The following is a 57,336-nucleotide window of genomic DNA, read 5'->3' as shown; positions in this document are numbered from 1 at the left end:
TGCATCACCAGGGCGGGCCGCTGGAGCCTCTCCACCAGCCAGGCCACGGTCGCGGTCTTACCGGTTCCGGTCGCGCCGAGGACGACGGTGTCCTTTTCGCCCGCGTTCACACGGCGCTCAAGGTCGGCGATGGCCGACGGCTGGTCACCGGACGGCGACATCTCTGTGACGACCTGGAAGGGCGCCACCTTGCGCTGCAAATCTGTTACCGGCCTCACGCCTCCATAACCTACGCGCCCCCACCGACAATTCCGGGGTCACCCGTTTGCAAGCGGGCGGCAAGTCAGCATCGTTAGGTTACGTTCGCACCTGGTTGGGGAACCCGGCGGCACGAACCGGCCGTTGAAGCGATCAACCGTCACAAATCAGTAGGAGCCTCCTGAAATGGTCTTCCGCAAGCTCATGGCCGCCTTCGGCGCCGGCGTCGAGGTCGACACCATCCTCGCCACCTCGACCGTCCGTCCCGGCGACACCCTCTCCGGCCAGGTCAACTTCGTGGGTGGCGGCAGCGACTACAACGTCGAGGGCATCTTCATCGACTTCACCGCCGTCGTCGAGGTCGAGAGCGGTGACAGCGAGTACAACGCCACCTACAGCTTCCTGCGCCAGCAGGTGGCCGGCCCGTTCCACCTGACCGCCGGCGCCCGCCACTCCGCGCCGTTCCAGATCCCGGTCCCGTGGGAGACCCCGATCAGCGCCATCGGCGGCCACCCGCTGCGCGGCATGAAGCTCGGCGTGAAGACCGAGCTCGCCCTCGCCGGCGCCCTCGACAAGGGCGACCTCGACCCGCTGTTCGTCACCCCGCTCCCCATCCAGGAGCACCTGATCATGGCGCTCGACCGCCAGGGCTTCCGGTTCAGCAAGGCCGACCTCGAGCGCGGCACCCTCCAGGGCTCCCGCATGCCGTTCTTCCAGGAGATCGAGTACTACGCCGGCCCGCAGTGGAGCCGCCACTTCAACGCCCTCGAACTGACCTTCATCACCAACCCCCACTCGATGGACGTCATCCTGGAGGCCGACAAGCGCGGCGGCTTCATGAGCTCCAGCCACGACACCTACAACCGCTTCACGGTGCCCCTCAACGGCAACCTGAACGCGGCCGAGCAGGCCCTCAACAACGGCCTCCACCAGATGGCCCAGCGCCGCGGCTGGTTTTAAAGACTTCGGTTCGTCGGTACGGCTTCCGCGGGGGCGGAGGCCGTTCTCCGTCCCGGCCCCGGCGTCCGGCTCAGCAGCAACCGCCCGGAACCCGGCCTCAGCCTGACGTCAGCCGGGCCCACACCTCGTCGATCTGGCGGTCGAGCTCGTCGAGCGCCCCGTTGTTGTCGATCACGAAGTCGGCGACCGCCAGCCGCTCCTCCCGCGTCGCCTGGGCCGCGATCCGGGCCCGGGCGTCGGCCTCGGACATCCCCCGGTTCTCCCCCAGCCGTCTGATCCGGACCTCGTCGGCCGTGTCGACCACGATCACCTTGTCGAAGGTGGGAGCCAGCTTGTTCTCCGCCAGCAGCGGCACGTCGTAGACCACCAGGCCGCCCTCGGGCACCTCGTCCAGAAGTTCCTGGACACGCACGCCCACTTTCGGGTGCACGATCCCGTTGAGGATCGCCAGCCGGTCCGCGTCGGAGAAGACGATCGAGCCCAGCTTCTCCCGGTCGAGCGAGCCGTCGGCGCGCAGCACGTCCTCGCCGAAGGCCGCGACGATCTCGGCCAGCCCTTCGGTCCCCGGCTCGACGACCTCGCGGGCGATCTTGTCGGCGTCGATCACGACCGCGCCGCGCTCGCCCAGCCGCCGGCTGACCTCGCTCTTGCCCGACCCGATGCCGCCGGTGAGCCCGATCCTCACGGCTCGACGACCCGTCGCATGTGCACCATCGTCAGATGGTCCTGCACCCGCTCGCGCCGGGTCTCCCCATAGCCGAGACGCTTGTAGAGGCGCAGGTTGGCGTCGGACAGATGGCCGGTGAACAGGTCGAAGGCGCGGACGTCGGGGTGCTCCGCGGCCACCCGCTCGTGCAGGGCCTCCAGCAGGGCGGTGCCGATGCCCTCGCCCTGGCGGTCGGGGGCCACGACCAGGCGGCCGACGACGCAGGCCCGGCCGGTGCCCGCGCCGGGGGTCACGTCGGCGACCAGGCCGCGGACGGCCCCCACGACACGGCCGTCGTCGACGGCCTTGAGCACGACGGCGCTCTCGACGGCCTTGCGGAGTTGTTCCAGCGACTCGACCAGCGGGGCGATGAAGGGGTCGCCGTAGAGCTGGGCCTCGCTGACGTAGGCGGCGCGCTGGAGGGTGAGGATCTCCCCGGCGTCGAGAGACTCGGCGCGCTCGATGATGACCATCGCGCCACACTACCGGGCCGGACGCCTTTACAAAGTAGATCCTTAACGGGAAAGCAAAAGGCCCCGCCCACCGAGGTGGACGGGGCCTTTTGTCGAGCTACTCAGCTCTGGCCACCCGCGAGCTTCTCGCGGAGAGCGGCCAGCGCCTCGTCGGAGGCGAGAGCGCCACCGGTCGACTGGCTGGTCGTCTGGGTCTCGCCGCTGTAGGACGACGGCGCGGCCTCGCTGGCCTCGGCGTCTTCGGCGCGGGCCTGCTCGACCTGCTTCTTGTGCGCCTCGAAGCGGGCCTGGGCCTCGGCGTACTGCCGCTCCCACTCCTCGCGCTGCTTGTCGAAGCCCTCGAGCCACTCGCCGGTCTCGGCGTCGAAGCCCTCGGGGTAGATGTAGTTGCCCTGGTCGTCGTAGGTCGCGGCCATGCCGTAGAGGGTCGGGTCGAACTCGACGTCGACGCCGGCGCCCTCGTTGGCCTGCTTGAGCGACAGGCTGATCCGACGACGGTCGAGGTCGATGTCGATGATCTTCACGAAGATCTCGTCGCCGACCTGGACGACCTGCTCCGGGATCTCCACGTGGCGCTCGGCCAGCTCGGAGATGTGGACCAGGCCCTCGATGCCCTCCTCGACCCGGACGAACGCGCCGAACGGCACCAGCTTGGTGACGCGGCCCGGCACGACCTGGCCGATCTGGTGGGTGCGGGCGAACTGCTGCCACGGGTCTTCCTGGGTCGCCTTGAGCGACAGGGAGACGCGCTCGCGCTCCATGTCGACGTCGAGGACCTCGACCGTGACCTCCTGGCCGACCTCGACGACCTCGGAGGGGTGGTCGATGTGCTTCCAGGACAGCTCGGACACGTGGACCAGACCGTCGACGCCGCCAAGGTCGACGAAGGCGCCGAAGTTGACGATCGAGGACACGACGCCCTTGCGGACCTGGCCCTTCTGGAGGGTGTTGAGGAAGGTCTGGCGGACCTCGGACTGGGTCTGCTCCAGCCAGGCGCGGCGCGACAGAACCACGTTGTTGCGGTTCTTGTCGAGCTCTATGATCTTGGCCTCGAGTTCACGGCCGACGTAGGGCTGCAGGTCGCGCACGCGGCGCATCTCGACCAGGGACGCCGGGAGGAAGCCACGCAGGCCGATGTCGAGGATGAGACCACCCTTGACAACTTCGATGACCGTGCCGGTGACGATGCCGTCCTCGTCCTTGATCTTCTCGATCGTGCCCCAGGCGCGCTCGTACTGGGCGCGCTTCTTGGACAGGATCAGACGGCCTTCCTTGTCCTCCTTCTGGAGAACCAGGGCCTCGACGTGCTCGCCGACCTCGACGACCTCAGCGGGGTCGACGTCGTGCTTGATCGAAAGCTCGCGCGAGGGGATGACACCCTCGGTCTTGTAGCCGATGTCGAGCAAGACCTCGTCTCGATCGACCTTGACGACGGTGCCTTCGACGATGTCGCCATCGTTGAAGTACTTGATGGTCTCGTCGATCGCGGCGAGGAAGGCCTCCTCGGAACCGATGTCGTTGACCGCTACCTGCGGGGTGTTCGAGGTGGCCTCAGTGCTGCTCGTCATGTGTGGAATTGCTCCGAACCGGACAGATGTCGTTGTGTCGAGGCGCAGCAGGCCTGCTTCGTTCAAGCCGGGGATCAGGATTGAGCGAGCGCGAGCCCGCTCCCTTCGAGGCGCGCGCGAGCCCACAGCGCAGCGATCAGCATATGAGACCAGGCGAGCGGGGTCAATCCGGAGGCCCGGGACGCAGCTTAATAGTAGATAACCTTTTTGCCACGCTTTGACGCAACTTTGGCGCGAAGTTGGCGCGGCACAGAGAGAGTCTCCGGGTCGCCGTCGGCCGTGTAGCGCTCGCCGGGGTGCTCGTCGAGCCACTTGAGCCAGTAGGTCGAGCACCACTTGCGGCAGTCGCCGGCCAGCCCGTTCGACTGGATCCGCTGGATCTGACGGGCGTCGTAGCCCTTGGCGAAGGGCGACTTCGACGGTTCGGCCCCGGCCAGGAACACACCCTCGTACCGGTACTTGTCGCCGTCCCACGACCCGCCGCGGCCCAGCGACCCCTTCCGGGGGCGGGAGCCGAACGGAAGGGCGAACGTGGAGAAATCTTCCACTCCCAGTTGCCTGAGCAGCCGCTCGCCCCGGACGATCTGCTCGCTGACCTTCTTGTTCGACAGGCTCCGCAGGTCCTTGTGGGCGTAGGTGTGGTTGGCCACCTCGAAGCCGTGGTCCATCAGCCACCGCACCCCCGCCTTCTGGGCGTCCCTGCCCTTGAGGCCGAAGGGCTCGCGGTTGACGTAGAAGGTGGCGACCGGACGGAAAGAGGGGTACTTCTTGGCCACCGCGAGGATGATCTCGACGGCGGTGTCCTTCGCCGGGAGCCCGTCGGCGCCGAGCGCGAAGTGGCTGGGGTTGCCGTCGTCGAAGGTGAGCACGACCGGGTGGGCCCCGGCGGCGACGTCCATCCGCCCCTCGACGAACTCGGCCGCGGTGACGGGCACGTAGCCGGCCCGCGCCAGCCGCTCCAGCTCCACCCGTAACTGCTTGGGGGTGCGGTCGATGGAGGCGCTGCGGTCCCAGCGGATGCGGTGGTACATGAGCACCGGCACGAGCCCGACCTCGTTGGCCTTCGCCTTCCGGGCGGACTCCTCGGTGGCCTTCACGGGGGCGGGCAGCGCGAAGCCGGGTAAGGCGGGCTGGGGCGGGGCCTCCTGGCTCTGCTCGGGCTTCTTCAGGGCCTCGGTGTGGGGCACGCCGCCGCGGGGCGGAGCGGCCGGTCCGCGCATGAGCGAGAGCGCGATCAAGCCCAGCGTGACCACCACGACGTTGGCCACACCGGTCAGGGAGACAACCTTCCGCACAATCATCTGACCCTAGTCGTGATCACGTTCCAGAAGGAGGCGAAAGGCCCACATAGCCCGTCTCGGGGCGAGGCGGGCGCGCCCGGTCGGCGCCGGGAGCGGCGCGAACCGGGGGCGGTGGCCGGCGCCGGGTGGGCGGAGCCGTAACGGAAAGAAGTCTCTAGTGGCCGGCGTCTTCCCAGTTGGGGCCGACGCCGACCGAGACGTCGAGGGGCACGGTCAGTTCGTAGGCCGCGGCCATCTCCTTCACGACGACCTGGCGGAGGTCGTCGAGCTCTCCCGGGTGGACCTCGAAGACGAGTTCGTCGTGGACCTGGAGGAGCATGCGGGAGCGCATGCCGGCGATGGCCCGCTGCACGTTGAGCATCGCCACCTTGATGATGTCGGCGGCGCTGCCCTGGATGGGGGCGTTGAGGGCCATGCGCTCGGCCATCTCGCGGCGCTGGCGGTTGTCGCTCGTCAGGTCGGGCAGGTAGCGGCGGCGGCCGAGGATGGTGGAGGTGTAGCCGTCGGTGCGGGCCTGGGCGACGATGTCGTTGAGGAAGTCGCGGATGCCGCCGAACTCCTCGAAGTATTCGTCTTTCAGCGCGCGGGCCTCGGCCACCGGGATGTTGAGCTGGCCCGACAGGCCGAAGTCGCTCAGACCGTAGGCCAGGCCGTAGTTCATCGCCTTGATCTTGGCGCGCATCTCGCCCGTGACCGCCTCGGGCGTGGTGTCGAAGACCTTGGCGGCGGTGGCGGCGTGGAAGTCGTGGCCCGAGCCGAAGGCCTCGATGAGCGAGCGGTCGCCGCTCAGGTGGGCCATGATGCGCAGCTCGATCTGGCTGTAGTCGGCCGTCAGCAGGGTCTCGTAGCCGGGGCCGACCACGAAGCCCTTGCGGATGCGGCGGCCCTCGGAGGTGCGGATCGGGATGTTCTGGAGGTTCGGCTTCTCCGAGGACAGGCGGCCGGTCGCGGCGATGATCTGGTTGAACGTGGTGTGGATGCGGCCGTCGTCGGCGATCTCCTTGATCAGGCCCTCGACCGTGGTGCGCAGCTTCTGCTGGTCGCGGTGGCGGAGCATGATCGTGGGGAGCTCGTGCTCGGTCTGGGTGGCCAGCCAGGCGAGCTGGTCGGCGTCGGTGCTGTAGCCGGTCTTGATCTTCTTGGTCTTCGGCAGGTTGAGCCGCTCGAAGAAGATCTCCTGGAGCTGCTTGGGCGAGCCGAGGTTGAACTGCTCCCCCACCGCCGCGTGGGCGGCGTCGACGGCCATCTTCACGGCGGCGGCGAACTCGGCCTCCAGCGCGGCGAGGTATTGGGCGTCGGCGGCGATGCCGGCCCTCTCGATCTCGGCCAGCACCCGGACCAGCGGGAGCTCGACCTCGGTCACCAGGCGGGCGCCGCCCCGCTGGGACAGGTGGTTCTCCAGCGCCTCGGCCAGGTCGAGCACGGCCACGGCCTTCATCGCCAGGTCGCGGGCGGCGGTGTCGTCGGCGTCGTCGAACAGGCTGGTCTGGCCGTTGGCCTCGGCGGTGTTCTCAAGGGTGCGGTGGAGGTAGCGCAGCACCAGGTCGTCGAGCGGGAACGAGCGCTGGCCGGGCATCGCCAGGTAGGCGGCCAGGGCGGTGTCGCAGGTGAGGCCGCGCAGGTCGAGGCCCTGCGCCCACAGGCCGAGCAGCGGGCCCTTGCTGTCGTGGACGGCCTTCTCGATCGTCTCGTCGGCCAGCCAGGCGGCCAGGTCGGCCTCGTCGTCGGCGGTCAGCCGGGTCAGGTCGAGGTAGGCGGCCGAGCCGCCGGCCGCCGCGAAGGCCATGGCGTCGATGCGGCCGGTGCCGCTGCCCCACGCCCCGGCGAAGGCCAGGCCGGTGCGGCCGGCCGGGAGCGCGCCGAGCCAGGCGGCCACGCCGCCGGGCTCCAGGGTGACGATGTCGGCCTCGAAGCCCCCCTGGACCTCGGGCTCGGCCGTGCCGAGCACCTTGAACAGGCGCTCGCGCAGCTCGCCCCGGATCTGGAGGCTGTCGAGGAGCTTGTTGATCTCCTCTCGGTCCCACTGGCCCATGGTCAGGGCGGCCGGCTCGACGTCGAGGGCGACGTCGCGGCGCAGCTCGGTGAGCATGCGGTTGTGGATGACCTGGCCGAGGTGCTCGCGCAGCTTGTCGCCGACCTTGCCCTTGACCTCGTCGGCCCGGCGCACCAGCTCGTCGAGCGAGCCGAACTCGCTGATCCACTTGGTCGCGGTCTTCTCCCCCACGCTGGGGATGGACGGCAGGTTGTCGCTCGGGTCGCCGCGCAGGGCGGCGAAGTCGGGATACTGGTTCGGCGTCAGGCCGTATTTCTCGGCGACGGCCTCGGGGGTGAACCGGGTCATGTCGCTGATGCCCCGGCGGGTCATCAGGACGGTGACCTTCGTGTCGACGAGCTGGAGCGCGTCACGGTCGCCGGTGACGATCAGGACGTCCATGCCCTCGCCGGCGGCGCGGGTGGCCAGGGTGGCGATCAGGTCGTCGGCCTCGAAGCCCGCCAGGGACAGGTGGGGCACCTTGAGGGTGTCGAGCAGCTCGTGGATCAGCAGCATCTGGCCGCGGAAGTCCTCAGGCGTCTCGGACCGGTTGGCCTTGTAGTCGGCGAAGGCCTCGTGACGGAAGGTCGGCTCGCTGCGGTCGAAGCAGACCACCAGGTGGGTGGGCGTCTCGTCGCGCAGGATGTTGGTCAGCATCGACAGGAAGCCGTAGACCGCCTCGGTGTGCTGGCCGTCGGTCGTCATGAGGTTGGCGTCCTTCAGCGCGTAGAACGCCCGGTAGGCCAGCGAGTGGCCGTCCAGCAGCAGCAAACGGGGGGTCTCTTCGGTCTTCGGCACGCTCAGAGCCTAGTCTCCCCCTACGACAGAACCACCCGGAAAGGAAGAGCCTTGACCCAAGAGCTCGTCGCGCTGATGAACGCCGCCGGAACGGGCCATCTGCCCGACCGGATGGGCATCGAGTTCCTCGAGGTCACCGCGGAGAAGGTGGTCGCCAGGATGCCGGTCGAGGGGAACACCCAGCCGTACGGGCTGCTGCACGGCGGCGCCTCGGTGGTGCTGGCCGAGACGGTCGGCTCGATCGCGGCGATGTTCCAGGCCGGCGAGGGCCGGGCCGCGGTCGGCATCGAGATCAACGCGACCCACCACCGGTCGGCCAGGTCGGGCCACGTCACCGGGACCGCCACACCCCTGCACCGGGGGCGCACGCTGGCGACGTACCAGATCGAGGTGGTCGACGACGAGGGCCGCGCGGTGTGCACCTCGCGGCTGACCTGCATGCTTCGCGATCACGCGCCGTCCTGACATCCGGACATCACAAAGCGGCATCACCCTGCACAGCGGCCACCGCTGTCGCTACTGTCTTTTCCTGAGGGGCCCGTGGCGGGCTGAGTAGACAACGTGCAGCGCCGGGGAAGCTCTGCACGGCCCCAAAGGCCGGCCACGGGCCCTTCCCGTTCCCCCGGTTCGGCCACCCCCACCTGCGGGGACGATGCAAAACGCACATGACACAGGCAGGTCACCGATTGGTGACGAACTGTCCGTAAACGGGCGTTCGGCTCTATGCTCCGGCCATTACACCGTGGACCTATCGCGGTGTCCCGTGTTCGGGATGGCGAGGCACAACCCCGTCATGACCTACGAGGAGCACCATTGCGCAGAGCCGTGATCGCGTTCACGGCCTTCATGGGTGGACTCATCTTCGTCTTCTTGGCCGGAGCGTCCACAGCGTGGGCGGCCGAAGGCGAAGAAGTCAGAGGCACACTCAGAATCCAAGGCCAGCCTGTAGAAGGCGTGAAAATCACCGTGGCGACCGACGCTGACGCGCCCGTCGGCGAGGCCACGACCGGACGCGACGGGACCTGGAAAGTCGCCGTCGACAAGGCCGGTTCTTACAAGGTCACGCTGGACCAGGCCACCCTTCCCGCAGGGAAAGCGCTGCGAGACCCCAACCGTGGGACGCTGACCGTCCAGGTTTTCGAGGGCAACGCGCGTAACGTGCTGTTCGGATTGGTCGACGCCAACGCCCCGCCCCAGGGGCAGCAGGGTGACGGGGGCGGTGGCAGCTCCTATTGGACCCGTGTGGCCCAGCTCGTGTTCGAGGGCCTCAACCTCGGCCTGATCATCGCGCTCGGCGCGGTCGGGCTCTCCCTGATCTTCGGTACGACCGGTTTGACCAACTTCGCCCATGGTGAGCTGCTCACCATCGGCGCTTTCCTGGCGTTCTTCTTCAACACCGTCCTCGGCCTGCACCTGCTGATCGCGGCGCCGATCGCGCTCGTGATCGCGGCGGGCCTCGGCTGGGGACAGGACCGGTTCTTCTGGGGCCAGCTGCGGCGCCGCAAGACCGGCCTCATCTCGATGATGATCATCTCGATCGGCCTGGCCCTGTTCCTGCGGGCCCTGCTGCTGTTCCTGTTCGGCGGTGGCGGCGAGTCCTACGATCAGTACGTCGCCCAGGCCGGCATCCAGATCGGCCCGATCTCGGCCACCCCCAAGAGCCTCGTCGCCATGGGCATCGAGATCGTGGTGCTGATCGCGGTGGGTCTCGCGCTGACCTACACCCGGCTGGGCAAGGCGACCCGCGCGGTCGCCGACAACCCGGCGCTGGCCTCCTCGTCGGGCATCAACGTCGACCGGGTCATCCGGCTCGTCTGGGCGTCCGGCACCTGCATCGCGGCGCTGGCGGGCATCCTGCTCGGCACCACCCAGAACCTGAACTTCCAGATGGGCCAGCAGGTCCTTCTGCTGATGTTCGCCGGCGTCACCCTCGGCGGCCTGGGCACCGCGTTCGGCGCCCTCGTCGGCTCGCTGGTCGTCGGCATGTTCGTCCAGGTCTCCACGTTGTGGATCCCGCCGGAGATGAAGACCATCGGCGCGCTGGTCGTGCTGATCATCGTGCTCATGGTCCGGCCGCAGGGCATCCTCGGCCGTCGCGAGCGGATCGGCTAGGAGGCACACATGGACTGGACACTCATCTTCAGCCGGGCCGTGGAAGCGGGCATCGGCTCCGAGGCGATCATCTACGCCCTCGCGGCGATCGGCCTCAACGTGCAGTTCGGCTACACCGGCCTGCTCAACTTCGGCCAGGCGGGCTTCCTGGCCATCGGCGCGTATTCCATCGCGGTGACCGTCGCCACCTTCGGCCTGCCCTTCTTCCTGGGCGTCGGCATCGGCCTGCTGCTGGCCGCCGTGATGGCCCTGCTGCTGGGCATCCCGACCCTGCGACTGCGGGCCGACTATCTGGCCATCGTGACCATCGCGGCGGCGGAGATCGTCCGCCTCGTCGTGCGGTCGGTCGCGCTGTCGGACACCTTCGGCGGCACCGACGGCCTCCAGGCCTTCTCGGGTTCGTTCTACGACATGAATCCCTATCCCCCCGGCGAGTACGGCATCCCGCCGATCATCGGATTCGACAACCGGTCGATGTGGGTGCTGACGGTCGGCTGGGTGCTCGTGGCCATCGCGTCGTTCATCCTCTTCATGGCGATGAAGAGCCCGTGGGGCCGCGTGCTCAAGGCCATCCGCGAGGACGAGGACGCCGTGCGCAGCCTCGGCAAGAACGTGTTCTCGTACAAGATGCAGGCGCTGGTCATCGGTGGCGTCATCGGCTCGCTGGGCGGCTTCATCTTCGCCCTGAGCCGATCGGCCGTGCAGCCCGACCTGTACTCGACCGACCTGACGTTCTACGCCTACACCGTGCTGATCCTCGGCGGCGCGGCCCGTATCCTGGGCCCGATCGTCGGTTCGATGGTCTTCTGGCTGCTGCTCATCTTCATCGGCACCGGACTCGAGAACGCCGTCAACAGCGGCGCGATCACCTTCATCACGGTCAACCAGGTCGGCGCGATCCGCCTGATGCTCGTCGGACTCGGACTCATGCTGCTGCTGATCTACCGGCCGCAGGGCATCTTCGGGGACAAGAGGGAGATCTCAATCGATGCACGCTGAATCGCTCCCGGCCGGAAAGGCGGCGGCCCTCAAGGCGTTCGAGGGCATGGCCGCCGAGCCCGGGGTCCCCAAGCCCGACCCGATCCTCGTCGTCGACAACGTGGTGCGCCGCTTCGGCGGTCTGACCGCCGTGAACGTCAAGCACGTCGAGATCCAGCGGGGCAGCATCACCGCCCTGATCGGCCCCAACGGCGCCGGCAAGACGACGTTCTTCAACCAGCTCACCGGCTTCGACACCGCCGACGAGGGCCAGTGGACCTTCAACGGCCAGGCCATGAACGGCGTGTCGGCCTACAAGGTCGCCCGCCAGGGCATGGTCCGCACCTTCCAGCTCACCAAGGCGCTCTCGAAGCTCACGGTCATCGAGAACATGCGCCTGGGCGCCCAGTCGCAGAAGGGCGAGAACTTCTTCCGCGGCCTGATCCCGGGCCTGTGGCGGGGCCAGGAGGACGAGATCACCGCCAAGGCGGAGGATCTGCTGCAGCGCTTCAAGCTCGACGCCAAGCGCGACGACTTCGCCGGCAGCCTATCGGGCGGCCAGCGCAAGCTGCTGGAGATGGCCCGCGCCCTCATGGGCGACCCCCAGCTGGTCATGCTCGACGAGCCGATGGCCGGTGTGAACCCGGCCCTGACGCAGTCGCTGCTCGGCCACGTGAAGAACCTGCGCGAGCTCGGCATGAGCGTGCTGTTCGTCGAGCACGACATGGACATGGTCCGCGACATCTCCGACTGGGTCATCGTGATGGCCCAGGGCGAGGTGATCGCCGAGGGTCCGCCCGACAGCGTCATGTCGGACGAGCGGGTCGTGGACGCCTACCTCGGCGCCCACCACGACGCCCCGCTCTCGGCCGAGGAGGAGGAGCGGCAGCTCCACGAGGCCGAGGCCGAACTCGACAAGGAGAGCACGGAATGAGCGCCGCCGACCCGAACGCGATCGTCGACCGCTCGGCGCACGTGGCGGCCGCGGGCAACGCGCTGCTGCGCTGCGACGAGCTGTTCGCCGGCTACCTGCCGGGCGTGAACATCCTCAACGGCGCCGACCTCTACGTGAACGAGGGCGAGCTGATCGGCATCATCGGCCCCAACGGCGCCGGCAAGTCGACCCTGCTCAAGTCGCTGTTCGGCCTCGTCGAGGTGCGGACCGGCTCGATCACCCTCAAGGGCGAGAACATCACCGGCCTGAAGGCCCACGCGCTCGTGGAGCGCGGGGTCGGCTTCGTGCCGCAGACCAACAACGTGTTCCCGTCGCTGAGCGTCGAGGAGAACCTCGAGATGGGCGCCTTCCAGGCGCCCAAGAAGTTCAAGGAGCGCTTCGAGTTCGTCTGCGAGATCTTCCCGGCCCTCAAGGACCGGCGCAAGCAGCGGGCGGGCTCCCTGTCGGGCGGCGAGCGGCAGATGGTGGCCATGGGGCGTGCCCTCATGACCGAGCCGTCCGTCCTCCTCCTCGACGAGCCCTCCGCCGGTCTGTCGCCGAAACTGCAGGACCTGGTGTTCATCCAGGCCCAGCAGATCAACCGGGCCGGAGTGACCGTGATCATGGTGGAGCAGAACGCGCGCCGCTGCCTGCAGATCTGTGACCGCGGCTACGTGCTCGACCAGGGCCGCAACGCCTACACCGCGTCCGGCAAGGACCTCATCAAGGACCCGAAGGTCATCGAGCTCTACCTGGGGACGCTGGCCCGCGCCTGACGTCTCCGCTCCTCGAAAAGGCCACCGGGTCGTCCCGGTGGCCTTTTCCGGTTCCGTACAGAAACGGGGTTCCCATGGCGCCCAGCCGTCTGCTCGCCCTCGCCGCCCTCGGGTTGCTCACCGCCTGCGCCTCCGCGCCGCCGCCACCCGCCGCCGCCTCCACCGATCTGTACGTCACGGGGGCCGACCCCACGGACGACCCGTGCCAGCGGGTGGTCTCGGCGCTCGGGTTCGCCGAACACGTCCTGAAGCCGGCGGGCCAGGAGGAGTCGCAGGAGTTCGGCGAGGGCGTGCGCGGGCGGATCGCCTACGTGGAGGGCGTGATCCTCAGCTACGGCGAGCGGCTGCCGGCCGGGCTGGCGGAGCACACGGCGACCCTGAAGCGCACGATCCGGGTGCTGGTTCCCGCCGCGACGCCGCGCGAGAAGGCGGTGGCGGCGCTGAAGGAGTGGCGGGCGGCGGCCACGGCGATCGAGAAGGGCTGTGCTCAGCCGGCTTGATCGAGCATCGCGGGCAGCCTGGCGAGATCGGCGCGGCTGACCTCACCCTTGTCCCAAGCGAGGAGGAGCGCCTCCAGCGCGCCCAGAAGGGCGACCGAGAACGCCCGATCCCCTGACGCTTCGACGAACACCATCAAGAGACGGTCGAGTTGTGGCTGTACGTCTTCTGGTCTCATGACCAACCGGGCCTCCCGATGCAGAATCCGGCTCCGGCGGCGGTCTGCCATGACGTGGTCGATGTATGCAGCGACCATCCTCGTCAGCTGGTTCGTTTCGCTTTCAGCCGCCGCACGCACCACCGCCTCTCTCGTCTCTTCTCTGCACCTGTTCAGGACCACGAAGAAGAGCTCCTCCCGGCTTGCGAAGCATTCGTAGAAAGCCCGAATGGAAATGTGAGCAGATGCGCACAAGCGCTCGATACTCGCTTCCCCGAAACCAAGATCAGAGAAGATCACGTATCCGGCATGGATCAAGCGGCTTCGTCGATCAGCCACCCGCTCCGCCGCGGTCATTCCCCGGTATTCCCGCACAGATCACCTTCGAGGCTGAAGCCGACCCTTGGGGGTCGAGGTCAAGGCCTGGAGAGTGGCCCCGCTTGCACGGTCATTCGCAACGGCCTCATTGGCGGCTTGTGCCCTGATGAGCAGATCGGCCGCTACAGGGTCTATCCGGCCCTCGACTGCCGCCAGGACGGTTTCGCGGAGCATGCGAGCGCGCGTTACCTTGATGTACAGAGCACTGATTGCATCTACTACCAGTGCCAGCGCTCCCAATGCGAAGACGGTCATTCCCACGCCGACAACCCAGGTCGAGTTCGTCAACACGGTGGACAACGACAAGCTGGAGGCCGGGACAGTGGCCAGGCCGAAAATTAAGGCAATGCGCACCTTGTGAGGAATTGGCCGCATCACTTCCCTGCCCACCTCGGACTAAAAATCAACGCACTTGCGGATTGAACCGGGTCACGGGCACAAGGAACACCCAAAGGACAGCTTAGGGCAAAAGACCCACATCTGGTAGCCAGAATTACCAGATGAGATCCAGGGAACTCGGCCCGCGCCGATCCGCATGGGTAGAGACGGCACACCGATGGTCGAGGACGCGGTGAACCGCCTGGCGCCAAGCGCGGCGGGCGTCCACGGCGACATGGCTCATATGCCAACAACTGAGGGCATCACCAGGGCCGGTGGCGTGATGTCACATAGCATCAGAGCCTCTAGGTGCGCCCACAGCGCCCGACGACGTTCACCCGAAGGGATTGACCTTCTGGTCGACACACAAACCCGCAGAAAAGGGCTGAGGCCCCCGCCGTCCTTCCGGACGGCGGGGGCCTCGGTCAAGCGGGCTGAGCGGGGGAAGATCAGCCGTCGACCTTACCGGCGAGGTAGGTCTCGTTGGTGTACTTGTTGTCCTTGCCGTACTTGTAGATGCCGATCGTGGCCTCGGACGGGTCGCCCGCGTCGGAGAACTCGACCGGGCCGCTGACGCCGTCGTAGTCGATGTCAGTGCCGGCCTTCAGCAGGTCGAGGCAGGCCTTGTAGTCGGTGCACTTGGTGCCGCCCTTGCTGACCGCGACCAGGTTCTTCGAGATGCCGGTGCCGGAGTCGTCCTTGCCCGCCTCGGCGGCCAGGGCGATCAGGATGGTGGCGTCGTAGGACTCGGGGGCGTAGCTGAAGTCCTTGAGGTCGGGGTTGGTCTTGAGCAGGTTCTCCTTGAACTTGCCCTCCGAGGCCGCGCCGGGCAGGGTGCCCTTGACGCCCTCGAGCAGACCCTCGGGGAAGTCGGCCGAGTAGTCGGCGAGGTTGCCGTCGACGAAGTAGATCTTGACCTTGTCCGGGCCCAGACCCTGCTTCTCGAGCTCGGGGATGAGCTTCTTGGTCTCGTCGAACGAGATCAGCGCGATCGCGTCGGGGTTGGCTTCCTTGATCTTCGCGACGTCGGCCGAGAAGTCGGGAGCGGCCGGGTCGTAGGCGACCTCGCCGGCGATGGTGCCGCCGCCGCCCTCGACGGACTTCTTGACCTCGGCCGCGAGGCCGGTGCCGTAGGAGTCCTGGCGGTTCATGATGGCGATGTTCTCGCCGCCGTCCTGGATCATCAGGTCGCCGAGCACGCGGCCCTGGAGCACGTCGGACGGGGCGGTCCGGAAGTAGAAGCCCTTGTCGTTGTACGACGTGAACTCCGGCGAGGTGTTCGCGGGCGAGAACTGGACCACACCGGCGTTGACGATCTTGTCGATAACGGTGAGGGACACACCCGACGAAGCCGCACCGATGATCGCGTCGGCCTTCTGCTGCAGCAGGTTGTCGACGGACTGCGAGGCGATGTCGGTCTTCGCGTCACCGGAGTCGGCGTGGATCTTGGTCACCGGCTTCCCGAGGACACCGCCGGCAGCGTTGATCTCTTCCACGGCCAGGTCGACGCCCGCGAACTCCGGCGGGCCAAGGAAGGCCAGGTCACCAGTCTGGGGAAGGATCGAGCCGATGGTGAGGGTGCCGTCGCCCGCGGCCGCCGCCGAGGTGGCGGGAGCGGCGGCGGTCGTGGCCGGCGCCGAGGTGGCCGGCGCGGCCGTCTCCTCGCCACCACCACAGGCCGTCAGGGCAAGGCTGGCGGCCGCGGCGACTGCCAGCACCCGCCCCATGGGGGCAATGCGGATCATGAAGTGTCTCCTTCATCCATGCAACGGAACGCCGGGCTTAACCAGGACACCGTCCCGTTCGAATGCTGGAAACGTACATAACTCGCAGACGCCTTGCCAGGAAAGCGTCTGAACTGTGGACACTTGGATGCGGAGTCGTAATAAGTCCTCAACACACCGCCCCCTCCGGCTCTGACCTGCACGGTCGCGAGCCGGAGGGATCACGGTCCGGTCAGGCCTGCTTGTCGGGCGGCCCGGCGGCCTCGGCGACCACGATCTGGGCGACCTGCCGCATGCTGAGACGGCGGTCCATCGAGGCCTTCTGGATCCACCGGAAGGCCTGCGGCTCCGACCAGCCGTGCTGGGCCATGAGCAGGCCCTTGGCCCGCTCGACCAGCTTGCGGGTCTCCAGCCGGTCGGAGAGGGTGGTGACCTCCTTCTCCAGGGCCGCGATCTCCTCGTGGCGGCTGACCGCCATCTCGATGGCCGGCACCAGGTCGCCCTTGGTGAACGGCTTGACCAGGTAGGCCATCGCCCCGGCGTCTCTGGCCCGCTCGACCAGGTCGCGCTGCGAGAACGCCGTCAGGATCAGGCAGGGCGCGATGCGCTCCGACACGATCTGCTCGGCGGCCGAGATGCCGTCGAGGACGGGCATCTTCACATCGAGGATCACCAGATCCGGCCGGAGCTCGGTGGCGAGCTTCACGGCGCTCTCCCCGTCACCGGCCTCGCCGACGACGGCGTAACCGTCTTCTTCCAGCATCTCCTTCAGGTCGAGGCGGATCAGGGCCTCGTCTTCCGCGATCACCACTCGCCGCTGCGTTCCACTCACGCACAAGAGGTTACCGACGTCCGCTAGATTGGGACCACGCACGCCCCGATAGACCAACGGCAGAGTCAATGGCCTCAAAATCCATCAAGTGTGGGTTCGAATCCCACTCGGGGCACTCCTCCGTCATGCCCTCATCCGCGCGGTGATCGCGGCCAGGCCCGCGGCGTCGCCCCCATCCAGGAACGCCGAAAGGCCGCCACGTCGTACGTGACGGCCATTCCGGATATGCGGATCAGCCCAGGTTGGGGTGGGCCACGGCCGATCCGATGGTGTGCACGCGCAGGGCGTTGGTCGACCCGGGGTTGCCGGGGGGCGAGCCCGCCACGATGACGATCTTGTCGCCCTTCTCGAACGAGCCGAGGGCGAGCAGCGACGCCTCCACCTGACGCACCATGTCGTCGGTGTGGTGGACGAACGGCACCTCGAAGGTCTCCACGCCCCACGTCAGCGCGAGCTGGCCGCGGACCACCGGGTTGGAGGTGAACGCGATCAGCGGGATCGGGCTGCGGTAGCGGGCCAGGCGGCGCGCGGTCTCGCCCGACATCGTGAAGGCGACCAGGGCCTTGGCCCCCACGATGGCGCCGACCTCGGCGGCGGCGCGGGCGATGGCGCCACCGGTCGACTCGGGGAGGCGGTCGAGGTTGTGGGTCGCGTGGAGGGTGGAGTCCTCGGCGGCGGTGGCGATGCGGGCCATCGTCGCGACCGACTCGATCGGGTAGTTGCCGACCGAGGTCTCGCCCGACAGCATGACCGCGTCTGCGCCGTCCATGACGGCGTAGGCGACGTCGGAGGCCTCGGCGCGGGTCGGCCGGGGGGCGGCCATCATCGAGTCGAGCATCTGGGTCGCCACGATGACCGGGTGGGCCTTCTCGCGGCACAGTTCGATGATCCGGCGCTGCACGATCGGCACCTGCTCCAGCGGGAGCTCGACGCCCAGGTCGCCGCGGGCGACCATGACGCCGTCGAACCGGTCGACGATCGCCTCCAGGGCGTCGACGGCCTGCGGCTTCTCGATCTTGGCGATGATGGGCAGGTGCACGCCCTCTTCGTCCATGATGCGGTGGACGATGTCGGCGTCCTCCGGCGACCGCACGAACGACAACGCGATCATGTCGAAGCCGGTGCGGAGGGCCCAGCGGAGGTCCGCCTCGTCCTTCTCGGTCAGGGCCGGGGCGCTGACGGCGACGCCCGGGAGGTTGAGGCCCTTGTTGTCGGAGATCATGCCGCCGATGACGACCCGGGTGGTCACCCGGGGGCCCTCGACCTTGTCGACCTCCAGGTGGAGACGGCCGTCGTCGACGAGGATGGTGTCTCCCGGCTTCACGTCGCCGGGCAGGCCATCGTAGGTGGTGGAGACCAGGTCGCGGTCTCCGGGGACGTCTTCGGTGGTGATCGTGATGATGTCACCGACGCCGAGGCGGACCGGGCCGGAGGCGAACTTGCCCACCCGGATCTTCGGCCCCTGGAGGTCGGCCAGCACGCCTACCGCGCGGCCGAGCTCCTCGGCCGCCTCCCGCACCCGGTCGAAGACCTCTTTGTGCAGCTCATGACTGCCGTGGGAGAGGTTGAAGCGGGCGACGTCCATGCCCGCGCTGATCAGTTCCCGCAGCCGTTCAGGGGACGAGGTGGCGGGACCTAGGGTACAGACGATCTTTGCTCGACGGCTCACGAGTCCTAGCCTAATTGGTCCAGACCACTTGAATGTGACGGCGCCCATAGCTGTGGCCAAATTGTCAATGACTTCACGCGATAGCCGACGTGTCCTAACCTGTCCCGCTATGGGGTGGTTCCGGAGGTTGGCTGCCGTCTTGACGCTGATGAGCGCCCTCGCGTGCGGTGGACAGGCTACCGAATCCTCCGCACCGCCTACCGGTGTTTCGGTCGCGTTGCAGCAATGGCGTTCGGATGTCGCGGTCCATCGCATCCAGGTCTCGGTGACCAACACCACCTCGACCCCGCTGCACATCACCGACCTGCGGCTCGACTCCGGATCGTTCGAGCCGTCGGCCCCCGTGCGGGTGGACACCACCCTGCCGAAGACGCCCCGGACCGACTTCCCGATCACCTACGGCCGGGCCCGCTGCGACGCCGGCGCCATCCCGGCGGTGCAGCCGACCGACGTGGTCGCCACGATGGCCGTGGGCGACGCCCCGCCGAGGGAGGTCCGCTTCCCGATCCCGGTCACCGACGACCTGCTGACCCGGCTCGTGAGGTACGAGTGCGGCGAGTACATCCTCAAGCAGTCGGCCACCATCGCCTTCGGCTCCGCCTTCCGCCGGCGGGGCGACGACCTCGAAGGGGTCCTCACCGTCACCGCCACCCGCCCGGTGACCCTCGACGACCTCGACGGCACGACGCACTACGTGCTGGAACCGGAGAAGAGGCGCCCCGTCGCCGAGATCGCGCCCGGCACGACGGAGGTCCCGGTCACGATCCGGCCCACCCGCTGCGACCCGCACGCCTTCGCGGAGGCCAAGCAGGCCTACCTGTTCCAGGTCTGGGGACACACCGAGGGCGGGGAGACGTACCGGATGATCGTCACCCCGCCCAAGGACGTCCAGGAGAAGCTGCTCGACTACGCCGTCGAGGTCTGCGACTTCCCCGCCACCTGACGGCGGTGGCGGATGACCGCGAACCCGATCCAGGAGACCGCGATCACCACGACCATCCCGGCGCGGACCTCCGCGAGGTGGCGCGGCGGGTAGACCACGCCCGTCAGGTAGGTGTCGATGAACCCGCCCGGCTCCAGCAGGTGGGCGCCCGCCCGCTCGCGGGCCCAGTTCTCCAGCGCCGTCAGCGGACACTCCACCAGCCCGGTGAGCTGGATCGCGCCCCAGCCGGCGAACGCGACACTGGGCCAGATCAGGCGGGGCCACTTCCAGGCGAGGTAACCGCCCAGCGCGATGTACGCCAGGACGAGGAAATGAACGACCATCACGGTTTGCCACAGAACGTGATAAATCATTTCTCGAACCTAGGAAGAGAACCGAAGGCCGGAATCCGTCCGGCTACTCATCTCCTCTCTAAGTACCCGGAATCGTGACCGCCTTCAGCGCACTGACGATGCCGTTTCCGTAGAAGCCGTTCTTCGCCGTGGAGCCGACGCAGACGTGGGTCGCGTCGGCCGAGTAGCGGTAGTTGCCCGAGGCCGGGCAGCCGCGGTCGTAGGTGGAGGCGTAGAGCAGGGTCTCCAGCCGGGCCGGGTCGAGCTCGAGGCCGCCCCTGCCGGGCTTGCCGAACCGGGCCACCAGCAGCGCCGCGACCCCGGCGACGTGCGGGGCGGCCATCGAGGTGCCTTCGAGGTACTGGTAGTAGGAGCACGTGCCGTTCTTGCACTCCCGGATGACCGAGGAGGTCAGCGGCTGCCCCTTGGCGTCGATCGAGGTCGAGGCCCGCAGCGCCTTCTGGGGGGCGGCGGCCAGGATCTCCCGGGCGGCGCCCTTCAGCGAGGTGCCGGTGTCCAGGCCGTCGCCGCCGGGGGCGGCCACGTCGGCCTGCTCGGCGCCGTAGTCGGAGTAGACGGCCTTGCGCTTGCTCGGGCCGACGGAGGTCACCGCGATCACGCCGGGCAGCTCGGCCGGGACGTTCAGGCAGGTGTTGTCGATCTTCCGGGACTTGGCGGCGCCCGACGGGTAGTCGGGGCTGCCGGTGTCCTGCTTCGGGTCGCCCAGGTCGGTGGAGCCGTTGCCGATGGCGCTGACCAGGGTCACGCCGCGGGCGCGGGCGTAGGCGACCGCGCGGGTCATGCCCGCGATGATGGCCTTCTGCTCCGACTGCTGGGCCGGGGTGTCGGCCGGGTTGGCCGGGCAGTTGAAGTTCCACGGGTCGACGTAGAACGACATGTTCACCACGTCGATGCCGTTGTCGCCGGCGTACTTGAGGGCGTCCATGGTCGGCTTGAGGAAGAAGTAGCCCGAGTCGGTGCCGGCGCGCAGGTTGACCAGCGACACCCCGGGCGCCACGCCGCCGATGCCGATGCCGTTCAGCGGCGAGGCGATCGTGCTGGCCACGTGGGTGCCGTGGCCGTCGTCGTCGACGTCGGCCGGGTCCTTGCAGCCCTTGTACTCGCACGGGCCGTCGAGGTTCTTGCCCTTGGGGTCCTTCGGCCGGTCGGTGACGAAGTTGCGCGACAGCTTGCGGTTGAAGTTGGGCGCGATGTCCGGATGCCTGCCGTCGATCCCGGTGTCGATGACCCCGACCAGCACCTTGTGGTTGCCGATCTGCTTCTTGTACGACCCCGCCGCGGTCGCCCCGATCATCCGCATGTCCCACTGGCGGCCGGCGAGGGGTTCGTCCTTCACCGCCGCCCGGCGGGGACCGGCGGCGGGCCCGGCGACGGGCTTGGCGGCGGGCTTGACGCGGGCGACCTCGCCGATCGGCCGGTCGGGCATGACGCCCACGATCGCCGGGCCCGACGGGAGGCGGGCCGCGCGGGCCACCAGGTATCCGAGCTGGGCGTCCTCGGAGAGCACGTCGCCGCCCACGGCCTCGACCGCGTCGGTCGCGGCGCCGCCCTGGCCGGGCGGATAGAACACGAGGTAGTCCTGGGAGACGGCGGCCGTCTCCTGAGAGGCCGCGCAGGCCGTGGTCAGCAGGGTCAGCGCCAACCCCGCGAATACTGCCTTACGCACCGGTCCTCCTTGATTACGAACGTCCCGATCCTCGCGAACCCCGCCGGGCGTCCGCAACTCACCGCACATTCCGCATAAGTAGATATTTCGGAATTGCCCTTGAGTCACATCGGGAAAACAATGAAACGGTGCCCCCTGGAATACCAGGGGGCACCGTTTTGACGTACTAGACCAAAGGACGCGCCGTCGGCGGGATGGCCACCGGCAGGGCGGTCGCCCCGGTGAGGTACTCGTCGACCGCGGCGGCGGCCGAGCGGCCCTCGGCGATGGCCCACACGATCAGCGACTGGCCGCGGCCCATGTCACCGGCCACGAAGACGCCCTCGACGCCCGAGTGGTAGGCGCGGTTGCGGGAGACGTTGCCGCGCGGGTCGTAGAACTCCCCGGCCGACAGCCCGGCCAGCTCGTCGAGCAGGCCGGCGTGCTGCGGGCCGACGAAGCCCATCGCCAGGGTGACCAGCTGGGCGGGCAGCTCGCGCTCGGTGCCGGGGATCGGCTTGAAGCCGGCCGCCGGGCCCTCGACGTCCACCACCCTGACCGCCTGGAGGTTGCCCTCGGCGTCCTTGACGAACTCGGTGGTGGAGACGGCGTAGACCCGCGCTCCCCCGCCGTCGGCGAGCTCCTCGTGGGCCGACTCCATCTTGAACAACATCGGGTACGTCGGCCACGGCTGCCCCGCCGGACGCGCCTCCGGCGGCATCGGCATGATCTCCAGCTGGGTCACCGAGAGGGCGCCCTGGCGGATCGCGGTGCCGATGCAGTCGGCGCCGGTGTCACCGCCGCCGATGACCACGACGTGCTTGCCCTTGGCGTTGATCTCCGAGTCGGCCAGCGCCTTGTTGGCCGGGGGCAGGTACTCCATCGCCTGGTAGACGCCGACGGCGTCGCGCCCGGTGACCGGCAGGTCGCGCCAGGCGGTGGCGCCACCGGCCAGGACGACCGCGTCGAACTGCTCGCGCAGCTCGGCCGCGGTGATGTCGACGCCCACGTCGACGCCGGTGCGGAACTCGGTGCCCTCGGCCCTCATCTGGTCGAGGCGGCGGTCGATGTGCCGCTTCTCCATCTTGAACTCGGGGATGCCGTACCGGAGCAGCCCGCCGATGGCGTCGGCCCGCTCGAACACGACGACGTCGTGCCCGGCGCGGGTGAGCTGCTGGGCGGCGGCCAGGCCCGCCGGGCCCGAGCCGACGACCGCGACCTTCTTCCCGGTCTTGTTCAGAGGCGGCTGCGGGGTGACCCAGCCCTCGGCGAAGGCGCGGTCGATGATCTCGACCTCGACCCGCTTGATCGCCACCGGGTCGGAGTTGATGCCGAGCACGCAGGCCGCCTCACACGGAGCCGGGCACAGGCGGCCGGTGAACTCGGGGAAGTTGTTGGTCGCGTGCAGCCGCTCGATCGCCTCGCGCCAGTCGTCGCGGTAGACCAGGTCGTTCCACTCGGGGATGAGGTTCCCGAGCGGGCAGCCGTTGTGGCAGAACGGGATGCCGCAGTCCATGCAGCGCGCGGCCTGCTTGGTCAGCTTCTCCGGGGCGAAGTCGACGTAGACCTCGCGCCAGTCGCGGATGCGCACGTCCACCGGGCGGCGGGCGGGCAGCTCACGCTGGTGAGTGAGGAACCCCTTCGGGTCGGCCATGTCGTTACCCCCTTATCCGTGAACCGCGGCCATGATGGCCTCGTCGATGTCGCGGCCCTCGGCCTCGGCCGTGGCCCTGGCGGTGAGCACCCGCTTGTAGTCGATCGGCATGATCTTGCCGAACCGGGCGAGCGCCGACTCCCAGTCGGCGAGCAGGCCCTTGGCGACCGGCGAACCGGTCTCGGCCAGGTGCTTGTCGACCAGCTCACGCAGGATCTCGGAGTCCTCCTCGGCGAGGGGCTCCAGCTCCACCATCTCCCGGTTGACCCGCTCGGGCTTGAGGTCGAGCACGTAGGCCACGCCGCCGGACATGCCGGCCGCGAAGTTGCGCCCGGTCGGCCCGAGGACGACGACCCGCCCGCCGGTCATGTACTCGCACCCGTGGTCGCCCACGCCCTCGACGACGGCCGTGGCGCCGGAGTTGCGGACGCAGAAGCGCTCGCCCACCACACCCCGGATGAACGCCTCGCCGGAGGTCGCGCCGTAGAGGCCGACGTTGCCGGCGATGATCTGGCCGTCGAGCAGGTCGCTCGGCGGGGTGACCGTGATCCGGCCGCCCGACAGGCCCTTGCCGACGTAGTCGTTGGCGTCGCCGGTCAGCCGCAGCGTGATGCCCTTGGGCACGAACGCGCCGAAGGAGTTGCCGGCCGAACCGGTGAAGCTCACGTCGATCGTGTTCTCCGGCAGGCCCGCCCCGCCCCACTTCTTGGTGACGTGGTGGCCGAGCATGGTGCCGACGGTCCGGTTGACGTTGCGGATCGGCAGCTCCAGCGTGACCTGCTGGCCGAACTCGATCGCGCCCTCGGCGAGCTGGATCAGCGTGTTGTCGAGCGCCTCGGCCAGGCCGTGGTCCTGCGCGACGACCTGCTTGCGCGGGGTGCCCTGCGGCAGCTCCGGCTGGTAGAGGATCGGCGACAGGTCCAGGCCCCGGGCCTTCCAGTGGGAGACGGCGGCCTCGGTGTCGAGCAGGTCGCTGCGGCCGATGACCTCGTCGAGCGAGCGGTAGCCCAGCTCGGCCAGGTACTCCCTGACCTCCTCGGCGATGAACTCGAAGTAGTTGACCACGAACTCCGGCTTGCCGGTGAAGCGCTTGCGCAGCTCGGGGTTCTGGGTGGCCACGCCCACCGGGCAGGTGTCGAGGTGGCAGACGCGCATCATGACGCATCCCGAGACGACCAGCGGAGCGGTGGCGAAGCCGTACTCCTCGGCGCCGAGCAGGGCGGCGATGATGACGTCGCGGCCGGTCTTGAGCTGGCCGTCGGCCTGCACCACGATCCGGTCGCGCAGCCCGTTGAGCAGCAGGGTCTGCTGCGTCTCGGCCAGGCCGAGCTCCCACGGGGTGCCCGCGTGCTTCAGCGAGGTCAGCGGCGAGGCGCCGGTGCCGCCGTCGTGACCGGAGATCAGCACGACGTCGGCGTGGGCCTTGGAGACCCCCGCCGCGACCGTGCCGACGCCGACCTCGGAGACCAGCTTCACGTGGATGCGGGCCTGCGGGTTGGCGTTCTTCAGGTCGTGGATGAGCTGCGCCAGGTCCTCGATCGAGTAGATGTCGTGGTGCGGCGGCGGCGAGATCAGGCCGACGCCCGGCGTGGAGTGCCGGGTCTTGGCGATCCACGGGTAGACCTTGTGGCCGGGCAGCTGGCCGCCCTCGCCGGGCTTGGCGCCCTGGGCCATCTTGATCTGCACGTCGTCGGCGTTGACCAGGTATTCGGAGGTCACGCCGAAGCGGCCGGAGGCCACCTGCTTGATCGCCGAACGGCGGTTCGGGTCGTAGAGGCGCTCGGGGTCCTCGCCGCCCTCGCCGGTGTTCGACTTGGCGCCGAGCCGGTTCATGGCGATGGCGAGGGTCTCGTGCGCCTCCATCGAGATGGAGCCGTAGGACATCGCGCCGGTGGAGAACCGCTTGACGATCTCGGAGACCGGCTCGACCTCGTCGATCGGGACGGGACCGCCGGGCGCCGGGCGCAGCTTGAACAGGCCGCGCAGCGTCATGAGGGTCTCGGCCTGACCGTCGATCAGGTCGGTGTACTCCTTGAAGATCTCGTAACGCCGGGTGCGGGTGGCGTGCTGGAGCTTGAAGACGGTCGTCGGGTTGAACAGGTGGGGCTCGCCCTCGCGCCGCCACTGGTACTCGCCGCCGACCTCCAGGCGCCGGTGGGCGTTCTCGGCCCTCGGGTAGGCCCGGGTGTGCCGCTGGAGCGCCTCCTTGGCCAGCACGTCGAAGCCGACGCCGCCCAGTCGCGAGGTGGTGCCGGTGAAGCACTCGTCGATGACCTCGGCCCCGAGGCCCAGGGCCTCGAAGATCTGGGCGCCCGTGTACGACGCCACCGTGGACACGCCCATCTTGGACATGACCTTGAGGACGCCCTTGCCGTAGGCCTTGATGAGGTTCCGGACCGCCTTGCGGCTGTCGGGGAACAGCTCCTCGACGGTCTCGATCGCCAGGTAGGGGTTGATCGCGCTGGCGCCGTAGCCGATGAGCAGGGCCATGTGGTGGCACTCGCGCGCCTCGCCGGTCTCGATGACCAGGCCCACCCGGGTGCGGGACTTCTCCCGGATCAGGTGGTGGTGCACCGCGCCGGTGAGCAGCAGCGACGGGATCGGCGCCTTCTCGGCGTTGGACCCCCGGTCGGACAGCACGATGATGCGCGCGCCGTCGGCGATCGCCTGCGAGACCTCCTCGCGGATCTCCTGGAGCCGCCGGGTCAGCGCGTCGCCGCCGCCGCCGACGTGGAACAGGCCCGACACGACGTGGGGCTGGAAGCCCGGCAGGGCGCCCTCGTCGTTGATGTGGACGATCTTGGCGAGCTCGTCGTTGTCGATCACCGGGTAGGGCAGCACCAGGCGGCGGCAGGAGGCCGCGCCCGGCTCCAGCAGGTTGTGCTCGGGGCCGATGGTCGACTGCAGCGAGGTGACGAGCTCCTCGCGGATGGCGTCCAGCGGCGGGTTGGTGACCTGCGCGAAGAGCTGGCTGAAGTAGTCGAACAGCAGCCGGGGCTTGTCGCTCAGCGCGGCGACCGGGCTGTCGGTGCCCATCGAGCCGATCGGCTCGGCGCCGGTCGCGGCCATCGGGGTGAGGATGATCCGCAGCTCTTCCTCGGTGTAGCCGAAGGTCTGCTGGCGCTTGACCAGGGCCTCGTGGGTGGGGTGCTCGTGCTCGCGCTCGGGCAGCTCCTCGAACCGCACCAGGCCGGCGTGCAGCCACTCCTCGTAGGGCTCGGCGGCGGCCAGTTCGGCCTTGATCTCGTCGTCCTCGATGATCCGGCCGCGCGCGGTGTCGACCAGGAACATCTTGCCCGGCTGGAGACGGCCCTTGCGGACCACCTTCTCCTGCGGGATGTCGCTCAGCACGCCCGCCTCGGAGCCCAGGATGACCAGGCCGTCGTCGGTGACGTAGAACCGGCCGGGACGCAGGCCGTTGCGGTCGAGCACGGCGCCGACGACGGTGCCGTCGGAGAAGGAGATCGACGCGGGGCCGTCCCAGGCCTCCATCAGCGTGGAGTGGAACTCGTAGAAGGCCCGGCGGGCCGGGTCCATCTCCGTGTGGTTCTCCCACGCCTCCGGGATCATCATCAGCACCGCGTGGGGCAGCGAGCGCCCGCCGAGGTGCAGCAGCTCCAGCGTCTCGTCGAACGAGGCGGTGTCGGAGCCGTCGGGGTCGCAGATGGGGAACAGCCGCTCCAGGTCACCGGGGATGAGGCCGGTCTCCAGCATCGCCTCGCGGGCGCGCATCCAGTTGCGGTTGCCCTTGACGGTGTTGATCTCGCCGTTGTGGGCCACGTAGCGGTAGGGGTGCGACAGCGGCCACGACGGGAAGGTGTTGGTGGAGAAGCGCGAGTGCACCAGCGCGATGGCGGTGACGTAACGCTCGTCCGACAGGTCGGGGAAGAAGGGCTCGACCTGCTGCGGGGTGAGCATGCCCTTGTAGACGGTGGTCCGGCTGGAGAGCGAGGCGAAGTAGACGTCGGCCTCGTGCTCGGCCCGCTTGCGGAAGGCGAAGGCGGCCCGGTCGAGGTCGATGCCCGACAGGTCGCCGGAGCTCACGAACAGCTGCATGAAGTGGGGCATCACGGCGCGGGCGGTCGGCCCGGCGTGCCGCGTGTCGACGGGCACGTCGCGCCAGCCGAGGACCTTGACGTTCTCCTCGGTCGCGATCTCGTCGATCATCCGCAGCGCGGTCGCCCTGGCCTGCGCGTCGATGGGCAGGAAGGCGATGCCGGCGGCGTACTTCCCGGCCTCCGGGAGGTCGAAGGGGACGACCGCGCGGAAGAAGGCGTCCGGGATCTGGGTCAGGATGCCGGCGCCGTCACCGGTGTCCGGTTCGCTCCCCCGAGCACCCCGGTGATCGAGGTTGATGAGCGCGGTCAGAGCCTTCTCGACGATGTCGTAGCTACGGCGGCCGTGGACGTCGGCCACCATGGCGACACCACAGGCGTCATGCTCGTACGAGGGGTCGTAAAGGCCCTGAGGCTCGGGAAGGTCCCCAGGACGGCCATGGCGGGCAGCAGGCATGAAATCACTCCCGTCGTCATCTTCTGCGTGGTGACAGAGGGACGACGCTGGCCCTGCTGCAGTTGTGGTGAGTAGAGGTTACCCCACCGTTTCCGGATGGCACCTGCCGGGGCCACTAAGGTTTCGCGTATGTCGATCGACGAGCTCTACGCGCGTGCCGGTGTGGACGGACGGCGGTTGCGAAAGGCTGTCTCTCTCCTGTCGGACGGACGCTGGTGGACGCTCGCCGATGTGGTCAGGGAGACGGCGACGTCCCGCAGGACGATCGAGGCGCTCATGCGCGTGCTCCCCCTTGAGCATCGCGACCAGCACGTCCGAATCCCAACTGAACAGGTCAAACTCTACAACATTTCGATATCGTCCTCCATTTCGGACCCGGTGTCTCACATGGTGGACGCGTCGGTGGTCGAGAGGATGGCCGGGATCATCGCCCGGGCGCCGCGCGGAAGGTCGGCCCTCGACCACGTGTCGGCCACGCCGGAGACCGTGGTCAGGCGGGCCCTGCTGCTCGGCGCGCGGTTCTGGCTGCCCGGTTCGCGGCTGCTCTGCGTGGGCGACCACGACCTCACCTCGCTGGCGGTCCGTCTCATCCACCCCGAGGCCGAGGTCATGGTCGTCGACATCGACGACCGGATCCTGGCGTACATCGACGAACAGGACCTCGGGGTGACCACCCGCTGGGCCGACCTCCGGCTCGGCCTGCCCCCGTCGGCGCGGGGCTGGGGCGATCTGGCGATCACCGACCCGCCCTACACCCCCGACGGCGTGGGCCTCTTCGTCGCCCGGGGCCTGGAGGGCCTGCGCGACCGCGACGAGGGCCGGGTCCTGCTCGCCTACGGAGCCTCGGAGCGCACCCCCATGCTGGCCCTGAAGGTCCAGCACGCCCTGGCCGACCTGCAGCTGCTCAACGAGGCGATCTACCCCGACTTCAACCGCTACGACGGCGCCGAGGCGATCGGCAGCGCCGCCGACCTCTACGTCCTGCGCCCCACCACCAAGAGCTGGCCCGCCGTCGCCTCCCGCGTCGACCGCCTGGCCACCGCGATCTACACCCAGGGCCCGCAGGCGGTCGAATCGGCCAAGGCCGCGCCCCCGGAGCTGGGCGACTACGCCCCCGACCTGCTCGTGGGCGACTGGCCCCGCGACCTGCTCCCGGGCGTCCCCCGGGTCCGCCTCTCGACGTGGCTGGCCAAGCCCTACGCCGCGCAGGTCTCCCGGGTGGCGATCCACGCCCCCGGCCTGGAGGCCGCCCTCCCGCGCCTGGTGCTCGCCGCCCGCGACGCCGAGGTCCGCGTCTTCGGCGCCACCTCTCCGGTACGGCTCCCGCCCGCCCCCGACGCCGTCACCCGCCGGATCCTCGCGGGCAGCCACGGCAAGGTCGCCAACGCCTGGCGCGAAGGCCTGGTCGCCGAGCTCGGCCTGACCAAGAACCAGGCCAGGGCGCGCATCCCGGCCTGGGCCGGGGCGACCGCGCTCGAACTCCCGATGCACCGCCTGACCGGCCTCGCCGCGGCGGTCGCCCGCAGCCTAGAGGGCGAGGATCCGGGCCTGGACGAAGCGTGAGGCCTGGTCGAGGGCGGCCAGCGGCTCGGCGAGATCCGGTTTGGCGTCGCCCTCGGCCGACACCCAGCTCACCGCCACGAAGTGCCCCATCGCCCTGACCATCGCGGTGCCGGCCCGCTCGGAGGCCAGCGGCGTCAGGAACAGCTCCTCCCTGAACCGGTGGACCAGCGCGTCGGCCTGCGCCACGTCGCCCAGGTTGAACACCGCCACCTGCCCGACCAGCTCGGGCCCCCGGAACAACCCCCGGACGACCTGGGTGCACCCGTCGACGTCGGCGGCCACGGCCGCGCCGCAGTCGGCGGTCAGGCTGACCGACTCCTTCTTCATGACCCCCAGGGCGGCGGCCGGGAAGACCTCCTGCTCGGTCAGCGGCGCGGCGTCGACCCGCTGCTGTTCGATCGGCGCGTAGATCGCCGAGCTGATCTCGGCCCGGACGGTCCCGGGCCGGGCGACGCCCTCGGCGCCCGAACACCCGGCGAGCACCATCACCAGCACGGGCGCGAGCACCGGCACGGCCCGCATCATCAGTCCCACCCTCACCGCACCATCATGACGGGCACGGGGGCGCGGGAGGGCGGACATCTCGAAAGGCGGACACCGAGCGTGGGCGGGCGGTGCCGGTCGGTGCTCAGGCGGCGGGCACCCCGGTCACCGCGACCACCCGCCGGTAGACGACCTTCTCCGCCTCGCGGACGGCGAGGCCGAGCGTCACCATGTCGTCGGTCTCCTCGGGCCGTTCGCCGTCGGCGCGGCCGATCCAGACCAGGCCCAGGTAGTGGCCCATCGCGTGGCCGCTGGCCTCGGTGAAGCCGGTCAGCGCCGGCTCGGCCGACGGCAGCGCCAGCAACCAGCCGCCCCGGTAGAGGTTGGAGATCCGCTTCACCAGTTCGTCGGAGGCGGTCGCCGACTCCAGGTTGAACAGGGCGTACTGGGCGACGTAGCGGCCGTCGGCGCTGGTGAACTGGGCGCGGACGGCCTGGGTGCAGCCCGCCTCCGCCAGGGCCTCGGTCAGCGCCTCGCCCCAGACGGCCGTGGCGCAGTCGGCGTCGAGCCGGCGCTCGCCCAGCCTCAGGGCGATCTTGCCGGCCTTCAGCGTCTTGGTCGTGAAGACCTCTTCGACGGTCAGCGGCTTGGCGTCGGCGGCCCGGTCGGCGATCGGCGCGAACTGCTTCAGCGACGGCCACGCCCGGTAGGCGGCCGGCCGGGCCTGGCCCAGCGGCGAGCTCGACAACTGTTCGGGCGTCGGGTCTTCGTCGAACGCCTCGACCACGAAGACCAGCACGAACGCCATGAGCAGGATGCCGACGACCGTCGCCAGGACCGCCAGGATCTTCTGCTGGCCGCCGGTGAGCCCCATCTCGGCCAGCTTGACGCTGCCCCAGGTGTCTTCGGGCGCCGGACGGCGCTTGGCACGGGAGGACTTGGCGGGGGTCACAGGCCGCTCGCCCCGATCAGCGACCCCAGTCCCCAGGTCAGCGCGGCGGCGATCCCGCCGACCAGGAGCTGGCGCAGGCCGGTGAACCACCAGTTCCGCGCGGTCACCCGGGCCACGAGCGCGCCCGCCCCGAAGAGCGCCACCATGGACAGCGCGGCCGACACCCAGAGGGAGGTCACCCCGGCCAGGTAGGGCACCAGGGGGATCACGGCGCCGACGGCGAACGACAGGAACGACGACGACGCGGCGGTCACCGGCGACGGCAGGTCGTCGGGCTTCACGCCCAGCTCGTTGAGGGTGTGCACTTCCAGGGCCTGTTCGGGGTTGCGGGAGATCTGCCGGGCCACCTCGGCGGCCAGTTCGGGGTCGACGCCGCGCCGTTCGTAGAGGGCGGCCAGCTCGGCCTCCTCCTCTTCGGGGTGGAGGGCCATCTCGCGGCGTTCGACGGCGATCTCGGCCTGGGCCAGCTCACGCTGGCTCGCCACCGAGACGTACTCTCCTCCGGCCATCGAGAACGCCCCGGCGGCCAGGCCCGCGACACCCGCGAGCGCGATCACGCGGGTGTTGGCCGTGCCGCCGGCCACGCCGGCGATGAGCGCGAAGTTCGACACCAGGCCGTCCATAGCGCCGAACACCGCCGGACGCAACCAGCCACCCGTGACGTCGCGGTGGTTGTGGTGGGAGGGGAGTTCCGGGCCGGCGGCGCCGGTCATCTCTGACCGGCCTCCTCAGCCTTCTCTGTCTTGTCGTCGGGAGCGGCGGCCTCATCGGCCTCGCCCCGCGCCTCGTTCTCGTGGTCGTCGGCCTGGTCGTGGAGGTGGGCCGGGTCGGCCTCGGCGCCCTCGGCCACCGGCGGCAGCGCGCCCTCGGGCACGATGACCTCTTCGGTGGTCTTGTTCCTGGTCAGCCAGAAGTAGGCCAGCGCGCCGAGGAACAGCACGATGGAGGTCCACTGGTTGAGGCGCATGCCGAGGATCTCGTGGGCCGGGTCGACCCGCAGGCCCTCGATCCAGAAGCGGCCCAGAGTGTAGCCCATGACGTAGAGGGCGAACAGGCGGCCGTGGCGCAGCGTGAACCGCGACCCGATCAGCAGGAGCAGGCCGGCCACCGCGAAGTTCCAGAGCAGTTCGTAGAGGAACGCCGGGTGGTAGGTCAGCGCGCCGGGCACGGTGCCGGGGCGGCCGGGCTCGATCTCCAGGCACCAGGCGTAGTCGCAGGGACCGCCGAAGAGCTCCTGGTTGAAGTAATTGCCCAGCCGGCCGATGCCCTGGGCGATCAGGATGCCCGGTGCGACGGTGTCGGCGACGGCCGACAGGGAGATGCCGCGCCGTCGGCAGGCGATCCAGACGCCGACCGCGCCGAGCGCGACCGCCCCCCAGATGCCGAGACCGCCCTTCCAGATGAAGAACACGTGATACCACGGGTTCTCCGCGTCAGCCCCGAAGTAGAGCTGGTTGTCGGTGATGACGTGGTAGAGCCGGCCGCCGACCAGGCCGAACGGGACCGCCCAGACGGCCAGGTCGGTGATCGTGCCGGGAAGGCCGCCACGGGCGCGCCAGCGGCGCTCGCCGAGCCAGACGGCGACGACGACGCCCAGCACGATGCAGAGCGCATAGGCCCGGATGGGAAGGGGTCCGAGGTACCAGACCCCCTGCGACGGGCTCGGGATCGAGGCGAGGGGCATGTCACAGGACGTTACCGCCTCCGAGGCGCACTCGCGCACCCCCGTCACCAATGAGCCCGTCTCAGGTTGATCACCCCATCCTCAAGCGTCACTTACCGGCCGCGAGCACGGCCTGGCGGAGCTTGTTCGGCACGAACGCGACGTTGGAGTCGAGGTCCTTGCCGTTCAGCTTGAGCGTGGGCGTGCCGGTGATCTTCTCGTCCCGGATCACCTTGTCGGACTGGGTGAGCTGGGTCTGGGCGTACTTCTGGGAGGTCACGCACTTCTCCCAGTCGGGCGCCGTGATGCCCGCGTCCTTGCCCCAGGCGACCAGGTCGGTCAGCGGGAAGCCCTCGACGGTCTCCGAGGGCTGCTCCTTGAAGAGCCGGTCGTGGAAGGCCGGCCAGTGCTCCCCCTGGGTGACGCAGCGGGAGGCCGCCCCGGCGCGGACCGAGTTGGACTTGGTCGGCTCCATCGAGAAGATCGTGATCGGGTGGAAGACGACCTTGGCCTTGCCCTCGGACGCCAGGTTCTTGATCGTCGGCCCCGACGACTCCTCCAGCGACTTGCAGGCCGGGCACTGGAAGTCCTCGTAGACGTCGAGCACCGGCGCGGTCACCCCCGGCCGGGCCATGGTGACCGTTCCGTCGGCGTTGACCGTGGTCGGGGCGAGCTTGGCCGCCGCCGTCTGCTGCTCGGCGGTGTCCCGGGCGGCGGCGTACCAGGCGCCGCCGCCGATCGCCAGGACGGCGATGGTCCCGATGGTGACCATCGTGGCGAGGCGGCGGTGGCGGTCCTTCCTGCGGTCGGCCTGCCGCTGCGCGGCGATCCGTTCCCTGGCCGTCGCCTCGCGCGCACCTTTGCCCATCAGTGGTTCTCCTTCACTTCATCCAAGTGATCACTCACGCCGGGCTCGTGATCGCCGGACTCCTCCTCGGCGGATGGGCGGGGGGCCAGGCCCAGGGGCGTGTCGAGCGCGAACCGGCCCGGCGTGAACCAGGCGATCCAGCCCGCCAGCACCACCAGCCCGAAGTCGCGCAGCAACTCCGGCAGGTAGGACGGCTCCTGTCCTTCGGCGAGCGGCCCGCCGCCGCCGAAGCAGCCGCAGTCGATGCGCAGCCCCCGCGCCCACGCCGAGGCGATGCCGATGACGAAGGCGACCATGAGCAGCCCCGCGCCGACCGCCGACAGGCGGGTGAGCAGGCCAAGGACAAGGAGCACTCCGACGACGATCTCCAGCACGGGCAGGCCGTATCCGACGGCCGTGGCGATCCGGTCCGGCAGTAGTTCGTAGGCGCGCACGGCCTGCACCGACAGAGCGGGGGCGCCGATCTTCAGCCACCCCGCGACGATGAGCACGCCGGCGAGCACGAGCCGGGCGACGGTCGTCACCCAGGGTACAACGACGGATGCACTGAGTGACGAACTCGGGCCGCGACGATGCGTTGACACGGAGACTCCTCCCAGGTCCCGGGGCCGCCTACACGGCCACCGACACGGAACCTATTGGAGTCCACCCCACCATGACCTCGATAAACACTGGGTAAGGCGAAACCTGGGGGCGGGTATGGGGAGGGTCGTCCTGGTAAATCCCAGGGCCTTTCCTCCGTTACGGCTCCGCCGGGCCGGCCCCGACCGCCGCCCCTCTCCTCACCGCAACCGGCGCCAACCGGCCGCGCGAACACCGCGCCGCCACGAACCATCTCGGGCGTCTCAACCGTCTCGGGCGTCTCGAACCGTCTCGTTCGTCTCGAACCGTCTCGGCGTCTTGTGCCGTCTCGTTCGTCTCGGGCCGTCTCGGACCGTCTCGCGTCTCGAACCGTCTCGGCGTCCTGTGCCGTCTCGTTCGTCTCGGGCCCTCTCGGGCCGGAAGCGGGCGTAGGGCGGCCGGGCGGCGCGGCCGGTTGGCGCCGGATACGGCGGCGGCCCGGGTCGGCGGTCGGCGCCGGGGTGGGCGGAGCCGTAACGGAAATGGAGCCGTCACAGGACAGCGCCGGACACGGAGAGGAGCCGCGGCCGTTGCGAAGGACTGCCGGGACGGAGAAACGGCCGGTCACCGTTGCGGTGACCGGCCGTTCGAAACGGAGAGGCTAGCGGCGGACGCCCTCCGCCAGTTCGGCGGCGAGTTCGCGGACGGCCCGGAGGCCCTCCTGCTCGTTCGGCGCGTCGAGGAGGCGGCGGATGAAGGCGGAGCCCACGATCACGCCGTCGGCGTAGGCGGCCACCTCGGCGGCCTGGCTGCCGGTGCCGACGCCCAGGCCCACGCAGACCGGGACCTTGGCGTGGGGGCGGGTGCGCTTGACCAGGCCCTCGGCCGCCTGTCCGACCGACTCGCGGGCGCCGGTGACGCCCATCAGCGAGGCGGCGTAGACGAAGCCGGTGCAGCAGTCGGCGACGACGCCGATGCGCTCCTCGGTGGAGCTCGGGGCGACCAGGAAGACCGTGTCGATGCCCGCCGCCGCGCTGGCCTCGCGCCACGGACCGGCCTCTTCGGGGGTCAGGTCGGGCGTGATGGTGCCGACCCCCCCGGCGTCGGCCAGCTCGCGGGCGAAACGCTCGGCGCCGTAGCGGTCGATCGGGTTCCAGTAGGTCATGACGAGGGTCGCCGCGCCCGACTTGGCCACGCCCTCGACCGTGCGCATCACGTCGGCGATGCGGGTGCCGTTCTCCAGCGCCCGGTGTACGGCGTCTTGGATGGTCGGGCCGTCCATCAGCGGGTCGGAGTAGGGCAGGCCGATCTCGATCACGTCGCAACCGGCCTCGACCATGGCGGTCGCGGCGGCGATGGCGCCGTCGATCGTGGGGAACCCGGCGGGCAGGTAGCCCACCAGCGCGGCGCGGTTCTCCGCGCGGGCCTTCTCGAAGACCGTGGCAAGTGTCGTCATGGCTGGCTTCCGGCTACAGGTTGAAGTATTTCATCGCGGTCCCCATGTCCTTGTCACCACGACCGGACAGGTTGACCAGGATCGTGGCGTCGGGACCGAGGTCGCGGCCCAGCTTGAGCGCGCCGGCCAGGGCGTGGGAGGACTCGATGGCCGGGATGATGCCTTCGGTGCGGGCGAGCAGGGCGAACGCCTCCATCGCCTCGGCGTCGGTGATGCCGTGGTAGGTGGCGCGGCCGCTGTCCTTGAGCCAGGCGTGCTCCGGGCCGACGCCCGGATAGTCGAGACCCGCCGAGATGGAGTGGGACTCGACGGTCTGGCCCTCGTCGTCCTGCAGCACGTAGGTGCGGCTGCCGTGGAGGACGCCGATCGAACCCGCCGTCAGCGTGAGGGCGTGTTCGCCGCTCTCCAGGCCCCGGCCCCCGGCCTCGTAGCCGTGGAGCTGGACGCCCTCGTCGGGGATGAAGGCGTGCATGATGCCGATGGCGTTGGAGCCGCCGCCGACGGCGGCGCAGACCGCGTCGGGCAGCTTGCCGGTCAGCTCGAGGACCTGGCGGCGGGCCTCGACGCCGATGATGCGGGCGAAGTCGCGGACGATGCCGGGGAACGGGTAGGGACCGGCGACCGTGCCGAACAGGTAGTGGGTCGAGTCGACGTTGGTGACCCAGTCGCGGAACGCCTCGTTGATGGCGTCTTTCAGGGTCTGGCTGCCGTTGGTGACGGGCACCACCCGGGCGCCGAGCAGCTTCATGCGGGCCACGTTGAGGGCCTGCCGCTCGCAGTCGACGGCGCCCATGTAGATGACGCACTCCAGGCCCATCAGGGCGGCGGCGGTCGCGGTGGCGACGCCGTGCTGGCCCGCGCCGGTCTCGGCGATGACGCGGCTCTTGCCCAGGCGCTTGGTGAGCAGGGCCTGGCCGAGCACGTTGTTGATCTTGTGGGCGCCCGTGTGGGTCAGGTCCTCGCGCTTGAGGAGGATGCGGGCGCCGCCCGCCTGCTCGGCGAACCGCGGCACCTCGGTGATCGTCGTCGGACGGCCGGCGTAGGTGCGCAGCAGGTGGTCGAACTCGCGGATGAAGGCCAGGTCGGTGCGCGCCTTCTCGTATTCGGCGGCCACCTCGTCGAGGGCCGGGATCAGCGCCTCGGGCACGAAGCGCCCGCCGAACACGCCGAACTTGCCCCGCTCGCTGACGTCGCCGCCGGAACCGGCGCCGGTGAAGTCGGCGGGGGTGATGAGGGTGCCCTCAGAGATGGACATGGACGAGTCTCCGGTCACGACTGCCGTTCTTGGCGGGACGAAGGATGGGCGCCCGCGGTGACCAGGTCGTTCACCGCCGAACGCGGGTCTTTGCCGGTCACGAGGCTCTCGCCGACCAGCACCGCGTCGGCGCCGGCGCGCGCGTAGGCGAGCAGGTCGTGAGGGCCGCGCACACCCGACTCGGCGACCCGGATGACGCCCTCGGGCACCTTCGGGGCGAGCCTGGCGAAGACGTCGCGGTCGACCTCGAGCGTGCGCAGGTCGCGGGCGTTGATGCCGATGAGCTTGGCGCCCGCGTCGACCGCGCGCTCCAGCTCCTCTTCCGTGTGGACCTCGACCAGCGGGACGAGCCCGATGGACTCGGCCCGCTCGATCAGCGAGACCAGGGCGTTCTGGTCGAGCGACACCACCATCAGCAGGGCGAGGTCGGCGCCGTGGGCGCGGGCCTCCCAGAGCTGGTAGGCGGTGACGATGAAGTCTTTGCGCAGGATCGGGATGTCCACGGCGGCGCGCACGGCCGCGAGGTCCTCCAGGCTCCCGCCGAAACGCCGGCGCTCGGTCAGCACGCTGATGACGTGGGCGCCGCCGGCCTCGTAGTCGACGGCCAGCGCGGCCGGGTCGGCGATGGCCGCCAGCGCGCCCTTGGACGGGCTCGACCGCTTGACCTCGGCGATGACCGAGACGCGGTCGCCCTTCAGGGCTCCGTAGACGTCACGCGGAGTGGGTGCGCGCCGGGCGCGCTCCTTGAGCTCATCGATCGACACGGCCTTCTGCCGCTCGGCGAGGTCTTCGCGGACGCCCTCGAGGATGTCGTCGAGAACCGTCATCGGACCTCACCGCCCTTGCTGGCTCGTTCGCTCACGTGCTCCGGATCCCTCCAGGTCGACTGCGTCCTGCCGATGGTATCGGCCTTGCCGACGTCGGCCCGCCATCGGGTGCCGGTCACGGAGCCAGGAAAGCACCGTACGGCGTATTGCGGAAAACCCCGAACAACAAGGCCAGCGCGACGAACGACCAGACGGCCACGGGTGCCGTCAGGCGGGTCCGCAGCGGCCTCTCCCGCCAGGCGGACGAGAGCCACTTCGCCCACAGGTACACCAGGAACGGTGCGACCGCAACGAACAGCGGGTTGAACGACAACGCGCCGCCCACATCGAGCCGGGTCAGCGCGTGGACCGCGCGCAGCCCGCCGCACCCCGGACAGTAGAAGCCGCTGACCAGCAGGAACGGACACGGCGGATAGTGGCCGGGCCGCGACGGGTCGACGACCGCGACGAAGGCGGTCGCCGCCGCGAGCAGGCCGCCGACGGAGGCCGGCAGCACGATCGCGGCGGTTCTGGAGGTCATCGCCCCAGGGTAGGTCAGCCCGGGTGGACCAGCCCGCGTGGATCAGGAGGTGGGGAACGCCGTGGGCCAGTTCTCGAGGGTGTTGCCGTACTCCTGCGTGGCCTCGGCGAGGCCGACCAGGGTGAGGAGGGCGGCGCCGAAGATCAGCCAGAGGATCACCCACAGGCCGATGGTGATGTAGGAGGTCACCAGGCCGGCCACCGCGAGACCGTGGCCGTCTTCGCCGCTGCTCTTGATGCGGCTCAGCGACATGTGGCCGAAGATCACGCCCAGGATCGCGGTCAGGCCGCAGAAGACCAGGCCGATCAGGCCCATCACGAGCGAGGCGACCGCCAGGCCGTTGGTGGGCCGGGGGGCGGCGTAGCCGTAGCCCGGCTGCGCGTAGGCCTGGTCGTAGCCGGGCTGCTGGTAGCCCTGCTGATATCCCTGCTGGTATTGCTGGCCGTAGCCGTAGTCGGGCTGGCCGTAGCCCCCCGCGGGCTGGGTGTTCTGCGTCCCATAACCGGGCTGTCCGTAGCCGGGCTGCTGGGGGTAACCGGGCTGCTGCGGGTAGCCGCCCTGGCCGTAGTCCGGCTGCTGACCGTAACCCGGGTATTCGTTACCCGGGTCCCCCGAGCCGCCGGGCTGGTTCCCGTAAGTCATGCGACGACTGTAGCGACGGGTGCCGACATCCCCGTCGAATCAGGGCAACCTGAGGACAAGTTGTAATCAGGTGGGATCGTCTCCGCGATCGATGGCATCCCACATCGACCGCTCCGAGGGCGGCTTGTGCCGGTCGGAGCGGTCGTACCGCGCCGACATGCCCGGCCAGCTCCCGCCCGAGACCGCCGCCCACAGGCCGCTCACGATCAGCAGCACCCCGCCAAGGCCGGTGAGCCACGGCCACACGGTGACGTCGACGGAGGCCCCCCGCAGCTCGGCCGACTCCAGCAGCAGGACGTCGTCGAACACCCGCGTCATCCCGACCACGACCGCGCCCCCGCAGATCGCCACCAGCACCCCGACGATCTGCCGGAAGACGCCCTTGGTCGCGAGCACCGCCACGCACCCCGCCAGCGCCGCCAGCACGACCGGGGTGATCACCGGCGCGACGTCGGCGCCCGGGACGTCGTGGAGGGTCTCGGGGCTGGCCGGGCCCGTGGGGGCGAGCAGTCGCGCCCACACCCGGCCGCCCGCCAGCAGGGCCAGCGCCCCGGCGGCCGCGCTGAGGATCAGCCAGGCGTAGAGCGCGCGGCGGTTCATGAACCCTCGATCACCGGAAGCACGTCGTCATCGAAGCAGGTGCGGGTGCCGGTGTGGCAGGCGGGGCCCCGCTGGTCGACCTTGAGCAGGATGGTGTCGCCGTCGCAGTCGAGCGCGGCGTGCCGGACATATTGCACGTTGCCCGAGGTCTCGCCCTTGACCCAGTATTCGCCCCGGCTGCGCGACCAGTAGGTGGCGCGGCCGGTGGTGAGCGAGCGGTGCAGCGCCTCGTCGTCCATCCAGGCGAGCATCAGCACCTCACCGGTGTCGTGCTGCTGGACGACGGCGGGCACCAGCCCGTCGCCGGTCCGCTTGAGCCGGTCTGCGATCTTCGGGTCCAGGGACATATGACCATTCTGCCGCAGCGACCAGCGACAACGGCAAATCCTTGATCGACGCGCGCGGCTAGCTGCGGGTGGCCCCGGCCCACGAGGCGTGCAGCTCGGCGTAGACGCCCGGCTCCCTGAGCAGGTCGGCGTGGGAGCCGCGCTGCACGATCTCGCCCCGGTCGAACACGAGCACCTCGTCGGCCGCCTCGGCCGTGGACAGGCGGTGGGCGATCGAGACGGCCGTGCGGCCGCGGGTGACGCCGTCGAGGGCACGCGCGATGCGGACCTCGGTGGCCGGGTCGACCGCCGAGGTCGCCTCGTCGAGCAGCAGCAGGTCGGGGTCGGCGAGGTAGGCCCTGGCCAGGGCGACGAGCTGGCGTTCGCCCGCCGACAGCGACTCGCCGCGCTGGCCGACCGGCGTCTCCAGCCCGGCCGACAGGCCGTCGAGCCAGTCGGCCAGGCCGAGCTCGGCCAGCGCCTCGGCGATCTCGTCGTCGGTGGCGCCGGGACGGCCGAAGCGGATGTTCTCGGCCAGGGTCGAGTCGAACAGGAAGCCGTCCTGCGGGACCATCACGATGCGCTCGCGCAGCGACGCGAAGCGCAGGTCGCGCAGGTCGACGCCGTCGACCGTGACGCGGCCCTCGACCGGGTCCATCAGGCGGGTCAGCAGCTTGGCGAAGGTGGTCTTGCCCGACCCGGTCTCGCCCACCACGGCGACCCGGCGGCGCGGCGGGATGACCACGTCGACCCCGCGCAGGACGGGCGGGCCGTCGGGGTAGGCGTAGCCGACGTTCTCGAACGCCACGGTGATCGGGCCGCGCGGCAGGGTCACGCCCTGCTCACCCGGGTCGGCGACGTCGGCCGGGGTGTCGAGCACGCTCAGCACGCGGCGCCAGCCGGCGATGGCGTTCTGGGCCTCGTTGAGCACCTCGGTCGCGGTCTGCAGCGGCGCGATGAACAGCGTGATCAGGAACAGGAACGCCACCAGGCGGCCGGGGGTGATCGAGCCGCCCACGCCGAGCAGCACGCCGACGACGACCACCCCGGCGATGGCGACGGAGGCGACCAGCTCGGTGATCGGGAAGGTGAAGCCGATGATCTTCTGGGCGCGGGTCTGCGCGGCCCGCTGGGCGTCGACGGCGGCGTCGATGCGGGTGGCCGTGCGCTCCTCGGCGCCGTGGGCGCGGATCACCGCGCTGCCGACGACCGACTCGCTGATCGCGGCGAGGGTGTCGCCGGTGCGCTCGCGCACGACCAGGTAGTTGCGGGCGACCATGCGCTGGAACCGCGGCAGCGCGAAGACCAGCGGCAGGAACAGGCCCCACACGAGCAGCGTGAGCTGCCAGGAGTAGACGGCCATCAGCACGGTCGCGATCACGAGCTGGCCGCTCGCCACGATGATCAGCAGGCCGCCCCACTGCATGAAGGTGCTGATCTGGTCGACGTCGCCGGTCACCCGCGACACCAGGGCGCCCCGGCGCTCGGTGTTCTGGGTCAGCACCGACAGGTCGTGGACGTGCCGGAACGCCTTGCCGCGCAGCGTCGCCAGGCCCGATTCGGTGGCCCGGTAGAGCCGCACGTTCATCGCGTAGCCCGCCAGCGCGGTCAGCAGGATCGCGGCCGCGCAGGCCAGCACGGCGTTGCGGATGAACGGCAGGTCGGGCGAGGAGCCGTTGAGCCCCTGGTCGATGACCTGCTGGATGGCGATCGGCACGATCACCTTGCCGACGGTCGCCAGGATCGCCAGCGCGAGGGTGACCCCGAGGCCGCGGCGGAACTCGGGCGACAGCCGCAGGCCGTGGCGGATGGTCTCGAGCGCGCCGCGCTCGACGTTCTGGAGCGTCTGGGTCGTCACTGTGTTGGTCGTCACGGGGCGACGGTCTCCTCTTCGAGGGCCGTGTTCTCGGCCTCCTGGCGTTCGTAGGCCGTCACGAGGTCGCGGTAGCCGGCGCAGCGGGCCAGCAGGGCCTCGTGGGGGCCGTGGTCGGCGACGGCGCCGTTCTCGATGTAGACGACGTCGTCGGCCAGGGAGATCGTGGCCATGCGGTAGGCGATCACGATGACGGTGGCGTGCTGGTCGCGCAGGCCGAACAGGATGCGCTTCTCGACCTGCGGGTCGACGCTGGAGGTGGCGTCGTCGAGGATCAGCAGCCGGGGTTCGCGGGCCACGGCGCGGGCCAGGGCGAGCCGCTGGCGCTGGCCGCCCGACAGGGTGGTGCCGCGCTCGCCGATCCGGGTGTCGAGGGCGTCGGGCAGGGCGCTGACGAACCCGTCGGCCTGGGCCAGCCGCAGCGCGGCCCACACCTTCTCGTCGGGGACGTCGGCGCCGAGCGTGATGTTGCCCCGGACGGTGTCGTCGAACAGGAACGTCTGCTGCGGCACGAGGGAGACCGCGCCGCTCACGCCGTCGCGTTCGACCTCGCGCAGGTCGACCCCGTCGATCGCGACCACGCCCTCGTCGGGGTCGACCAGGCGGGCCAGCAGCTGGGTCAGGGTGGACTTGCCGGAGCCGGTGGGGCCGACCACGGCGACCGTGCGGCCCGGCTCGACGGTGAAGCCGACGTCGCGCAGCACCGGCACGCCGGGCTCGTAGGCGTAGGAGACGCCGGTGACGGCGACCTGCGCGGGCCGGTCGGCCGGCAGCCGGGCGGAGCCGTAGACCATCGACCCCTCGGCCGACAGCACCTCCCGCACCCGGGTCCAGCCCACGACGGAGCGGGGCAGTTCGCCCAGCACCCACCCGAGCGCCCGGACGGGGAAGGCCAACAGGGTGAACAGGTAGGACACCTGGATCAGCTCACCGGCGGTGACGTCGCCGGAGGCGAGGCGGTAGGAGCCGAACAGCAGCACGGCCAGCACGCCGAGCGTCGGCAGCGCCTCCAGCAGCGGGTCGAACATGCCGCGCACCCGCCCGGCGGCGATGTTGGCGTCGCGCAGCGCGGCGGCCTTCTCGTCGAACCGGACCGCCTCGGCGTCTTCGCGGCCGAGGGTCTTGACCACGAGCGCGCCCTCGAAGCTCTCGTGGGCGACCTCGGACACCGACGCCCGCAGCTCCTGCGCCCGCGTCGCGAGCGGGGTGAGCCGGCGCTGGTAGACGAGGTTCAGCAGGGCGATCGCCGGGAAGATCAGGAAGCCGACCACGGCGAGCACGGGGTCGGTCAGCACGATCGCCACGGCGGCGGCGACGAGCATGACGATCACGCCGACCGCCATCGGCAGCGGCGCGAGCGGCCCCCAGGCGGCCTCGGCGTCGGAGCTGGCGTTGGACAGCAGCTGGCCGGTCGGGTGGCGGTGGTGCCATGACAGCGGCAGGCGGAGGAACTGCCGCCCCAGCGAGCGCCGGAAGTGGGCCTGCATGCGGTATTGGTGGATGCCGGCCATGATGCGCCGGCCCATCACCCCCAGCGCCTTGAACACCGCGACCCCGACGATCAGCGTGGCCGCCAGCGCCAGCGCTCCCCCGGTGGCGTGGCCGTCGCGGAAGGCCGGCAACACGGCGTTCTCGGTGGCCCAGCCCAGCGCCCACGACGACAGGACGGTCGTCACGCCGTAGACGGCGCTGGCCAGGACCGCTCCGGTGAAGATCTTCGGCTCGGTCCTGACGGCGTGGCCGATGACGCGGAACCCCTGGCGCATGACCGCGGATGACACCTTTTCGGGCACTCGGGGTTCCTTCCGTTCGAGGCGGTGGTTCGGTTCCGACCATACAAAGGACCGCCGACAGTCCGGATCGGGCCAAGGTCTGACCAAGGGGCGGGCCCATTGGCGTAGGGCCGGGAAAGCCCACGTGGGGAAATCACGGCGATCACCGGTCTTATTCCCGGCGGGCGGGGTGCTTAGGGTTGAGCCATGAGTTACGCCCGCGCGGAACGTGCCGCGATCACCGAACTGCTCGACGATCTGGGGCCGTTCGCGCCCACCCTGTGCGACGGGTGGGAGACGGCCGACCTCGCCGCCCACCTGGTCGTGCGGGAACGGCGGATCGACGCCGCCGCCGGGATCGCGGTCAAGTTCCTGGCGCCCTACACGCGGAACGTGCAGGAGCAGGTGCGCGCGCGGCCCTACGCCGAGCTGGTGAACGAGGTCCGGCAGGGCCCGCCCTTCTGGACGCCCTACGGCCTGATCCCCGGCCTCGACTCGGCGGTGAACACGATCGAGTTCTTCGTCCACCACGAGGACGTGCGGCGCGCCCAGGCCGGCTGGGAGCCGAGGGAACTGCCCGCCGACCTCGACGACCTGCTGTGGAAGCGGGTCGCCGCCGGGGCCCGGGTGTTCTTCCGCAAGTCGCCCGTGGGGGTGGTGCTGCGCCGGGCCGGGACGGGCCAGAAGGCGGGGGCGAAGATGTCCGACCCCGCCGTCGTGGTCACCGGGCCCTCCCAGGAGCTGCTGCTGTTCGCCTTCGGACGGCAGGACCACGCGCGGGTGGCGCTCGACGGGGAGCCGTGGGCGGTGGAGAAGCTGATGGGGGCCCGCTTGGGCATGTGAGGCGGGCCGGTTCCGGCTACAGGAGCAGGCCGAGGATGGCCTCGCCCGCTTCGCGGCCGCGTTCCGCCGCCGTCTTCGAGGGGGTGGCCGCGCGGACTCCGGCCGTGATCCTTCGGTGGGCGGCCTCGACGACGCGGTCGGTCGTGCCGGCCCTCTGGTAGGTCTCGGGGTCGCGGGCGAAGGCGAGGGCCGCCGAGGCGAGGAGGGTGCGGACGTTCGAGCGGGGGTCGGGGGCCATGCGGAGCAGGAGGGCCCTCGCCTGGCGGTCGGCCAGGTCGCGGTCGAAGGTGAGGATCTCGTCGAGGCGGTGGCCGCCCAGCTCGGGGTAGGGGCCCGCGACCAGGGCCGTCGCCACCGCGGCGGCCTGCGTGGCGGACGTGCCGTCGAGGACCGCCCTGACCACGTCGAGGCGGGTCTCCGGAGGAGGGTAGGCGCCCGTGCCCGTGCCGCCCGCGCCGGTGTCGAGGAAGTCCGCCAGGGCGCTCAGGTAGCCGGGGCCGGTGGCGAGGGTGGCGTACACGTCGGCGAAGACCTCGCCGAGCCAGCGCCGCCAGTCGGGGCCCGATCCGGCGGTCAGCGCCTCCAGGGTCGAGGTCAGGGCGAGGTCGGTCTCGACCAGGTGGCCCACCTCGTGGGCGATGACCAGGGCGTCGGGAAGGTGGCGCAGGTGGAACCACGGCACGCCCACCAGCGGGACGGGGAGGCGCTCCACGACCCGGCGCAGGGTGCCCGGCGGTCGCGCGGTCAGTTCGGCGGCGTAGTCGGCGCCCCGGGCGATGGAGAAGGGTTCGGCCGACCGGTCGAGGAAGACGAGCGGGGGTTCCTTCAGCCGGGGGGCGTACGTGCGGACCGGCTCGTAGCACTCCCAGGCGAGCTCGTCGGCGACCGTCAGATAGTCGGCGAAGACGTCGGCCAGGCGGAGGGCGAACTTGGCGCGGAAGTAGTCGAGGACGTCGTGGGTGCGGATCAGCAGGTGCTCCGTCGCCGTCCAGGGGTCGTCCGAGTCGGCCTTGACGGTCAGGTGGTCGACGGCGACCTGGAGGGCCGTGGTCACGGCGGTGATCTGGCTGTGGTGTCTCTCCAGGCGGGCGCCCCGGACGGCCATCGACCGCCAGGCGGCGAGCTCGGCCTCCAAGCCGGCGATCTTGGCGTGCAGCTCGATCCTGCGACGGGTCATCGGCGGCCGAACCGGGGCATGTCGGCCGGGCGCACGTTGGAGAACAGCGCCGTGGCCGTGAAGGCGTAGGCGTCGTCCTCGGAGGTGGTCCCGTGGCTCTGGAGCCGCCGCCACAGCTGGGGGATCGTCGAGCCCTCCGCGACGGAGGAGGCGACGTCGGTGACGGCGACCGACCTGGTCAGCCCGGGTGCGGGGCCGATGGCGAGCACGGTGACGGGGAACCGCGCCCGCACGAGTTCCTGGGCGAACCGGTTGCGCAGCAGGAGCTGCCGGTGGAACTCGGCGCGGTTGGCGGGGGCGAGGACGTCGAGCACGACCAGGGGCGGCGCCTCACGCTGCCGGAACAGCCGCCGGAGCAGGGTGTCCGGATCGGCCGGAGGGTCGTCGTCGAGGAACGAGAGGGCCGGCGCGTCCAGGGAGACGTCCATGACTCCGGCGACGTGCAGGACGGCGACCTGCCGTGCTTTGGCCCCGGTGACGCCGACGTCCCGGCTCCGGTAGGCATCCCCGGCTCTGAGCGAACCCGGCACGCCGAAGCCGCGGGCGGCCAGGCCCGGATCGGGCTGGAGGATCTCGACCCGGCGGGGCGGCGCTGACGGCGGGCCTTCCGGCGCGACCAGCTCGCCGGGTGTGCGGTACACGCACCGGACGCGGGGGTGCAGTCCCATCGGCAGGCCGTCGAAGCCGAGCAGCTCCCAGGGTGCCTCGCCCGGGTGCCGGGCACCCGTGAGCCGCACGTCGACGGGCTGCCGGGTCTCCTCCAGCCGGGCCTTCAGCCGGGGCAGCACCTCGCTGCCCAGATCGTTTCGGGCCACCCAGGCCTCGGTGCCCCCGGGCGCGGAATCGTCCAGCACGAGAACGATCTCGCCCTCGGGGCCGGGCTCGGCGGAGCCGGTCCGCCGGCCCAGCTGCCGCCACACGTCCTCCGCGAGCCGCCGGAAGTGCTCGTCGGGCTCTCCCCGGGCGGCGGCCAGCTCGGCGCGGGTCTGCCACAGCAGCCCGTGCCAGTACATCGGCCGCTCGCCCATCAACCGCCCGGCCCGATCCAGCCGCGACGCCGCCCTCTCGGGGTCGAGGGACATCCTGCGGCGCGCGAGTTCGACCAGGAACGTGCCCCTCAGATCGGAGCCGCCCGAGATCTCCCCCGGCTCGGGTTCCCCCACGGTCGCCGGTCCGAGCCGGTCACGGGCTCTGATCCAGTCGAGCCATACGACGTCGTCGTGCCGCGCCAGCCACGACACCGCCTCGTCGAGGAGCACCGTGGCCTCCGCAGCACGCCCGGCGAGGCGGGCGACCTCGACCGCGATGAGATCGAGGCCCACCCGGTCACCCGGCGCCCACCCGGTCCGCTCCGCCAGCCACGGGTCGAGCACCGATTCCGACAGGTCCACCGGGAGCGCGCATGCGCGCAGCTCGCTCAGCGCCGTGAGGCGCACCTCGAGGACCGGGATCTCCTCGACGGCCAGGACCAGCGCGCGCTGGTCGGGCAGGCCGGTCCGGAGCCGCCACACCGCCGCCTGCACCCGGGCCACCGGATCGGACGAGCCCAACGCCATGCGCCGCGCCGTGGCCGCCGCGCCCTCCCGCCGCCCCCGGGCGAGCAGCAGGTCCACCCAGAGCGGATCGGGGTCGAGAACGCCGTCGAGGTGGTCGCCGAGCGCCTGCTCGGCCGCTCCCGCGTCGCCGCCCACGTGGAGGCGGATCCTGGCGATCTCCCGGTCCAGCGCGGCCCTCTCCGAGGGAAGGGTGGCGGCGCGCCGGGCGTCGGCCAGAGCGGTCAGGGCGCCCTCGTACTCCATGAGGTCGCCCATGGCCCGGGACCTCAGCAGCGCCGACGCGACGCCGACCTCGCCGGTCAGCGACTCCAGGGCGGCCGTCGGGCGGCGCAGGGCGAGCAGGGCCTCGGCGGTGGCGAGCCGCGTGTCGACGTCGCCGGTGCGGCCCCCGCCGTCCAGGGCCGACAGGGCGCTTTCCGGCCGCCCCCGCCGCAGCAGGAACCGGGCGAGTTCCGGCAGGTCGCCCGACTCCCTCAGGTAGTGGGCGACCGCCGCCGTGGGAGCACCCCGTTTCTCGCTCGACAGGCCGAGCCGCAGGGCCGCCGTCATCAGCGCCGGCAGGTCGCCCCGCCGCTTGGCCTTCTCATATGTCTGCTCGACCGTCTCGGCGTCCCGGGAGCCGGCCCGCACGAGCTCCGCTTCGGCCGCCACGTCCTCGTCCCACTCCTCGGCGGCGGGAGTGGCGGCGTCCAGGACCGCCTGGGCCTCTTCGTCGCGGTCGCGGGCCTGGAGGACGGCCGCCGTCAGCGCCTGGTGCATGGCCGAGGGTTCCCCCAGCCGCCCCGCCGCCGCGAGCGCGCGCTCCGCCCGGTTCCAGTGGGCCCCCGACGCCCCCGGCCCGCGGTCGCGCCGGGCCGCCTCGATCGCGGCGCGGGCCTGCTCCACATGGGCCGCGTAACGCACCTCGTCATCGGTGGCGTAGATCAGCAGGTCGTCGGCCAGCTCCCCGGCCAGGTCGGCACGTCCCGACCGCCACGCCTCCTCGACCAATCCCCGCCACGTCCGGAGCGCGGCCTTCCCCCGCGCCTGGAAGGCGTGGTAGGCCGCCTCCGCGGGTCGTCCACGCGCCAGGTAGTGGGCCTGCGCCGCCTCGTGGAGCACGGTAAAGACCGGCTGGGCGCGCAGCAGGTCGCGCACCGGACCGCGCAGGTTCTCGTGGAGGACCAGGCGTCCGTCGCCCGTCGCCTGCACCCACGAGGTCGCCCCGGCGTAGCCGACCAGCTCGTCCCACAGGGCGGACACCTCGGGAGGCGGCGGCCCGGGAAGGAAGATCTTGGTTCGCCGGTCGGGACGCTCGTCGGCGGCCGGGTCGTCGAGCAGTCTCTCGTCGCGCAGCCCCGCCGCAAGGTGCGGCCACAGCACCTCGGCGACGAACTCGGCGTCGAACTGCCGGGGCACCACCGCGTAACGCAGCAACCAGCGCAGCCGGTCGTCGGGGATGCGTTCCAGGATGCGTTCGAGGCAGTAGAGCAACGCGGGCTCGCGGGCCTCGTCGACCTCGCGGGCCGACAGAGCGGGGTTGGCCTCGGCCAGGTCTCCGTACATGGCGAGTGCGAACGGCAGGCCGTCCGCCCGCCGGACCATGGCCTCGACCAGATCGGGCCGGGTGATGCCGCGCCGTCCGGTCAGATAGGCGGTGGCCAGGTCGTCGCTGAAGGGCGGCACCTCCAGGCCGACCGCCCCGGGGAAGGCGTCGGCGAATCCGGGAAGGCGGTCGCGCAGGTCGTACCGGCCGGAGAGAACGAGCCGCCCGGACAACCGCGCGAGCGTCTCGACGAACGGACGCGGGTCGGCGGCCGGCCTGAGCACGAGCTCTTCGAGGGTGTCGAAGACGATCACGTGGTCGGGCAGGCGGGTGGCGAAGAAGCGGCTGGTGACGTCGTCGCCGTGGGCGCCGGCGGCGGCCTCGGACAGCAGCGCGGTGTCGGGCACGGCGGTCCGGCTGAGCACCCGGCGGTATCTGCCGTGGTCGCGCAGCAGGTCGGCGAACGGTTCGCCGCGCACCTGCGGGGACAGCTGGGCGGCGATCTCCAGCAGCACCAGCCAGGGGTGGCGGACCGCGTTCACCGGGTCGACGTCGTCGAGGTCGACGCGGGCGCACGGCACGTGGGGCCACTGGGCGAGGCAGTGGCGGGCGATGAACCAGCGCAGCAGCATCGTCTTGCCCATGCCTCCGGCGGCATGGAGGTGGATGACGCGGGCGTCACCGGTCAGCGGTGCTTCGAGGTCGGGACGCCGCAGGTAGCGGCCGGTCTGGCGGTATTCGGTGGCCCAGGTGGTGCGGGCGGTGAGCCGGGCCTGGTAGGCGGAGCGGCTGTCGGCCACGTGGGAGCTGATGCCGATCAGGTCGTCGGCGGCGAGCACGTCGAGGAGGTCCTGGCAGGCGACCAGGTCGAAGCGGGCGTCGGCGCGCTCGAAGAGGATCCAGAAGAAGGCGATGGCCCGGTCGGGGTCGGCGAGCACGAGCAGGCGCAGCCGTTCGAGATCGTCGCCGATCCTGTCGCCGATCGTCTTGGCCGTGCGGCGCAGCGCGTGCGGCACGCTGTAGAGGCCCGTCCACGCCTCGTCGATCCACCACCGCGCCCACGCCGTCTCCCGCAGCGCGGGGTTCAGCCGGTAACGGCCGGAGACCATGGTCAGCCACCCGCCGGCCACCATCTCGGCCAGGTCCGGGCCGTCGCCGCGCAGCACCGCGTCGTAGACACCGGCCTCGAACCGGGTGGGCAACGCGCAGCGCATCAGCACGCCGCGCACGTCGAGCGGGAGCGCGCCGAAGAGCAGGGTCGCCATGTCGCCCTGGCGGGCGGCGATGGTGTTCTGCTGGGCGTACAGCCTGACGGCCACGCCGGGAGTGCGCAGCGGCAACGACCGGGCCGTCTGGAGCACCGCGCGGGCGGCGTCGCCGTCACCGCGCGCGGCCACCGCCTCGGCGAGCCGGTCGGCGAACTCCCGGGCGAACCCGGGCGGGAGCCGGTCGCCGCCGTCGGCCGCGACGAAGGCCGCGAAGTCGCCACCCGCCCACAGGTCCAGCGCCCGGCCGACGACGTCCTCGCTCATGGCCGGCCCGTCTCGATCATGCGGTGGAACGTGTGGAGCTGGGACGGCATGAACACCGGCGCGTGCTCCCGCGCCCAGTCGGAGGCGTCCTTCCAGCCGCCCTTGAACGGCCGGTTGGCGCGGGCGCCGAACTCGCGGAAGATCTCCTCGGTGCGGTCGCGGTGCCACGGCTCGACCCGCAGCCGGTGGGCGCGGGCGGCGAATCCGCCCAGCACTCGGTCGTCGTCGGCCGCGACGATCACCGACACCCCGGCCGGCCGCTCGTCGAGCACCGGCAGCAGCAGGCCGGGCACGAGCGTCTCGGTCAGTTCCGGTACGAGCGCCAGATGGTCGAGCACGATCGTCATCGGCCCGGCCTCGGCCAGCAGTGCCCGCAGCCCCTCGAACAGCGCCTCGCGCAGGTGCGGCTCCGCCTCGTTCGCGGCCTCCCAGGGCCCGAGGTCGTCGGGGTCGAACGGCCCGGCGGGCGGGCGCGACCCCCTCCTGAGGTGCACGAGCTGGTGGGCGAACCGCGCCGCGCCGGGCAGCGGCGGCAGGGCGGCGGCCAGGGCGCGAACCACGTCGAGCCACGGCACGTTCCTTCCGTCGCGCAGACCGGCGGCGTCGACGTACACGGCGGCGCAGCCCCGCAACCGCCAGGTGAACACGCACGACCGCACCAGCGACGACTTGCCCACCCCCGGCCCGCCGTCGACGAGCATCGCCCGATGGGGTGGCGCGTCGGAGTCGGCCCCGCCCCACAACGTCCAGCGCTCGGTGGTCCGGTCGACCGCCATGGCCACGCCCGAATAGAGTTCGCCCAGGTGGCGGGCGGTGGCGTCGTCGACCCCGAACCTCCAGGGCAACACCTGCTCGACCGGGTGCCACACCACCAGCGAGGGCGCCTCCCACTCGGGCAGGCCCTCGCGGAACATGACCGACCGGGCCGCCCGCACCGCCTCGCCGACGCCCGCGCCGGAGGCCAGCGTGTCGTAGAAGTGCTCGGCGAACACCACCGCCGGGCCGGAGGCGACGTCGCCGCGCATCGTGATCACCGCGCCCGCGCCGAAGGCCGCCGCGAGTTCCGAGGGGTCCTCGGCCCCGCAGGCGTTGAGCACCACCAGCCGGGGCGGCTCCTTGACCGAGTTGAGGATGCGGTCGGCGGTCACGCCCTCGGCCCCCGCGGGGCCGTTGAACGCCAGCATCGGCAGGCCCTCCAGCGGGTGGACCCCGCTGTGCCCGACGAAGTGCAGGACGTGGGGCCGCACCTCGTCCATCCGGTCGAAGAACTGCCGGGGGGTCGGCTGGTCGAGCACCTCGACGTGCCATGCGCCGTGGCGGCCCCGCAGCGACCGCCTGATCGCGTCGGCCTCCTCGCGGGCCAGCAGCTCCGGGTCGTCGGTGTCGCCCAGCACGACGAGCAGCCGGATCGGCACCAGCACCTCGCCTCGGGCGCAGGGGCGCGGCGCGCCGCGCGCCCAGCACGCGCCTTCGGCCAGAAAGGGGCGCCGCCCGTCGGGACCGATCATCAGCTCCCAGGGCAGCGACCGCAACTCCTCGTCCCGTACGTCCAGGTAGACGGCCCCGGCCAGCGAGGGATCGTGGACGAGGTCGTGGAGGGCCCGGCCCAGCGAGCGCCGGCCCCGCGGGGACGTGTCACCGGTGAGCGCGGACAACCCGGCCGGGTCGGCGTGCCGCAGCAGCCGTTCTCCGGAGTCGTCGAGGAGCACGACCGGACAACCGGACGCGCTCCTCGGGCCGACGCGTACAACGCTCGTCACGCGTTGGGGAACAACCTTCGCGCCAGCGCCGCGAGGTCCGACTCGGCCGCCGTCGCCGGCTCGCGGCTGCCCCGCCGCGCGCTCTGCTCCTCCGACGCCAGCACCGCCGACGCGAGCGCCCGCCCGTTGGCCGCGTCGGTCTCGGCGACGGCCGCCCGCTCCTGCGCCTGGGCGACCTCCTGCACGGCGGCCGACGACCGTCCGACGGCGGTCCCGAAGAGCACCCCGGCGGCCGCGAACACCAGCGCCTCCAGCCCTTGCAGCAGGAACACGAGCCGGTCCCACTGCGGGTCGTCGCGCAGCAGCACGAGGGCCACGAGCGCGGCGACGAACAGGACGATGAGGCCCACACCCAACCAGATCTGCAACCTGCTGGGCCCTTGGTTCTCCGGCATATCACCTCGACGCGTCACCCCCGGGGCAGGTTGTCACGATGGGCGGCCCAAAGTGATCTGGTGGACCGACATCCGCCCCGACTCGAAGGCCAGCCCGCCCCCCACCAGATAGAGCCGCCACACCCGGGCGACCTCCTCCCCCACCAGGGCCACCGCCTCGTCGTAGTGGGACTCGAAGGTGTCGTACCAGGCCCGGACGGTCTTCGCGTAGTCCTCCCGCATGCCCTCCACGTGGAGCACCTCGAAGCCGGCGTCCTCGAACATGGCGACGGTCCGGCCGACGGGGCGCATGTGCATGTCGGGCGCGATGTAACGCTCGATGAACGGCCCGCCGCCGGGCGCGTTGGCCCCGCGTGACATCTGCTGGACGACCACACGCCCGCCGGGACGCACCAGGCCGAACAGGGCCGAGGCGTAGACGGGGTAGTTCTCCTCGCCGACGTGTTCGCCCATCTCGATGGAGGAGATCGCGTCGTAGGGGCCGTCGGAGACGTCGCGGTAGTCCTGCAGCCGCACCTCGCCGCCGCGGGCCCGGACGAACGCCTGCTGCTCGGCCGCGATCGTGACGCCGACCGACTCGGCGCCGTACCCGGCGGCGTGCAGCACCATCGAGCCCCAGCCGCAGCCGACGTCGAGGTGGCGTGTCCCCGGTCCGAGGCCGAGTTTGGCGCACACGAGGTCGAGCTTGCGGCGCTGGGCCGAGGCGAGGTCGTCTCCGGGCGCCCACTTGGCGCACGAGTAGGCCATCGAGGGGTCGAGGATCAGCGAGTAGAAGTCGTTGGACAGGTCGTAGTGGTGGGCGATGGCGTCGCGGTCGCGGCCGCGGGTGTGCAGGCGTCCGCGCAGCCGCGCCTCACTGGCGGGGATCGGCGGGCGCGGGCCGGCGACGCCGAGCCCGAGGAGGGCACGCGCCCCGCGCGCCAGCTCGGCCAGCCCCGGGCCGCCCGTCCCGGCGGCCCACACCCGCCGGAAGCCGTCGGCCAGGTCGCCCTCGACGTCGAGGTGGCCGGTGACGTAGGCCCGCGCGAGCCCAAGCTCGCCGGGCGCCCACAGCAGGTGCCGCAGCGCCAGCGGCGATCTGAGCACCACGACGGGGGCGTCGGCGGGACCGGCGAACCCGCCGTCCCACGTGCGCAGCCCGACGGGCAGCTCACCTCCGAACAGCCCCGCGACCGTGTCGGCCAACCGGGTGGCGACGAGCGTCACGACCCACTCCTTTCCAGAACGAGCTGCCGCACGTTCAGATAGCCCGACCGGAACCCGGCCTCCGAGTAAGCCAGGTAGAAGATCCACATTCGGTGGAAGAGCTCGTCGAAGCCGAGCCGGGAGATCTCCGCCCGCCGCGAGCAGTAGCGCTCCCGCCAGAGCCGAAGCGTCTCGGCGTAGTCGCCGCCCATCTCGTGGTGGCCGGCGACACGCAGCGGCCCGAGGTTCTGCTCGATGGCCGTGACGCTGGGCAGCAGCCCGCCCGGGAAGATGTACTTCTGGATCCACGTGTACGTGTGCCGCGAGGCCACCATGCGGTCGTGCGGCATCGTGATCGCCTGGAGGCCCACCCGGCCGCCGGGGGCCAGCAGCCGGTCGAGGGTGGCGAAGAAGACCGGCCAGTAGCGCTCGCCCACCGCCTCGATCATCTCCACGCTGAGCACCGCGTCGTACGACCCGGCCGCCTGCCGGTAGTCGCACAACTCGACCGAGACCCGGTCGGACAAGCCGGCGGCGGCCACCCGTTCCCGGGCGAACGCCTGCTGCTCGGCCGACAGGGTGATCGTCCGGACCACGGCCCCGCGCCTGGCGGCCCGGATCGCCAGCGCGCCCCAGCCGGTCCCGATCTCCATCACCGCCGACCCCGGGCCGACCCGGGTCTCGTCGAGCAGCCGGTCGATCTTGGCGTGCTGGGCCTCCTCCAGGTTCTCCCAGGTGGCCTCGCCGCGGAACAGCGCGGCGGAGTAGGTCATGGACGGGTCGAGGAACTGCGCGAACAGGTCGTTCGACAGGTCGTAGTGGCGCTGGACGTTCCGCCGGGCGTTCTCCACCGTCCCCTCCTCCGAGCGGGGGTGCCGCCGCGCCCACACGCCGCGCAGCCGCTGCAGCGGGGCCGGGATCAGCGACGCCAGCTGCGTCGCCATCACGGTCAGCACGCCGGCCAGGTCGTCGGCCTCCCAGTCGCCCGCCATGTAGGCCTCGCCGAAGCCGATCAGCCCGTCGGCCCCCACCCGGGAGAAGAAGTCCTCCGCGCGCACCACCCGCATGAGGGGGCCGGAGGGGTCGCCGAGCAGCTCACCGTCGGGCATCCGGACCCGCAGCGGCAACCGCGTCACCGCGTTGCGGAACAGCTGCCGGACCACCCGCACCCGCAGGGGCGACCGTGGGGGTGTGAGGGCGAGGACGTGCGTCATTTCGGTTCTCTCTTTCGGGGGACGACGGGCAGCCCGCGCAGGTAGAGGGCGATGCCCTGACGCCGGATCCGCGCCCCCGTCAGCAGGGGCGCCAGCCGCAGCCGGTTGCGCAGCGTCGGCGCCACCCGCCGGCCGCGCACCGTCGCCACGAACGGCCGCCCCTCGGGACGGTGCAGCGTCACCGCGAGGTCGAGCCGCTCGCCGGGGCGCGGCAGCCGGAGCGTGTAGTGGCCGTCGACGGGGTGGAAGGGCGAGACGTAGAACTCCTTGCCCGTCTCGGCCCGGCCGTGGGCGTCGGGGCGCAGGAGGTAGCGGTGGCGTCCGCCGTAGGTGTTGCGGACCTCGGCGACCACGACGCCGGTGTCGCACCAGTAGACGGTCAGGGGGTTGAAGACGTGGCCGAGCGTGCGCCGCCCGGCGAGCATGACGACCTCGCCGGCCCGCTCGCCGTGTCCGGCGAGGAAGGCGTCGAGCTCGGCGCGGGCGCCGGTGTCGAAGCCGCGCGGCGGGTCGTCGGGGTCCACCAGCCACAACCAGCCGTCGTAGGCGAAGGCGTGGCGCAGCGGCGAGGAGCGCACGTGGGTGATCGTGCAGCGGTACAGGGCGGGTGTCACCAGCGTGCCCCCAGGGTCTCGGCGGCCCTCAGCCCAGACCGGCAGCCGTCCTCGTGGAAACCCCAACCGTGGTAGGCCCCCGCGAACGCCACCCGGCCGTCCGACAGCCCCGGCAGCAGCTTCTGCAGGGCGACCGTCTCGGGGGTGTAGACGGGGTGTTCGTAGTCCATCCGGGCGATGACGTGTTCGGCGGGCACGTCGTCGCCGAGGGTGACCAGGTAGCGGGTTCCGCCCGGCAGCCGCTGGAGGCGGGTCATGTCGTAGGACACGCGTACCGAGGAGGGTTGCGCGGCGCAGCCGGACATGCGGTAGTTCCACGACGCCCGCGCGCCCGCGGCGCGGGGCAGCGCGCTCGGGTCGGTGTGCAGCACCGCCGGGTTGCCGGAGTAGGTGAGGCCGCCCAGGACGCGCCGTTCCAGGTCCGTGGGGGCCGCCAGGAGGGCGAGGGCCTGCCCGGGGTGGGTGGCGACCACCGCGGCGTCGAAGGCGGCGGTCTCGTCGCCGTCGTCGCGGATCACGACCGCGTCGGCGTGCCGCCTCAGTTCCCGTACGGGGGTCGCGGTGCGGACCGCCGTGAGCCCTTTGGCGACCTTCTCGACGTAGGTGCGGCTGCCGCCCGTGACCGTCCGCCACACCGGGCTGCCCGAGACGCTCAGCATCCCGTGGTTGGCCAGGAACGTGAACAGGTAGCGGGCGGGATAACGCAGCGCGGTCGCGGGCGGGCACGACCACACGGCGGCGACCAGAGGTGTCAGGAAGTGCCGGACGAAGTAGGCCGGGTAGCGCCGGGTGACCTCGCCGAGGGTGCGGTCGTCGTCGGTCTCCAGGAGCGCGCGGGCCGTCCGGTGGAACCGGGGCACGTCGGCCAGCATGCGCAGGTAGGCCGCCGAGGGCCGCCGGGCCAGGAGCCCGGTGAGGCCCTTGCCGCCGGCGTATTCGAGGCCGCAGCCGTCGCAGCGTACCGACATGCTCATGTCGGACTCCTGGGTGGCCACCCCCAGCTCCCGGAACAACCGCGTCAGATGGGGATAGGTGCGGTCGTTGTGGACGATGAACCCGCTGTCGACCGCCAGCCCCGCCACGTCGTGGGTGTGGGCGTGCCCCCCGAGCCGGTCGTCGGCCTCGTAGAGGGTCACGTCGTGTGTGGCACGCAGCACGTGCGCGGCGGTGAGCCCCGCCACGCCGCTGCCGATGACCGCTACCTTCCGGCGCACCTGACCTCCCTTTATGAGGTTCTTCGAAACTAAGGTCCCTTCGGTTTGGGGTGAGCGGGAGTTTTTCCAGGGACGCCTGGGGGAAGCGGGCGGGAACCCGGGATCGCGCCAAACGGCACCCACGGCGGTGACCGATGGGGCAGAGTGATGGCACTGAACACGGTTGGAGCACCGCCATGAACGCCAAGAAGTTACTCACGTACGCCGCCATCGCCTTCGTGATCTTCTATCTGTTCACCCAGCCCCAGGGGGCGGCCGGCGCCGTGCGCGGCGTGTTCGACGCCGTCGGCGACGGGGCCAACTCGCTCGCCCTGTTCTTCAACTCACTCTTCGCCTGAACCGGGGTGTGCCTTTACTGCGGTCGGGCGTGCCGGAAGGTCCTCCTCTCTATCCGGCTAGTTATGATCACTGATGTCGCCGGGTAGAAAAATCCGGGACACATACCGCAGGAGGCCCCCCAATGCAGGTCAAGAAAGTGCTCACGTACGCAGGCATTGCGTTCGTGGCCTTCTACCTCTGGACTCAGCCGTCAGCCGCGGCCGGCGCTGTCAGGGGAGTGTTTGACGGTGTCACTTCCGGCGCCAACTCGCTGGCCACCTTCTTCAACGGCGTGCTCAACCAGTAGCTTCGTCCGCGGTTCCCTCGTTTCCGGCGCCCACGGATGATCATCTAGAGGGGGGCTTCGGCGCGCGCTGACCAGGCGGCCGGGCTCTCCCATGCGAAACTGGTCTGATGAGTGACCTGATCGCGGTGACCGGGGCGACCGGCGGGCTCGGCGGGCGGATCGCCCGGCGACTGGCGCAGGCCGGAGTCCGGCAGCGGCTGGTCGTCCGCGACCCGTCCCGGGCTCCTCGGCTCGACGGCGCGGAGATCGCCCAGGCGCCCTACGAAGATCCGGCCGCGTTCGCGGCGGCCCTCGACGGCGCCGGGGTCCTCATGTTGATCTCGGCGACCGAACATCCCGACCGCGTCGCCCTCCACACGGCGGCGGTCGACGCGGCGGTGGCGGCGGGCGTTCCCCGCATCGTCTACACCTCGTTCCTCGGAGCGGGGCCCGAGTGCACGTTCACCTTCGGCCGGGACCACTGGCACACCGAACGGCACATCGAAGAGACCGGAGTGGGTTTCACCTTCCTCCGGGACAGCCTCTACCTCGACTTCCTCGAGAACATGATCGGCGACGACGGCGTCATCCGCGGCCCCGCGGGCGACGGCCGCTTCGCCCCGGTGGCCCGCGCCGACGTCGCCGCGGTGGCCGCCACGATCCTCCAGGACCCGGCCGACCACCAGGGCGTGACCTACGACCTGACCGGCCCCGAGCTCCTCACCATGACCGACGTCGCCCGCATCCTGTCCGAGGCGAGAGGCTCGTCGGTGACCT

General features: G+C 70.8%; 50 protein-coding genes and 1 tRNA gene (2 of these 51 cut by a window edge). 14 read left to right on the top strand and 37 right to left on the bottom strand.

Annotated elements, in window-relative coordinates; genetic code table 11:
* Nucleotides 1–218, bottom strand: partial view of an excinuclease ABC subunit UvrB gene (gene uvrB / locus QSK34_RS03910; RefSeq protein WP_285579906.1) — the 5' portion only. Its footprint begins 1,894 nt before the window's first position; 218 of the gene's 2,112 nt are visible here — the first part of the coding sequence; the start codon lies at nt 216–218; its stop codon lies beyond the left edge, outside the window.
* Nucleotides 219–384: 166 nt separating this feature from the next.
* On the opposite strand from uvrB, the gene QSK34_RS03905 reads away from it, so the two are divergent.
* Nucleotides 385–1,158: a sporulation protein gene (locus tag QSK34_RS03905; RefSeq protein WP_030450232.1), complete on the top strand. Its 774-nt coding sequence runs from the start codon at nt 385–387 to the stop codon at nt 1,156–1,158.
* Between the two features lie 97 nt (nt 1,159–1,255).
* On the opposite strand, the gene coaE is transcribed toward QSK34_RS03905, so the two are convergent.
* The 5 genes from coaE to polA form a co-directional block, all read right to left on the bottom strand.
* Nucleotides 1,256–1,837 carry a dephospho-CoA kinase gene (coaE, locus tag QSK34_RS03900; protein WP_285582032.1) on the bottom strand — a complete coding sequence of 194 codons (582 nt, stop codon included), beginning with the start codon at nt 1,835–1,837 and terminating at the stop codon, nt 1,256–1,258.
* A gap of 2 nt (nt 1,838–1,839) precedes the next feature.
* Nucleotides 1,840–2,337: a GNAT family N-acetyltransferase gene (locus QSK34_RS03895; RefSeq protein ID WP_285579903.1), complete on the bottom strand. Its 498-nt coding sequence runs from the start codon at nt 2,335–2,337 to the stop codon at nt 1,840–1,842.
* 101 nt (nt 2,338–2,438) lie between these two features.
* Nucleotides 2,439–3,905, bottom strand: coding sequence for a 30S ribosomal protein S1 (gene rpsA / locus QSK34_RS03890; RefSeq protein ID WP_030450235.1), 1,467 nt, complete (start codon nt 3,903–3,905; stop codon nt 2,439–2,441).
* A 188-nt stretch (nt 3,906–4,093) separates the two neighbouring features.
* The gene (locus QSK34_RS03885) at nt 4,094–5,206 is read right to left on the bottom strand and encodes a polysaccharide deacetylase family protein (RefSeq protein ID WP_285579900.1); all 1,113 of its coding nucleotides are present in this window, start codon (nt 5,204–5,206) and stop codon (nt 4,094–4,096) included.
* A gap of 154 nt (nt 5,207–5,360) precedes the next feature.
* Nucleotides 5,361–8,036: a DNA polymerase I gene (polA, locus tag QSK34_RS03880; protein ID WP_285579898.1), complete on the bottom strand. Its 2,676-nt coding sequence runs from the start codon at nt 8,034–8,036 to the stop codon at nt 5,361–5,363.
* A 75-nt stretch (nt 8,037–8,111) separates the two neighbouring features.
* Here polA and QSK34_RS03875 point away from each other — a divergent pair, with 75 nt between their 5' ends.
* The 6 genes from QSK34_RS03875 (at nt 8,112) to QSK34_RS03850 (ending at nt 13,336) form a co-directional block, all read left to right on the top strand.
* On the top strand, nt 8,112–8,501 hold the full coding sequence (locus tag QSK34_RS03875) for a PaaI family thioesterase (protein ID WP_285582030.1): 390 nt from the start codon (nt 8,112–8,114) through the stop codon (nt 8,499–8,501).
* A gap of 489 nt (nt 8,502–8,990) precedes the next feature.
* A complete protein-coding gene (locus QSK34_RS03870) occupies nt 8,991–10,148 on the top strand; it encodes a branched-chain amino acid ABC transporter permease (RefSeq protein WP_285579896.1) in 1,158 nt (385 codons plus the stop codon).
* 9 nt (nt 10,149–10,157) lie between these two features.
* On the top strand, nt 10,158–11,147 hold the full coding sequence (locus QSK34_RS03865) for a branched-chain amino acid ABC transporter permease (RefSeq protein WP_285579894.1): 990 nt from the start codon (nt 10,158–10,160) through the stop codon (nt 11,145–11,147).
* Nucleotides 11,137–12,060: an ABC transporter ATP-binding protein gene (locus tag QSK34_RS03860; RefSeq protein WP_161478540.1), complete on the top strand. Its 924-nt coding sequence runs from the start codon at nt 11,137–11,139 to the stop codon at nt 12,058–12,060. The genes QSK34_RS03865 and QSK34_RS03860 overlap by 11 nt, the downstream gene beginning before the upstream one ends.
* Nucleotides 12,057–12,836, top strand: coding sequence for an ABC transporter ATP-binding protein (locus tag QSK34_RS03855; protein ID WP_161478541.1), 780 nt, complete (start codon nt 12,057–12,059; stop codon nt 12,834–12,836). The genes QSK34_RS03860 and QSK34_RS03855 overlap by 4 nt, the downstream gene beginning before the upstream one ends.
* 74 nt (nt 12,837–12,910) lie before the next feature.
* On the top strand, nt 12,911–13,336 hold the full coding sequence (locus QSK34_RS03850) for a hypothetical protein (protein ID WP_285579891.1): 426 nt from the start codon (nt 12,911–12,913) through the stop codon (nt 13,334–13,336).
* Here the strand turns inward: QSK34_RS03850 and QSK34_RS03845 are convergent.
* From QSK34_RS03845 to QSK34_RS03835, 3 genes are all read right to left on the bottom strand, one after another.
* On the bottom strand, nt 13,324–13,866 hold the full coding sequence (locus QSK34_RS03845; RefSeq protein ID WP_285579889.1) for a TetR/AcrR family transcriptional regulator: 543 nt from the start codon (nt 13,864–13,866) through the stop codon (nt 13,324–13,326). The two genes, QSK34_RS03850 and QSK34_RS03845, sit on opposite strands and share 13 nt — an antisense overlap.
* A gap of 830 nt (nt 13,867–14,696) precedes the next feature.
* Nucleotides 14,697–15,992 (bottom strand): ABC transporter substrate-binding protein, encoded by a 1,296-nt coding sequence (locus tag QSK34_RS03840; protein ID WP_285579887.1) that lies wholly within the window; start codon nt 15,990–15,992, stop codon nt 14,697–14,699.
* Between the two features lie 211 nt (nt 15,993–16,203).
* Nucleotides 16,204–16,809, bottom strand: a complete 606-nt coding sequence (locus QSK34_RS03835) for an ANTAR domain-containing response regulator (RefSeq protein WP_285579885.1) — start codon at nt 16,807–16,809, stop codon at nt 16,204–16,206.
* Between the two features lie 36 nt (nt 16,810–16,845).
* Between QSK34_RS03835 and QSK34_RS03830 the strand changes: the two genes are divergently transcribed.
* A tRNA-Leu gene (locus tag QSK34_RS03830) sits at nt 16,846–16,918 on the top strand.
* A 117-nt stretch (nt 16,919–17,035) separates the two neighbouring features.
* On the opposite strand, the gene pyk is transcribed toward QSK34_RS03830, so the two are convergent.
* Nucleotides 17,036–18,472, bottom strand: a complete 1,437-nt coding sequence (gene pyk / locus QSK34_RS03825) for a pyruvate kinase (protein ID WP_285579884.1) — start codon at nt 18,470–18,472, stop codon at nt 17,036–17,038.
* Between the two features lie 265 nt (nt 18,473–18,737).
* Here pyk and QSK34_RS03820 point away from each other — a divergent pair, with 265 nt between their 5' ends.
* Nucleotides 18,738–19,415 carry a hypothetical protein gene (locus QSK34_RS03820; RefSeq protein WP_285579882.1) on the top strand — a complete coding sequence of 226 codons (678 nt, stop codon included), beginning with the start codon at nt 18,738–18,740 and terminating at the stop codon, nt 19,413–19,415.
* Here the strand turns inward: QSK34_RS03820 and QSK34_RS03815 are convergent.
* From QSK34_RS03815 to gltB, 4 genes are all read right to left on the bottom strand, one after another.
* Nucleotides 19,379–19,768 (bottom strand): DUF2784 domain-containing protein, encoded by a 390-nt coding sequence (locus tag QSK34_RS03815; RefSeq protein ID WP_285579880.1) that lies wholly within the window; start codon nt 19,766–19,768, stop codon nt 19,379–19,381. The two genes, QSK34_RS03820 and QSK34_RS03815, sit on opposite strands and share 37 nt — an antisense overlap.
* Before the next feature lie 58 nt (nt 19,769–19,826).
* Nucleotides 19,827–21,434 (bottom strand): S8 family peptidase, encoded by a 1,608-nt coding sequence (locus QSK34_RS03810; protein ID WP_285579877.1) that lies wholly within the window; start codon nt 21,432–21,434, stop codon nt 19,827–19,829.
* A gap of 166 nt (nt 21,435–21,600) precedes the next feature.
* On the bottom strand, nt 21,601–23,067 hold the full coding sequence (locus QSK34_RS03805) for a glutamate synthase subunit beta (RefSeq protein ID WP_285579875.1): 1,467 nt from the start codon (nt 23,065–23,067) through the stop codon (nt 21,601–21,603).
* A 12-nt stretch (nt 23,068–23,079) separates the two neighbouring features.
* Entirely contained in the window at nt 23,080–27,579 is a 4,500-nt protein-coding gene (gene gltB, locus QSK34_RS03800; protein ID WP_285579873.1) for a glutamate synthase large subunit, read from the bottom strand.
* A 387-nt stretch (nt 27,580–27,966) separates the two neighbouring features.
* Here gltB and QSK34_RS03795 point away from each other — a divergent pair, with 387 nt between their 5' ends.
* Nucleotides 27,967–29,142, top strand: a complete 1,176-nt coding sequence (locus QSK34_RS03795; RefSeq protein WP_285579870.1) for a bis-aminopropyl spermidine synthase family protein — start codon at nt 27,967–27,969, stop codon at nt 29,140–29,142.
* Here QSK34_RS03795 and QSK34_RS03790 read toward each other — a convergent pair.
* The 15 genes from QSK34_RS03790 to QSK34_RS03720 form a co-directional block, all read right to left on the bottom strand.
* Nucleotides 29,107–29,682, bottom strand: a complete 576-nt coding sequence (locus tag QSK34_RS03790; RefSeq protein WP_285579868.1) for a hypothetical protein — start codon at nt 29,680–29,682, stop codon at nt 29,107–29,109. The genes QSK34_RS03795 and QSK34_RS03790 overlap by 36 nt on opposite strands.
* 88 nt (nt 29,683–29,770) lie before the next feature.
* A complete protein-coding gene (locus tag QSK34_RS03785) occupies nt 29,771–30,577 on the bottom strand; it encodes a hypothetical protein (RefSeq protein WP_285579866.1) in 807 nt (268 codons plus the stop codon).
* Complete coding sequence (locus QSK34_RS03780) at nt 30,574–31,290, bottom strand: VIT1/CCC1 transporter family protein (RefSeq protein WP_285579864.1); 717 nt, start codon at nt 31,288–31,290, stop codon at nt 30,574–30,576. Before QSK34_RS03780 ends, QSK34_RS03785 begins: the two co-directional genes overlap by 4 nt.
* Entirely contained in the window at nt 31,287–32,261 is a 975-nt protein-coding gene (gene lgt / locus QSK34_RS03775; RefSeq protein WP_285579862.1) for a prolipoprotein diacylglyceryl transferase, read from the bottom strand. The genes QSK34_RS03780 and lgt overlap by 4 nt, the downstream gene beginning before the upstream one ends.
* An 88-nt stretch (nt 32,262–32,349) precedes the next feature.
* Nucleotides 32,350–33,108, bottom strand: coding sequence for a thioredoxin domain-containing protein (locus QSK34_RS03770; protein WP_285579860.1), 759 nt, complete (start codon nt 33,106–33,108; stop codon nt 32,350–32,352).
* Nucleotides 33,108–33,632, bottom strand: a complete 525-nt coding sequence (locus QSK34_RS03765) for a MauE/DoxX family redox-associated membrane protein (RefSeq protein WP_285579858.1) — start codon at nt 33,630–33,632, stop codon at nt 33,108–33,110. The genes QSK34_RS03770 and QSK34_RS03765 overlap by 1 nt, the downstream gene beginning before the upstream one ends.
* Before the next feature lie 698 nt (nt 33,633–34,330).
* A complete protein-coding gene (gene trpA / locus QSK34_RS03760) occupies nt 34,331–35,125 on the bottom strand; it encodes a tryptophan synthase subunit alpha (protein ID WP_285579856.1) in 795 nt (264 codons plus the stop codon).
* Nucleotides 35,126–35,138: 13 nt separating this feature from the next.
* Nucleotides 35,139–36,380, bottom strand: coding sequence for a tryptophan synthase subunit beta (trpB, locus tag QSK34_RS03755; protein ID WP_161478558.1), 1,242 nt, complete (start codon nt 36,378–36,380; stop codon nt 35,139–35,141).
* A 14-nt stretch (nt 36,381–36,394) separates the two neighbouring features.
* The gene (gene trpC, locus QSK34_RS03750) at nt 36,395–37,207 is read right to left on the bottom strand and encodes an indole-3-glycerol phosphate synthase TrpC (protein WP_030450263.1); all 813 of its coding nucleotides are present in this window, start codon (nt 37,205–37,207) and stop codon (nt 36,395–36,397) included.
* Nucleotides 37,208–37,322: 115 nt separating this feature from the next.
* Nucleotides 37,323–37,727, bottom strand: a complete 405-nt coding sequence (locus QSK34_RS03745; RefSeq protein WP_030450264.1) for a DUF2752 domain-containing protein — start codon at nt 37,725–37,727, stop codon at nt 37,323–37,325.
* 42 nt (nt 37,728–37,769) lie between these two features.
* Entirely contained in the window at nt 37,770–38,369 is a 600-nt protein-coding gene (locus QSK34_RS03740) for a DUF4190 domain-containing protein (protein ID WP_285579853.1), read from the bottom strand.
* Between the two features lie 66 nt (nt 38,370–38,435).
* Nucleotides 38,436–38,969: a Trp biosynthesis-associated membrane protein gene (locus QSK34_RS03735; protein ID WP_285579851.1), complete on the bottom strand. Its 534-nt coding sequence runs from the start codon at nt 38,967–38,969 to the stop codon at nt 38,436–38,438.
* On the bottom strand, nt 38,966–39,316 hold the full coding sequence (hisI, locus tag QSK34_RS03730; protein WP_030450267.1) for a phosphoribosyl-AMP cyclohydrolase: 351 nt from the start codon (nt 39,314–39,316) through the stop codon (nt 38,966–38,968). Before hisI ends, QSK34_RS03735 begins: the two co-directional genes overlap by 4 nt.
* 58 nt (nt 39,317–39,374) lie before the next feature.
* Nucleotides 39,375–41,168: an ABC transporter ATP-binding protein gene (locus QSK34_RS03725; protein ID WP_285579848.1), complete on the bottom strand. Its 1,794-nt coding sequence runs from the start codon at nt 41,166–41,168 to the stop codon at nt 39,375–39,377.
* Entirely contained in the window at nt 41,165–42,934 is a 1,770-nt protein-coding gene (locus QSK34_RS03720; RefSeq protein ID WP_285579845.1) for an ABC transporter ATP-binding protein, read from the bottom strand. Before QSK34_RS03720 ends, QSK34_RS03725 begins: the two co-directional genes overlap by 4 nt.
* Before the next feature lie 213 nt (nt 42,935–43,147).
* Here QSK34_RS03720 and QSK34_RS03715 point away from each other — a divergent pair, with 213 nt between their 5' ends.
* A complete protein-coding gene (locus tag QSK34_RS03715; protein ID WP_161478564.1) occupies nt 43,148–43,783 on the top strand; it encodes a TIGR03085 family metal-binding protein in 636 nt (211 codons plus the stop codon).
* Nucleotides 43,784–43,799: 16 nt separating this feature from the next.
* On the opposite strand, the gene QSK34_RS03710 is transcribed toward QSK34_RS03715, so the two are convergent.
* From QSK34_RS03710 to QSK34_RS03675, 8 genes are read right to left on the bottom strand one after another with little or no spacing between them, the layout of a single operon-like run.
* Nucleotides 43,800–44,960 (bottom strand): hypothetical protein, encoded by a 1,161-nt coding sequence (locus QSK34_RS03710; RefSeq protein ID WP_285579843.1) that lies wholly within the window; start codon nt 44,958–44,960, stop codon nt 43,800–43,802.
* On the bottom strand, nt 44,957–49,573 hold the full coding sequence (locus tag QSK34_RS03705) for a hypothetical protein (protein ID WP_285579841.1): 4,617 nt from the start codon (nt 49,571–49,573) through the stop codon (nt 44,957–44,959). The genes QSK34_RS03710 and QSK34_RS03705 overlap by 4 nt, the downstream gene beginning before the upstream one ends.
* Nucleotides 49,570–51,333, bottom strand: a complete 1,764-nt coding sequence (locus tag QSK34_RS03700; RefSeq protein ID WP_285579839.1) for a CHAT domain-containing protein — start codon at nt 51,331–51,333, stop codon at nt 49,570–49,572. Before QSK34_RS03700 ends, QSK34_RS03705 begins: the two co-directional genes overlap by 4 nt.
* Complete coding sequence (locus QSK34_RS03695; protein ID WP_161478568.1) at nt 51,330–51,728, bottom strand: hypothetical protein; 399 nt, start codon at nt 51,726–51,728, stop codon at nt 51,330–51,332. Before QSK34_RS03695 ends, QSK34_RS03700 begins: the two co-directional genes overlap by 4 nt.
* A gap of 33 nt (nt 51,729–51,761) precedes the next feature.
* The gene (locus tag QSK34_RS03690) at nt 51,762–52,934 is read right to left on the bottom strand and encodes an SAM-dependent methyltransferase (RefSeq protein WP_285579833.1); all 1,173 of its coding nucleotides are present in this window, start codon (nt 52,932–52,934) and stop codon (nt 51,762–51,764) included.
* Nucleotides 52,931–54,127, bottom strand: a complete 1,197-nt coding sequence (locus QSK34_RS03685; protein WP_285579831.1) for an SAM-dependent methyltransferase — start codon at nt 54,125–54,127, stop codon at nt 52,931–52,933. The genes QSK34_RS03690 and QSK34_RS03685 overlap by 4 nt, the downstream gene beginning before the upstream one ends.
* A complete protein-coding gene (locus QSK34_RS03680; protein ID WP_285579829.1) occupies nt 54,124–54,741 on the bottom strand; it encodes a DUF1365 domain-containing protein in 618 nt (205 codons plus the stop codon). The genes QSK34_RS03685 and QSK34_RS03680 overlap by 4 nt, the downstream gene beginning before the upstream one ends.
* Nucleotides 54,738–55,955: an NAD(P)/FAD-dependent oxidoreductase gene (locus QSK34_RS03675; protein ID WP_285579827.1), complete on the bottom strand. Its 1,218-nt coding sequence runs from the start codon at nt 55,953–55,955 to the stop codon at nt 54,738–54,740. The genes QSK34_RS03680 and QSK34_RS03675 overlap by 4 nt, the downstream gene beginning before the upstream one ends.
* A 176-nt stretch (nt 55,956–56,131) precedes the next feature.
* Here QSK34_RS03675 and QSK34_RS03670 point away from each other — a divergent pair, with 176 nt between their 5' ends.
* The 3 genes from QSK34_RS03670 to QSK34_RS03660 all read left to right on the top strand — a co-directional run.
* Complete coding sequence (locus QSK34_RS03670) at nt 56,132–56,293, top strand: hypothetical protein (RefSeq protein WP_197038471.1); 162 nt, start codon at nt 56,132–56,134, stop codon at nt 56,291–56,293.
* Nucleotides 56,294–56,415: 122 nt separating this feature from the next.
* Nucleotides 56,416–56,580 (top strand): hypothetical protein, encoded by a 165-nt coding sequence (locus QSK34_RS03665; protein ID WP_169806250.1) that lies wholly within the window; start codon nt 56,416–56,418, stop codon nt 56,578–56,580.
* Nucleotides 56,581–56,687: 107 nt separating this feature from the next.
* A protein-coding gene (locus QSK34_RS03660) for an NmrA family NAD(P)-binding protein (protein WP_285579822.1) crosses the window boundary here: on the top strand, nt 56,688–57,336 show its 5' portion. It continues 188 nt past the right edge of the window; only the first 649 of its 837 coding nucleotides appear in the window; the start codon lies at nt 56,688–56,690; its stop codon lies beyond the right edge, outside the window.

The organism is Herbidospora sp. NBRC 101105 (assembly GCF_030269205.1).
In the GTDB taxonomy this organism is placed as follows: Bacteria; Actinomycetota; Actinomycetes; order Streptosporangiales; family Streptosporangiaceae; genus Herbidospora; species Herbidospora solisilvae.
This window is presented reverse-complemented; position numbering and strand designations above follow the sequence as displayed.

Bases quoted from the DNA above. Each gene is read 5' to 3' on its own strand.
- QSK34_RS03860 (WP_161478540.1), top strand. From the start codon at position 11,137: ATGCACGCTGAATCGCTCCCGGCCGGAAAGGCGGCGGCCCTCAAGGCG.
- QSK34_RS03885 (WP_285579900.1), bottom strand. From the start codon at position 5,206: ATGATTGTGCGGAAGGTTGTCTCCCTGACCGGTGTGGCCAACGTCGTG.
- QSK34_RS03855 (WP_161478541.1), top strand. From the start codon at position 12,057: ATGAGCGCCGCCGACCCGAACGCGATCGTCGACCGCTCGGCGCACGTG.
- QSK34_RS03795 (WP_285579870.1), top strand. From the start codon at position 27,967: ATGGTGGACGCGTCGGTGGTCGAGAGGATGGCCGGGATCATCGCCCGG.
- QSK34_RS03875 (WP_285582030.1), top strand. From the start codon at position 8,112: ATGAACGCCGCCGGAACGGGCCATCTGCCCGACCGGATGGGCATCGAG.
- QSK34_RS03745 (WP_030450264.1), bottom strand. From the start codon at position 37,727: ATGACCTCCAGAACCGCCGCGATCGTGCTGCCGGCCTCCGTCGGCGGC.
- QSK34_RS03670 (WP_197038471.1), top strand. From the start codon at position 56,132: ATGAACGCCAAGAAGTTACTCACGTACGCCGCCATCGCCTTCGTGATC.
- QSK34_RS03695 (WP_161478568.1), bottom strand. From the start codon at position 51,728: ATGCCGGAGAACCAAGGGCCCAGCAGGTTGCAGATCTGGTTGGGTGTG.
- QSK34_RS03770 (WP_285579860.1), bottom strand. From the start codon at position 33,108: ATGGGCAAAGGTGCGCGCGAGGCGACGGCCAGGGAACGGATCGCCGCG.
- QSK34_RS03905 (WP_030450232.1), top strand. From the start codon at position 385: ATGGTCTTCCGCAAGCTCATGGCCGCCTTCGGCGCCGGCGTCGAGGTC.
- QSK34_RS03720 (WP_285579845.1), bottom strand. From the start codon at position 42,934: ATGCGCCAGGGGTTCCGCGTCATCGGCCACGCCGTCAGGACCGAGCCG.
- rpsA (WP_030450235.1), bottom strand. From the start codon at position 3,905: ATGACGAGCAGCACTGAGGCCACCTCGAACACCCCGCAGGTAGCGGTC.
- trpB (WP_161478558.1), bottom strand. From the start codon at position 36,380: ATGTCCATCTCTGAGGGCACCCTCATCACCCCCGCCGACTTCACCGGC.
- QSK34_RS03715 (WP_161478564.1), top strand. From the start codon at position 43,148: ATGAGTTACGCCCGCGCGGAACGTGCCGCGATCACCGAACTGCTCGAC.
- gltB (WP_285579873.1), bottom strand. From the start codon at position 27,579: ATGCCTGCTGCCCGCCATGGCCGTCCTGGGGACCTTCCCGAGCCTCAG.
- QSK34_RS03895 (WP_285579903.1), bottom strand. From the start codon at position 2,337: ATGGTCATCATCGAGCGCGCCGAGTCTCTCGACGCCGGGGAGATCCTC.
- QSK34_RS03705 (WP_285579841.1), bottom strand. From the start codon at position 49,573: ATGAGCGAGGACGTCGTCGGCCGGGCGCTGGACCTGTGGGCGGGTGGC.
- trpC (WP_030450263.1), bottom strand. From the start codon at position 37,207: ATGACGGTTCTCGACGACATCCTCGAGGGCGTCCGCGAAGACCTCGCC.
- QSK34_RS03740 (WP_285579853.1), bottom strand. From the start codon at position 38,369: ATGACTTACGGGAACCAGCCCGGCGGCTCGGGGGACCCGGGTAACGAA.
- QSK34_RS03780 (WP_285579864.1), bottom strand. From the start codon at position 31,290: ATGACCGGCGCCGCCGGCCCGGAACTCCCCTCCCACCACAACCACCGC.
- lgt (WP_285579862.1), bottom strand. From the start codon at position 32,261: ATGCCCCTCGCCTCGATCCCGAGCCCGTCGCAGGGGGTCTGGTACCTC.
- QSK34_RS03865 (WP_285579894.1), top strand. From the start codon at position 10,158: ATGGACTGGACACTCATCTTCAGCCGGGCCGTGGAAGCGGGCATCGGC.
- QSK34_RS03815 (WP_285579880.1), bottom strand. From the start codon at position 19,768: ATGATTTATCACGTTCTGTGGCAAACCGTGATGGTCGTTCATTTCCTC.
- QSK34_RS03840 (WP_285579887.1), bottom strand. From the start codon at position 15,992: ATGATCCGCATTGCCCCCATGGGGCGGGTGCTGGCAGTCGCCGCGGCC.
- QSK34_RS03735 (WP_285579851.1), bottom strand. From the start codon at position 38,969: ATGAACCGCCGCGCGCTCTACGCCTGGCTGATCCTCAGCGCGGCCGCC.
- QSK34_RS03805 (WP_285579875.1), bottom strand. From the start codon at position 23,067: ATGGCCGACCCGAAGGGGTTCCTCACTCACCAGCGTGAGCTGCCCGCC.
- hisI (WP_030450267.1), bottom strand. From the start codon at position 39,316: ATGTCCCTGGACCCGAAGATCGCAGACCGGCTCAAGCGGACCGGCGAC.
- QSK34_RS03665 (WP_169806250.1), top strand. From the start codon at position 56,416: ATGCAGGTCAAGAAAGTGCTCACGTACGCAGGCATTGCGTTCGTGGCC.
- QSK34_RS03685 (WP_285579831.1), bottom strand. From the start codon at position 54,127: ATGACGCACGTCCTCGCCCTCACACCCCCACGGTCGCCCCTGCGGGTG.
- QSK34_RS03710 (WP_285579843.1), bottom strand. From the start codon at position 44,960: ATGACCCGTCGCAGGATCGAGCTGCACGCCAAGATCGCCGGCTTGGAG.
- QSK34_RS03850 (WP_285579891.1), top strand. From the start codon at position 12,911: ATGGCGCCCAGCCGTCTGCTCGCCCTCGCCGCCCTCGGGTTGCTCACC.
- trpA (WP_285579856.1), bottom strand. From the start codon at position 35,125: ATGACGACACTTGCCACGGTCTTCGAGAAGGCCCGCGCGGAGAACCGC.